Consider the following 56,751-nt stretch of genomic DNA (forward strand, 5'->3'; position numbering starts at 1 on the left):
TGGTGGAGGTAAGCGGGATCGAACCGCTGACCTCTTGCATGCCATGCAAGCGCTCTCCCAGCTGAGCTATACCCCCGTTTGCTCGAGAGACAAGAGTATAGCAGAGGCTCCGTATTATGCAAATACCCTTTTGCAACTTTGCCCCTGCTTCAATGAAAAACTTAGAGGAACTTTGCCATGCGCGCCACAACGGTGTCGCGGCCGAAGATTTCCAGCACGGCGTCAATCGCAGGCGTTTGCAGCTGGCCAGTAATAAACAGACGCAGTGGCATGGCGATTTGCGGCATCTTCAGGCCGTGCGCAGCCAGCACTTCTTTGATCATGGCGGCCAACGCGGCCTTGTTCCACTCCACGGTCTTGCAACGCTCGGCGAAATCGGCCAGCGCCGGTTTGACGGCGTCGGTGACGTGTTGGGTCAGCAGCGCGGCATCCGGCTGCGGTTCGCGGTAGAACAGCATGGCGGCATCGGCAAGTTCGTTGACGGTGTTGGTACGCTCTTTCAGCAGACCCAGCACCACCGGCAGCGCCGGGGCACCGGCGAACACGGCGCCGCTGGCTTCCATGCGCGCCTTGGCCAGGCCGGCCAGACGTTCGTTGTCAGCCTGCTTGATATAGTGGTTGTTCAGCCAGTTCAGTTTTTCGATGTTGAACTGCGCGGCCGAGTTCGACAGGTGCGAGCCGTCGAACCACGCGCACACCTGCTCCATCGAGAACACTTCGTCGTCGCCGTGGCTCCAGCCCAGGCGCGCCAGGTAGTTCAGGATGGCTTCCGGCAGATAGCCTTCGGCCGGGTATTGCATGACGTTGACCGCATCCTTGCGCTTGGACATCTTGGCGCCGTCCGAGCCGAGGATCATCGGCAGGTGGCCGTACTCCGGCAGCGGCGCGCCGATGGCGCGCAGGATGTTGATCTGGCGCGGGGTGTTGTTCACGTGGTCGTCGCCGCGCAGGACGTGGCTGATTTCCATGTCCAGGTCGTCGATGGCGACGCAGAAGTTATAGGTCGGCGTGCCGTCCGGGCGCGCGATCACCAGGTCGTCCAGCTCTTTATTGCCGATGGTAATGGTGCCTTTGACGAAATCGTTCCAGGTCACTTCGCCGTCCAGCGGGTTCTTGAAGCGGACTACCGGCTTGCGGCCTTCCGGAATCGCCGGCAGGGTCTTGCCCGGCTCAGGACGCCAGGTGCCGTCGTAGCGCGGCTTTTCGCCGGCGGCGGTGGCGCGGTCGCGCATGGCCTGTACTTCTTCCGGCGACGAGTAGCAGTGGTAGGCGGTGCCGGCTTCCAGCATCTGGGCCACCACCTCGCGGTAGCGGTCCATGCGCTTCATCTGGTAGAACGGGCCTTCGTCGTGGCTCAGGCCCAGCCATGCCATGCCTTCGATAATCGCTTGCACGGCTTCCGGGGTCGAGCGTTCCAGGTCGGTGTCTTCAATGCGCAGCACGAAGGTGCCGCCGAAGTGACGGGCGAAGGCCCACGAATACAGCGCCGTGCGGGCGCCGCCGAGGTGGAGGTAGCCGGTCGGGCTTGGAGCAAAACGGGTGCGGACTGGCTTGGCTGGTACGTTAGTCATCGGAGTGAAAGCTGAGATGTAAAAGCAGCTATTTTACCGCGTCGGCGAGGGCATGGCTCAATGCCGATGCCGTGTTGCCCGTATTACCAGCCGTTAAAGCGCGGCCAGACCGGCCATTCGCCGCCGTTTTGCGGGATCACGTGGTACCGGCCGTGCTGCGCGGCGGTGGCGCAAGCATGGTTGGGCAGGATGCGCAGGCTGCTGCCGACCGGGAAGCGCTCGGTGATATCCACGCTGGCATCGCCCATCCATTGCAGCACGCCGTGCTCCTGGTTGGCCTTGCCGAAGCTGAGGCCGGCGATGGCGCGCCCCTCGCCGTCGCAGACTTCGCCGTAGCCGTGGCTGTCATGGCCGAGGTCGCGGCTCATGGCCATCCAGCCTCCATCGGTGATGACCCAGCCTTGCTCGGCTTGGTGCCCAATCACCGTGCACAGCACGCTGATCGCAATGTCATCGGTGGTGCAGACGCCCACATCGGCCATCACCATATCGAAGAACACGTAGACACCGGCGCGCACCTCGGTCACGCCCTCCAGATGTTGCGCGCTCAGCGCGGTCGGCGTGGAGCCGACACTGACCACCGGGCACGCATGGCCGCCGTTGCGCAGCAGCGTGGCGGCGGCGACGCAGCGCGAGCGCTCCTGCTCGGCCATCGCAGCCAGTGCTGCCGGCGTGGTGCAATCATAGGAGGCGCCGGCATGCGTCATCACGCCCTTCAGGCGCGCCCCGCCTTGCAGCGCGGCGGCGATTCGCAGCAGCACCGGATCATCAGGCTTGACGCCGGAGCGATGGCCATCGGTATCGATCTCGATCATCACGTCGTAGCAGACGCCGTGCTCGGCGCCATGCCGGGCCACCTGCCCGGCCATCGCCACCGATTCCAGCAGCAGCGTGAGACGGCAGCCCTCGCGCAGCAGACGCAGCGCGTGATCCAGCTTGTTGGGCACGATGCCGACCGCGTACAGAATGTCGTCAATGCCGGCGCGAAAAAATTCCTCGGCTTCTTTCAGCGTCGAGACCGTGATGCCGCGCGCGCCTGCGGCCAGTTGGCGCTGTACCACGTTCAGGCACTTGCTGGTCTTCACATGCGGCCGGAACGCCACGCCCAGCTGATCCATGCGCGCCTGCATGCGCTCCACATTGCGCTGCATGCGCGCCTCGTCCAGCAACAGCGCCGGCGTTTCCAGAATTCCCAGCATATGCACTCCTTATATGACAAGCCGGATTGTAGAACAGGTCGCGCACAAATAAAAAAACCGCTGCACCTTGCGACGCAGCGGCGAAACGCCCCCACGAGGACGGGGCGGGAGGCCTTCAACTACTCAAATACGCGTGGAATACAGCGCGTGATGGGTCAGGATAAACAGCGTGCGGCGATCCGGGCCGCCAAAGATCAGTTGCAACGGGCGCGCCGGCACGTTGATCCGGCCAGTCTGCTTGCCGTCGGCGCCATAGATGAAGACCTGGCCGTTGGCCACGTACACCTTGCCGTCCGGCCCGACCGCCGCGCTTTCGCCGCCGCGATCAGCCACTTGCTTCAGATCAGTGATGGCGCCACCCTCGCCCACCAGCCCGCTGTAGGTGATGTTGCGCGAGCTGTTGGCGAACACCACGCGCTGGCCACGCTTCGCGTAGACGAAGCCGTGAGTGTCGAGCGTGTCGGACCAGCGGTAGCCGAGGTGATCCAGCGAGCCGTGGCGTGTAACGCGGAACGCCGGCAGCACCAGGCTGCCATCCGGCGACACGTATTCGCGTGCCTTCGGCGTAGCGGCCTGGCTAGCGAAGATTTCGTCCAGCGTGGTGAACTCGTAGGTGTCGAGGTTCAGTTGGTCTTTGAATTCGCCGTTGGCCCAGTAGTTGACCGGCAGCGCCAGCCGGGCATTGGCGCGCGCTCCCGCCGGCGTCGGTGCGATCAGCGACACCTGCGCACCCGGCACGCCCGGCTTGAGCGCATACACCGTGCCCTCCTTGCCGCTGGACGACAGCACCATCAGGTTATCGCTGTCGTCGACCGCCAGATTGACCGGGTCGAGCGGATAGTCGCTGATCGTTTTCAGCCCTTCGCCCTGCAGATAGCTGAAGATGCGCTGGAAGTGGCGATCGATAAAGTAGAGCCGCCCTTTCGAATCGACGGCGGCGCCGGCGATCGAATAGAAGCCGTCTTCCAGCTTGTCCACCGCCGACGGGGCCGGTGCTGCGCCCGGCTTGCCGGTGTAGTCAAGCACCGAAAACATGCGCTCGCGCCCTTCCACGCGGTTGGTCACGTCGGTAATCGCGTTCTCGTATGGATACTTGGAGGCGCGCACGTCGGCCACGCAGCCGTTTTCGTCGCAGGTAGGGAAGCCGCTCTCGCCGTTGACCGCCACGTTGCGGAAGCGGATAGCGCTGGAATTGCTGATCCGTACCGCCGTCGGCGCCGGTTTCATCGAGCGCGTCACGCGGTAGGCGTGGTAGTTGGCCAGCAGAATGTTCTTCGAGTTGCGGATATCGAGCGACACCGAATCCGCACCGTCGCGCACCTCCTCCTCGCTCTGCGGCGCGTAGAACGACCAGTTCTCGACGCCGTCCAGCACGATCTCGTTGCGGATGTGGTGCTCGGCCGACAGCTCATAGACGCGGCTCGGCGTCTTGGTATTGGTCACGTAGAAGCCAGCCTGCGCGTGGCCGGCCGGCGTCCACACGCCGGTGAAGGTGCCGCCACCGCCATCGGTCACCCAGACGCTTGGATACTGGCGATCCCACCATGCCGACGTATCGAAGCGCTCGTTCTTCTTGTACGGATCGGTCGAAGAACCATAACCCCACTGGATGCGGATATCGTCCACCAGCGACTGCTCGCCTGCCCGCCACAGCAACGCCACCGCGCGTGGGTTGACCTCGCCGGTAGCCAGGCCAATGCCGGTCACCAGTGCATCGCCGCCGCGCGCGCTCTCCAGCAGGGCCTTGGGCGTGCCCGTGCCCTGATACAACGGCGAGCCGTTCGGCAGCACGAGCCGGGTCTGGCCGGGATGCAGGCCGATCAGCACGGTATCCGGCTTCAGGTGGATGGTATCGTTGACGACATAAAAGCCCAGCGGCAGATAGACCACACGGCGGCTGTCGATCGCCTTCTGGATAGCGGCGGTGTCGTCGCTCACGCCATCACCCTTGGCGCCAAAGCTGCGCACGCTGGCCCATTCGCCGGTCGGCGGCAGCGCGCGCATGACGCGGGCGACATCGGCCTTGGCCGGCTGCGCGGCGATGCGGTAATTGGTGTCGAACTGGCCCGGCTCGCTCAGGCCCGACAATTTCAGGCCGTGGTTGAATTCCGCCACCTGATAATTGCGGCCCTGCCCTGCCAGTTGCTTGCCGCTGTCGCGAAAGCGCGCAAACACCGGCACGTTGCGCGCGCTGATGCGCTCGAAGCCGACTTGCGTGTAGGCGTTGTTTTCATTGCTGATGATGACGCCGGCCCTGGACACATTCTCCATCCGCACATCATGCCCCCACAGCCAGTCGCCATAGCCACGGTTGATCTCGATGCCGACCGGCGTGTTGCGGATCTCGGTATTGGCCAGCGTGAGGCCGGCCTCGTGCTCGCGGATGGCGGCGTCACGCTGGCCGTCGAACAGCGAATCGACCAGCGTGAACTGCCAGGCCGGCGAGGTCTTCTCGGCCAGAATACCGTAGCGGCCGCCGAAGAAGCGCAGGTTGTAGGCGATATTCCCGACCTGATAAACGCCGGCCAGGCCCGAGCCCATGCGAAAGTCGATGTGCGACAGGTTGGAGTGCTGGGCGGTATGCATGCGCACGCCACTGGCGCCCGGGTTGCCTTCGCCGACTTCAAAGTCGACATTCGACAGCGCCGAGTAGAAGGTCGACGAGTTGGCGTCGCGCACGGCCTTGCCCGGCTCGGTGCTGAACGGAACAGCACTCGGCACCGGCATCGCCACCTTGCCGATGTTGTAGGTATCGGTGCCGGTGAAGATCAGCATATTGCCGACGCCTTTCTGGAAGCCGGGCGTATTCGGCCCCAACAGCAGCACCGGCCGCGTCTTGCCGACGCCGTACACGCGCACGGCGATCGGCACCAGAATGCTGCGGCTGATGCGATAGCGGCCGGACGGCAGGAACACAACGCCACCCGCGCCCTGATGGGCGGCGCTGTCGATGGCTTGCTGGATGGCGTCGCTATCGTCGGTAACGCCGTCGCCCTTGGCGCGCACGGTGATGGCGCGCGGATCGTCCGGCACGGACTGGTAGGCAGAAACGGACGCTGGCGCGGCACTCGCCGCTTGCGCCGCACCGCCGTGTGCTGCCAGCGCTGCAAGCAGCACCGGCAGTTGGATTAATCGGTGTTTCAACTATGTCTCCTTGTTTTTTCAGACGAACAGTGACAGCAGCAAGACGAACAAAATGCCGACGCTGCCGACCAGTGTTTCCATCATCGTCCATGAGCGGAAGGTGTCGCGCAGCGACAGGCCGAAGTATTCCTTGAACATCCAGAACGCCGAATCGTTGACGTGGCTGAACATCAGGCTGCCTGCTCCCACTGCCAGCACCATCAGGTTGGGATCGACGCCCGTGGTTTGCGCCAACGGCCCGACCACGCCGGCCGCCGTTACACCGGCCACCGTGGCAGAACCGAGGCAAACGCGGATCAAGGTCGCCACGGCCCAGCCCAGCAGCAAAGGCGGCACCGGCAGGCTAGCCAACTGCGCACCAAGCTGGGCGCTGACGCCGGACTCGGTCAGCACCTGTTTCAGGCCGCCAGCGCCAGCAATGATCAGCAGGATGGGCGCGATTTCGCGCAGCGCTTCCTGCGCTGAACCCATCACCTTGGGCAGCGACAGGCCACGGCCAATGCCCAGCGTGAAGATGGCCACCAGATACGAAGCCAGCATCACCACCGTCGGATTGGAAAAGAACGCCAGCGGCTGCGCCAGTTCCGGCCGCAGCAAGGTCACCAGGGTCAGCGCGCCCAGCAAAGCCACCGGCAGCAGCGCGGTGAAGAAGCTGGCAAACGCGCCCGGCAACTCGTGATCCGGCTTGGGATCGCCACGGAAAATCGCGGCCGGTTCGGCACGGATATTCTTGAGCGTCATGGCAAACACCGGGCCGGCGATGATCAGCGTCGGGATCGCCACCAGCATGCCGTACAACAGCGTCTTGCCCATGTCCGCATGCACCGCCGCCACCAGCGCGGTGGGCGACGGATGCGGCGGCAGGAAGCCGTGCGCGATCGACAGGCCGGCCAGCAAAGGCATGCCCAGCGCTACCGCTGGCCGGCCCGACTGGTACACCAGCGAAAAGATCAGCGGAATCATCAGCACGAAGCCGACGTTGTAGTACAGTGGCAGGCCCACCACGAAACCGGTGACGGTCATGGCCACCGGCATGCGGTTCGGCCCCATCGCATCGATCAGGCTGATGGCAATGCGGCGGGCCGCGCCGCTGTCGGCGATCAGCTTGCCAAACACGGCGCCGACGCAAATCACCACCACCAGCGAACCGAGCAAATCACCGATGCCCTTCTCGATCGCGCCGGGAATTTTTGCCAGCGGCATGCCCAGCGCCAGGGCGGCGACCAGCGCGGCCACCACGAACGCCAGCAGCGGCTGTACCTTGCCCCAGGCGATCATGATGGTCAGCAGGACGACCGCCAGCAGTACGGAAAGTAAACTCCACACGGCTGGCTTCCCCTTAGAAGTTCATGCGGGCGCCGATGCGGTAGGTACGGCCTACCGAATCATAGACAGCAGGATTCAGGGCCAGGCTCAGGTTGGTTTGCGGGACCAGTACCGGCGCGCGGTCGGCCAGGTTGTCGACCTTGAAGTACAGCGAGACCTGTTTCGAGTAGTTATACGTGCCGCCGAGGTCGAAGTAGACCGCGCCTGGCATGTGGTTATCGTAAATGGTCGGGTGTGCTGCGGTCGGCAGCGGGCAGTTGGTCTGGCACTCGATGTATTCATTGTTGAATTTACCGGCGCCAATCCAGCGCTCGCTCAGGGTCAGGCCCAGCTTGCCGCCGGCCAGGCCGTCCCAGGTCTGCGACACCAGCGCTTTCCACTTCGGCGTGGCGCCGGTCATGGCGCCTGCGCCTTCGATCGGCGTAGTGCCCGGCACGCCCGGATCGGAGATCGAGTGGATCATGCGCGAGGCCAGGCCGCGCAAGGTCACGCTGCCAGGCAGGCCGAAGTCGGCCATGTTCTTGCGGTACGCCATCTCGAAATCCACACCGCGCGTATGCAGCGACGCGAAGTTAAAGCTCTGCGCCAGCACGTAGTTGGTGCCTGCAGGCCCGTTGATCGACACCGCCGAGCACACTTGCTGGTTGCCGCCGTAGCACAGGTCGACTTCCTGCTGCGGGTTCAGCGAGCTGATCACGTTCTTCACCTTAATGTCGTAGTAATCGACCGAGAAGTTGAAGTTACGTGCCCACGACGGCTGGCTCAGTACCAGGCCGAAAGAGTTGTTACGCGCCTCTTCCGGCTTCAGCGCCGGGTTGCCGACGTTGCGCTGCTGGATCTGGATCGACTGGCCCTGATTGTTGTTGACGGCCTGGTTAGTGACCGTCATGGCGGCGAACAGTTCGGACAAGTTCGGTGCGCGCACGTCCTTCGAACTGACCGCACGCAGGCGCAGGCCGTCGACCGGGGTCTGCCAGGTCGCGCCCAGCTTCCAGGCGCGGGCCTTGCCGGCGGTGCTGTACTTCTCTTCGCGGTCGGCGATGTTCAGGTTGGCTTCGCCGAAAGTGGCCGACTTCAGGAATGGAATGTTGAGCTCAACATACGCTTCCTTGACGTTGAACGCGCCCTGGCCGTTGTGGTAGTTGCCCGCGAACCAGCTGTCGCCGGTGGTGGACAGGGTCGGATCGGCCGGATAGTCGGCGCTGTACGGCGAATCCACCGACAGGCCGGCGCCGTATGGATCGCCGAATACCTTGTACTCCTCGCGGCGCCATTCGGCACCAAACGCGATCGAAATCGGGCCCGCCCAACCTTGCGCCAATTCACCATTTATGTTAGCGCTAACAACGTTTTGCGTTGAATCAGTGTGTTGCATCGGCCCGCTGCTCGGCGCGATGTAGTTCCATCCGGCCATGTTGATTGGCACGTTGCCGAAGATATTGATCGGCTGGCAGCCGGCGGCGCGGGCGGAGGCGCTGCGGCAAACGATCTGGCCGGTGGCCGGATCCTTGATCGCATCGATCGCGAAGTTGTAGCGCGGATTGAGCGTGATGTCTTTCACGTGGATCACGGTGGTGTTCTCGCCGTGTTCTGCGTAGGCGTCATACGACCAGTCCTTGCCGAACATGCCGAACTTGCCGTTGGCGCCGATCACCAGACGGCGCTGGGTACGGGTCGGATGCACGTTGATGTTGGCAGGGAACTCGCCGTTGGAGGTACCGACCGACATCACGCCGGTTGGGTAGCCGGAAACGCAACCCGCTGCCACCGATGCCGGCAGATAAGCGTTGTCGCAACGGATAGACAGATTGCCCTGCTTGGCAGCGCCGGGATTCGGAGAGAAGGCGGACGTGACTTGCGCCCAGTTGCCGGTGACGTAGATTTCGTTGTCGGCATCGATGTCCCACGACACGCGGCTGTACGCCACCTTGCGCTTGAAGTTCATGGCCAGGTTGGTACCCGCGCCCACACTGCCCTCGCGGTCGCCGCCGATACAGAAGTTGCCGACGCAATCGGTGCCGTACTGGAATGGGTAAGGCGTGCCGCCGGGACCGAAGGCCGTGCCTTTCAGCGGGCCGTTGGTGATCAGGCCGTATTTGGCGTACTGGATATGCTGGGCGTTGACGATGCTGCGGTAGCGCGGCAAGCCAGCGGCCTGCATATCCTTGGTGGACTCCTGCAGAGCCGGATTGTTGTACCAGGTGCGGCCGTTCGGTCCGACCTGGCCAAAGCCCGGCGAATCGATGCCGTTCTGCTTGGTGAATTCACCGCTGAGGGTAACGTGCAGACGGTCATCGGCAAAGCCCTTGCCCCACGCGGCTTGCAGGGTTCCACTCTTGTCGTCGTGGTACTTGGTCATGCCGCCCGAGATGTTGGACTTGAAGCCGGTGAATTTCTTGTCGGTGATGAAGTTGACCACACCGCCGATCGCATCGGAGCCGTAGGAGGCCGAGGCGCCGCCGGTCACCACGTCCACGCGCTTGACCAGCAATTGCGGGAACTGGCTGACGTCGGTGACGCCGGTGACGTTGGCGCCGACTACGCGCTGGCCGTCCAGCAGGGTCAGCGTACGCAGCGTGCCGAGGCCGCGCAACGACAGCGATGACAAGCCCTGGATGCCGCTGGAAGTACTGAAGGTATTGGTGGTGCGGCCGGTGCTGCCCTGCAGCGCTGGCAGTTCGATCAGCGATTCGAAGATATTCGGCTTGGCAGCGCGATCGAGGTCGGCCGACGTCAGGGTGGTGGTCGGGGTCGGTTGGCTGAAGCCGCGCGCTGCAATGCGCGAGCCCGAAACCACCACGGTGTTGTCCGAGGCTGCGGCTTGCGGCGCGGCCGCTGGCGCCTCAGCTTCGGCTTGCTGCGCATAGGCGGGCAGCGCCAGCACGGCGCATGCGCTGGCGACAGCGAGGTTCATCAGGTTCTTCTGAAATGGTGTCTGCATCATAGTCTCCGTTGTTGTAGTCAATGACGCCGTCCTTCGGTAAGACGGTCATCTGCTGTTGCAAACTGCTTTCTATACGGTGTTCGCCTCCAATTGTCGTGATAGCGCTACCAATACCATTTGATGAATCCGCGTGTTAGCGCAATGTTACAGGCATCATGAAATGTTTGCGGTAACATCATATGCCAATAGTGGAAAATTAACATATGCGAACAGAGGATCCAATAACTTCTCCCGATTGTTACAACTGAGTGTTGCAACTAAGAGACTTACAGGAAGACTTACAGGAGGCAAGCCGTGACGCACGCCTCCAGCACCGGGCTTACTTGACGGTGATCTTGATTTCCTTGTTCATGGCAGGACCGTAGGCCTGGTGCAGGCCGTTGGCGAATTGCATGGTCAAGGTGTAGTTACCCGGCGGCAGAGTCAATTCGGTTTCGGTCTGGCCTTTGCCAAAGTGGATGTGTTTTTCATCGGCCGGGATCACTTCGCCAGCCTTGACCGGCGCGGCGTTGACCAGCAAATGATGGTGACCGGTATTGGCCGTCATGTCGCCGGCCGGCTTGACGTCCATGCCACTGACAGCAAACTTGACCTTGAACGGGCTGCTCACGGTCGCGCCATTGGCCGGCTCGACGAAGGAGACCGATTGCTGGGCGAACGCCGCAGCGCTCAGGGTCATCAGGGTTGCAGCCAATACCGATTTCATCATGGTGATTCTCCTGTTTAGTCGTTTTTGACGACGATGGTAGGGAACTTGCTGGTCATGTCCTTGGCCTTTTCAGCCACTTGTACTGCCACTTTGCGGGCGATTTGCTTGTAGATCGCCGCTTCTTTGCCATCCGGGTCGGCGACCACGGTCGGCTTGCCGGAATCGGCTTGCTGGCGGATGGCCATCGTCAGCGGCAGCGCGCCGAGGAAGTCCACGCCGAAGTCCTTGCACATTTTTTCACCGCCGCCGTGGCCGAAGATCTCTTCCGCATGGCCGCAGTTGGTGCAGATGTGCACGCTCATGTTTTCCACCACGCCCAGGATCGGGATGCCGACTTTCTCGAACATCTTCAGGCCCTTGCGTGCGTCCAGCAGCGCGATGTCCTGCGGCGTGGTCACAATCACCGCGCCGGTGACCGGCACTTTTTGCGACAGCGTCAGCTGGATGTCGCCGGTGCCTGGCGGCATGTCGACGATCAGGTAGTCGAGGTCGCGCCAGTTGGTTTGTTCGAGCAGCTGTTGCAGCGCTTGCGTGACCATCGGGCCGCGCCACACCATCGGCTCGTCCGGATCAATGAGGAAGCCGATCGACGACACTTGCACACCGTAATTCTCCAGCGGCTCCATCGACTTGCCGTCCTTGGTTTCCGGACGGCCGGACACGCCCAGCATCATCGGCTGCGACGGACCATAGATATCGGCGTCCAGCAGGCCGACCGAGGCGCCCTCGGAAGCCAGCGCCAGCGCCAGGTTGACGGCGGTGGTCGACTTGCCGACGCCACCCTTGCCCGAGGCCACGGCAATGATGTTTTTCACATTGACCATCGGCTTCAGGCCGCGCTGCACGGTGTGCGCGATGATCTTGCTGTACACGCTGACGCTGATATTGCCGATGCCCGGCAGGGCTTTCAGGCCGGCGATCACGCTGCTGCGGATGCCATCGATCTGGCTGTTGGCTGGATAGCCCAGTTCGATGTCCAGCGACACATCGCTGCCATCGACCTTCAAATTCTTCACGGACTTACCACTGACGTAGTCTTTCGTTGTATTTGGGTCAACGATTTTCGACAGGGCGGCCTTGACGTCTTCTACTGCGATGCTCATGTAACTCTCCGTTAATTAGGTGCTCATTCTAGCGCAACATGCGCAATCGCCGCATCCGCTGTTAAAATGCTCCTTTTCCACCCACAAAGTGCAACAACCATGACTCGCAAGCTGTTCGTCACCACTGCCCTGCCCTACGCAAACGCCGCTTTCCATATTGGCCACATGATGGAGTACATCCAGGCCGACATCTGGGTACGGTTCCAGCGAATGCAGCGCGATAACGGTGCCGCCCGCGAAGTCCACTTTGTGGGCGCCGATGACACCCACGGCACCCCGATCATGATCGCCGCCGAGAAGGAAGGCATCACGCCACAGGAATTCGTGGCCAAGATCGCCGCCGGCCGCGCCCAGTACCTGGACGGCTTCCACATCGCCTTCGATAACTGGTACTCGACCGATTCGCCGGAAAACGTCGAACTGTCGCAGGGCATCTACCGTAAACTGCGCGATGCCGGCCTGATTCAGACCAAGACCGTGGACCGTTTCTTCGACCCGGTCAAAGGCATGTTCCTGGCCGACCGCAACATCAAGGGCGAATGCCCGAAATGCGGCGCCAAGGACCAGTACGGCGACAACTGCGAAGTGTGCGGCGCGGCTTACCAGCCGACCGACCTGGTCAACCCGTTCTCGGTGTTCACCAACGCCACGCCGGTGCTCAAGCCGTCGGAGCAGTACTTCTTCAAGCTGTCGGACCAGCGCTGCTACGAATTCCTGCGCGACTGGCTGAACACCCCTGGCCGCCTCCAGCCCGAGATGGTCAACAAGGTCTCCGAATGGCTGGGCGAAGCCGGTGAAAAACTGGCCGACTGGGACATCTCGCGCGATGCGCCGTACTTCGGCATCCCGATTCCTGACGCACCGGGCAAATACTTCTACGTCTGGCTGGACGCGCCGGTCGGCTACCTGGCCTCGCTGAAAAACTACTTCGGCAAGAAAGGCCTGGACTACGACGCCTTCCTGAAAGATCCCGAAGCCGAGCAGATTCACTTCATCGGCAAGGACATCGTGTCGTTCCACCTGCTGTTCTGGCCAGCGATGCTGAAGTTCGCCGATCATCCGACCATCGAGCGCATGCGCGTGGCGGTGCACGGCCACCTGACCGTCAACAACGAGAAAATGTCCAAGTCGCGCGGCACGGGCATCTCGCCGCTGCGCTACCTGAACCTGGGCATGAATCCGGAATGGCTGCGCTACTACATCGCCTTCAAGCTGAACTCCAAGGTGGAAGACCTGGACTTCACCGGCGAAGACTTCGTTGCGCGTGTGAATTCCGACCTGATCGGCAAGTACGTCAACATCGCTTCGCGCTGCGCCGGCTTCATCGCCAAGAAGTTCGACGGCAAGCTGGCCACCAGCCTGTCCGACAACGCACAGTCGTGGATCAAGCGTGCACTGGTAACTGAAGACGGCGTGGAACGCCAGGCCAACATCGCCGCCAGCTTCGAATCGCGCGAATTCGGCAAGGCGCTGCGCGAGATCATGGAGATCGCCGACTTCGCCAACCAGTACGTGGACGAGAACAAGCCGTGGACGCTGGCCAAGGACGATACCAAGGTCGCCGAACTGCACGACGTCTGCACCACCGCGCTGATCCTGTTCCGCCAGCTGTCTATCCTGCTGTCGCCGGTGCTGCCGGGCGTGGCCGCCAACGTGGCCAAGTTCCTCAACGACGAGCAGTTCGACTGGGCGCAAACCGATGTCGCCAGTGGCGTCGCCGCCAACGCCCTGCTGGGCCGCACCATCGGCGCGTACTCGCACCTGATGACCCGCGTTGATCCGAAGATGATCGAAGAGCTGTTCGATGCGCCTGCTGCCGGTGCCGCTGCTGCTGCCGCACCTGCCGTGAAAGCCGAGAAGCCAGCCAAGGCCAAGGCCGCGCCAGCCGTGGCCGTGACCGACACCGGCATCGAAGTGATCGCACCAGAAATCTCGGTGGACGACTTCTTCAAGGTCGACCTGCGCATCGCCAAGATCGTCAACTGCGAACACGTGGAAGGCTCGGACAAGCTGCTGCGCCTGACGCTGGACGCCGGCGAAGGCCGTCTGCGCAACGTGTTCTCTGGCATCAAGTCGATGTACCAGCCGGAAGACCTGATCGGCAAGCTGACCGTGCTGGTCGCCAACCTGGCGCCGCGCAAGATGAAGTTTGGCGTATCGGAAGGCATGGTCATGGCGGCTTCGGCGGTCGATGAGAAAAAGAACCCAGGCATCTACATCCTGAATCCGTGGCCAGGCGCCGAGCCAGGCATGCGCATCAGCTAAGGACTGCCGGCATGAACCTTGTGGTGCGCGAAGCAACGAAGGAAGATGCCAGTCTGATCGCCGGTCTCACGCGCGCTGCGTGGGCCGGCAAGGTCAGCGTTACCTCCAGCGGCCACCGCGAAACCGCCGTCATCGTTGCAGAACATCTGCGCGATGGCGGCGGTTTTGTTTTGATGGTCGACGAACAAGCGGTCGGCTCGGTGCGCTGGCTGCCGCTGGACGCGGAACCGGACGTCTGGGAAATCTGCCGCATGGGCGTGCTGCCCGGCTACCGCGGCAGCAATCTGTCGCAGCATCTGCTGGAAGCGGTGATCCACCACGGGCTGGAGACCGGCGTGCAGGAAGTGCGCCTCGCCGTGCGCGCCGACCAGCCCAAGCTGATCGATTTCTATACCGCCTACGAGTTCGAGCTGGCCGAAGAACTCGAATACTCTCACGCCAATCCGCTCGAGCCCGCCCCGCTCGTCATGCGCAGATCTCTGCGGCACTGACATCCGCACAAGAGATCGTCCTACACGGGCGCATGTGCCCGCATGAAATAATGATTGCATTCTATGGAGGCAATCATGAATTCTACTTGGGCGATATTCATGCTGGCAGGCGCTCTTGGCACAACCGCCTTTGCCCAGCAAACCGAGACTGACCCATCGGTCAAGACCAGCCAGGACAAGGCTGCCAAAGCCAAGAAACCCGGCAAGCAGAATTGCGCCGGCATGCAGGGCGGCGTCGATGCCAGCGGCGGCGAGAATGTGGAGGCGCACGCCAAGGGCAACAAGGCGACCGCCGCCAACAGCGCTAACTGCGGCAAGCACAATGGCAAAGCCGCCACGCCGGAAGCGGCGCCCACCACGCCGCATCCGGAAATCAAGGACCCCGTCCTGCGCAAGCCTATGCCGCCTGCGTAACGGATGGCACGCTGCGCGGCAGGCTGGAAGGACCGAACGATTCCAGGCGGATGCGCTGGTCCGGCACGCCCAGTTCGCGCAGGTCCTGGTATATGTCCTGCATAAATCCGGATGGGCCGCACAGGTAGTAATCGTAGTCGCCCTGCGGCAGTTCACGCAGCAGGTTGATGTCGATGCGTTTTTTCTGCACATGCAGCGCCAGATTATTGTGGCCTGCCGCCAGTTCCTGCAAATGCACGGCAAACGGATGCGCCACTTCGCGCGCGCCGTGGATGAAGTAGATCGGATAGCGGTGGCGTGTGCGGCTGCCGTTCACCAGCACGCTGTTCAGCATGGCGATCATCGGTGTGATGCCGATGCCGGCCGACAGCATCACCACCGGACGTTGCGTACCTTCTTCAAACACGAAGTCGCCGGCGGGCCCCATCAACTCGATCTGCCCGCCGGGCGCGAGGTGGTCATGCAGCCATGACGACACCACGCCCGCGCGCTTGACGCTGATGCGGTAGCTGCGGCCATTGGCGGCATCGGAAATGGTGTAGCTGCGCTCCTGCAAGGCCACGCCACTCTCGGCCCATTCCGGCACGCGCAGCGACAGGTATTGCCCCGCCGCGTGCGCCGCTACGCCTTGGCCATCGGCCGGTTCGAGGTAGAACGAGCGCACGTCGCTGCTTTCCTGCTCCACTTTCACGACGTTAAACGGGCGCCAGCTGTTCGCCAAAACGGCGGCCGATTGCGCGCTATCTGCCTCGCCCCAGCTGCCGGTGCGGGCCACTTGCATGGCAGGCTTCGCATCGGTCCAGCGGAACGGCAGCACGGCGACGTTGCGCACCACTTCGCGCACACGGAAGCGCAGCAGGCGCTCGGCGCCGGCGAAGGCTGCCAGTTGCGGGCCGTCCCAGATGATCTCCGCATCCACCGCAATATGCAGCATGTCGCCGCGCTCGAAGTCGATGAACAGCAGGCCGGCACGCGGATACTCGTTCACGTTGCCCAGCGTGTTGAAGAAGAAGTTGCCGACGAATTCGGGCGACGTCAGCGTGCGCTCGTCGTCGATGCGCACGAAGCCCGGACGGCCGCCGCGATGCGACACGTCGACGCCACGGCCACGGCCCGCCTCCTCGTTCATGTTGGCGGTGGCGATGAAGAAGGTATCGGCGCGCGCGATCAGCTCGCGGTCCGCCGCCGTCAGCACCACGCCGCGCAGCACCTGCACTTTGTGGCCGTCATCCGGCGCTGCGCTGTGCTGGCGATGCTGGATGTACTGCGGGCAGTTGCCGAAGCTTTGCGTGACGGCGATGCGCAGGCCGCCCTCGTCGGCGGCGACGATCTGGCCGTTGACGCGGTTGCGACGGCGCGTGGTCGGCTCCAGCCCGAGGCCGCCCACGTGATCGCCAACGCGCAGTTGCCCTTCCAATGGATCCCCCGCCAGCATGCCGCCGTTGATGTGCAGCGTGCGTTCATCGGGCGAGCTGACGAAGCCCGGCTCGGCCGCCAGCATGGTCGCCCACGGCTGCCCCGCCGCGTCCAGCGCGCCGAGGAAGAAGAACGGCAGCTGGCCGTAGAACTGCCGATGCTGCTCCGGCATGTACTCGCGGATGAAGGCGGCGGCGCCGGCCATGTGGTCGCGCACGCCTACACGTTCCTGGATCGCCAGTTCGCCGGCATGGAAGGGCGTCATGATTTATTCCTCCTCGGGAGCGAGGCCGGCTTTGGTGGCAGGCATGGCTATAAAGCCTGGCAGCGCGCGCACATTGCCCAGCCAGGCGCGGATGTTCGGGTACGGTTTCAGCGACACGCCGCCTTCGGGTGCGTGGGCGATGTAGCTGAAGCCCGCGATATCGGCAATGCTGGCGTGCTCGCCGACCAGCCAGCGGCGGCCTTGCAGCTCACGCTCCATCACGTCGAACAGGCGCACCGCCATTGCTTGCGCGCGCTCATGATCGAGCGGCACACCGAACACCGTCACCAGCCGCGCCGCCGCCGGACCGAAGGCGATCTTGCCGGCCGCGACCGACAGCCAGCGCTGCACGTTGGCGGCGGCGACCGGATCGCGCGGCAGCCAGCGGCCGCTGTCGTCGTATTTGGAAGCCAGGTAGACCAGGATGGCGTTCGAATCAGCCAACGTGACGTCGCCATCTTGCAGCACCGGGATTTCGCCAAAGGCATTCATGCCCAGGAACGGCTCTTTTTTATGCTCGCCATTTTTCAGATCGACGGCGATGACCTCGTGCGGCAAGTTCAACAGGCTCAGGAACAAGTGCGCGCGGTGGGTGTGGCCGGAAAGCGGAATGCCGTACAGTTTCATGATGACTCCTTGGTTGGTAATGAAGCCAGTATAAGGAGGCAGGATCGTGCTGATAAGACGGACAAAACCAGAATCACAGTCCACTTAAAGTGTACAATTGGCAGATGATCGATCTCAGCGCCATCAACCTGAACCGCCTGACCACCTTCGTTGCCGTGGTGGAGGCCGGCTCGCTGACAGCCGCCGCCGAACGGCTGGGGCTGGCCAAATCGATGGTCAGCAAGCACATGCAGTTGCTGGAGCAGGAAATCGGCGTCGGCCTGCTGCTGCGCTCGACCCGCAAGCTGAGCCTGACCGAGGCTGGGCGCGATTTCTACGACGCCTCCCGCCAGTTGTTGCAAGCAGCCGAACAGGCTATCGAACAGGCGCGCACTGGCCGCCACAGCCCGCAAGGCACCTTGCGCGTGGCCTCGCCCATCGACTATGGCGTGCTGGTGGTGGCACCGCTGCTGTCGGCGCTGCGGGCACAACATCCGGCATTGAAGGTGGATCTGGTGTGCGCCGACCACCGCATCGACCTGATCGCGGAAGGCATCGATGTGGCCGTCCGCCTCGGCAAGCTGGGCGACTCGGGCCATCAGGCCAGCCGGGTCGGCACCATGCGGCGCTGGCTGGTGGCCAGCCCGGACTTTATCGCGCAGCACGGCATGCCCAACAGCCCGCAGGATCTGGCGCAGCTGCCGGCGATTACGCTGACGGTGGTGGCGCAGCCGAATTTCTTCACACTGGAAAATGCGGCCGGCGTAACGCACGAGGTACGCCTGCAAAACATCGTATTTTCCACCAACACGGCCTACGCCAGCCGCGCCGCCGCACTGGCCGGCGATGGTGTGCTGCGCGCCACCACCTTCTCGGTACAGGACGATGTGGCGGCCGGCCGCCTGGTGCGCGTGCTGCCCGAGTGGTCGCTGTCCGAGAGCGATATTCATGCGCTCTACCCTGCCACTTCGCACCTGCCGCAAAAAGTCCGCGTCTTCATCGACGCATTAAAAGCCGCTGCCGGCGATTAGCTGCGACGCGCGGACACCACGATGCCGCCAACGATCAGCGCAAACGCGGCAGCATGGTAGCCATGCGGCGTTTCGCCCAGGAAGGCGGACGACAGCACCGCCGTGAACAGCGGCGTCAGGTTGACGAAGAAGGCGCCGACCGACGGCCCCGCCTCGCGCACGCCCGCGCCCCAGCAGCCGAAGGCGATGATGGCCGGACAGGTCGAGACATACAGCAAGGCCGCCGCCAGCGTCCAGCTCCACTGCACCGGGATCGCGCCCAGCGCCTGCTCGCCCAGCGCGAAGCCGCCCGACCACACGGCGCCAAACGCCACCTGCGCCAGCAGGAAGCTGGCCCAGTCGGCGCGGATGGCGGCCGGCTCTTTGGCGCGCAGCAGCAGCCAGCTGTACAGCGACCACGCGATGGTCGCCAGGATCATGAACAGGTCGCCCGCCACCAGCCGCAGTTCCAGCACGTGGCGCCATTCGCCGCGCGCCAGCACCAGCAGCACGCCGGCGATCGACAATACCGCGCCGGCCACTTGCTTGCGGCTGACCGGCACGCCGAAGAACAGCCAGCCGGTCAGCATCATCCACACCGGCATGCCGGACGCCACCAAGGTAACGTTGATCGGCGTCGAGCTTTGCAGCGCCATGTATTGCAGCGCGTTGTACATGCCGATGCCGAGCAGGCCGAGGATGGCGTAGGTTTTCCAGTGCGCCCACAGCCCAGCCTCGCGCCGGAATACCGGCCCGGCCAGCGGCAGCAGGATGAAAAAGGCGATGCCCCAGCGCAGGAAATTCAGCAGCACCGGCGGCAGCATATCGTGCAGCAGGCGGCCGACGATGGCGTTGCCGGCCCACAGCAGCGGCGGCAGGGTCAGCAGGAAAACGGTTTTTGGCGATAGGCGAGCGGTCATCTTTATTATTCGTGCAACATTATCCACTAGAGCATACCCCATCGTGAGCGATAGAAATAGCGCGGGAGCGCCGGGGCGCGGTAAAATAGCCGTTGCTGATCCACCCACTTAGATAATATGAAACTTTCTAAACAACATTCGATGTACGAATCCGAGCACACCCTGTTCATCAAGGCGTTGAAGGAAAAGAACCCAGGCATTGAAGCCGGCCAGCAACAAGGCCGTGCGCTGCTGTGGGATCGTCCTCCGATCTCGCTGGATGAGCAGGAGCGTCAGCTGGCTTCGGCCGTCAAGCAACAAGCTTACGTCTACCAGAACAAGGTCTAAGCACCTCGCGCGGGGCGGCAAGCATGTTGCCAGACGATACGGCTGACTTGGAGCCGCCAGTACCGGAAGCCGATCTCGGCACGCCGGACGCCGGCCCCAACCCGCTCGCCGAGGCTGCCAACGACGAAGTCTCCGCCCTCGCCCGCCTGTACGGCGAGCCGCTGCTCAAGCTGCCCACCGACCTGTATATCCCGCCCGACGCGCTGGAAATCTTCCTCGATGCGTTCGAAGGTCCGCTGGACCTGCTGCTGTACCTGATCCGCAAGCAAAACTTCAACATCCTCGACATCCCGATGGCGCAGCTGACGCTGCAATACCTGAAGTACGTCGACCAGATCCGCCTGTCCAACCTCGAGCTGGCGGCGGAATACCTGTTGATGGCGGCCATGCTGATCGAGATCAAGTCGCGCATGCTGCTGCCGCAGCGCCAGGCCGATCTCGATATCGAGGCCGACGACCCGCGCGCCGAACTGGTGCGCCGCCTGCTGGAATACGAGCAGATCAAGCTGGCCGCCTACGACCTGAACACCATCCCGCAGGTGGACCGCGATTTCGTCCGCACCCAGATCTTCATCGAGCAAAGCCTGATTCCGACCTGGCCCGACGTGACCGCCGTCGATTTGCAGCAGGCGTGGCTGGATGTGATGAAGCGCGCCAAGCTGACCCAGCATCACAAAATCAGCCGCGAGGAATTGTCGGTGCGCGAGCACATGACCGGCATCCTGCGCCGCCTGCAATCGACTCGCTTCGTCGAGTTCGCCGACCTGTTCGACATCGCCGGCGGCGTGCCGGTGGTGGTGGTGAATTTTGTGGCGCTGCTGGAACTGGCCAAAGAAACCCTGATTGAAATCACCCAGGCCGAACCGTTCGCACCGATTTATGTGCGGCTGGCCTACTCGCCGGCGTGAGCCGGCCCAAGAACGAGCTAACAACATGAAAATCATCACCTCGATTGAAGAATTGCGCGACCAACTGAGCGGCCAGCTGCGCACCGCGTTTGTGCCAACGATGGGCAATCTGCACGAAGGCCACCTGTCGCTGATGCGCCTGGCGCGCAAGCACGGCGACCCGGTGGTGGCGTCGATCTTCGTCAACCGCCTGCAGTTCGGCCCGAACGAGGACTTCGACAAATACCCGCGCACTTTCCAGGCTGACGTCGAGAAGCTGGAAAAGGAAGGCGTGTACGTGCTGTTCGCGCCGACCGAAAAGGATCTGTATCCGGAGCCGCAGGAATACCGCGTGCAGCCGCCGGATGGCCTCGGCAATACGCTGGAAGGCGAGTTCCGTCCGGGCTTCTTCAACGGCGTGTGCACGGTGGTGACCAAGCTGTTCTCGTGCGTGCAGCCGCGCGTGGCGGTGTTCGGCAAGAAGGATTACCAACAGCTGATGATCGTGCGCAACATGACGCGCCAGTTCGCCATGCCGACCGAGATCATCGCGGCCGACACCTACCGCGCCGATGACGGCCTGGCACTGTCGTCGCGCAATATGTATTTGTCGGAAACGGAGCGCGCTGAAGCGCCAGCGCTGTACCAGACGCTGAACGCGGTGGCCGATGAAGTGCGCGCCGGCCATCTGGACGTGTTCCAGCTGGAGCACAAGGCAATGGACGACCTGGCCAAGCGCGGCTGGAAGCCGGACTACATCTCGATCCGCAAGCGCAACGACCTGCAACCGCCTAACGCCGGCGACCTGGCGCAAGGCGCGCCGCTGGTGGTGCTGGCCGCCGCCAAGCTCGGCTCGACCCGCCTGATCGACAACCTCGAGATCTAAGGCTTGCCACCCGCAGGCGCCGCCGGCAACACCGCCGCGCCCTGCGGCGATAGCTGGATGATGACCGATGGCGTGTAGATGGGCTGAACCGTCGCCGCCGCAGGCGACGGTGCGGGTGGCGGCGGCGGTTCCCGCAACGCCACATGCAGCACCACGCTGGCCAGCGCGACGTTCAGCGCGATGGTCGTCACAAACAGCCCGACGACCCATTTGATCACCTCGGCTGTGCCCTTCGCCACCGCACTATCGATCTTGGCGTCAGTAGCCTTGAAGCGTGCATCCATCGTCATGCGTAGCGCATCGAAACGCTCATTCATCGTTACGCGCAGGTCGTCAACGGCGGTGCGGACGTCGCCCACTTTGTTATCGATGTACTCTCTGTCGGAATTAGCGTTCATGATGAAGCCATCATGCGCCGCGCAAGCCTGAGCGTCAATCGCCGTGCGTACGGGGCTTGAGGCAGATCAAGCGGCGACGTTCTGGGCCCAGGACAGGGCTGAGAGGTGGGCTTTGTTGACGTCCAGCGGCGTCAGTTTCAGGGCGGCGGCCAGCGAGGCCACCAGGTTGGAATTCAGCTCGCAGGCTTCGGCCAGGGCCAAATAAGGCCCGTATTTGCCGCTGCGCGTCAGCAGCGCCGCCACCACGTCGTCGGACAGCTGGATGTTGTCCAGCACTTCCTTCATCGGGATGCCCAGCAGCCGGTCCAGCAGCGAGAACATGCCCGCCACGAACACATTCTCCGCCTCGCTCTTGCCCAGCGCCGCCTGCGCCAGCAGTTCGGCCAACCGGCCGCGCACCACCGCCGTTTCCAGCAGCACCGGCGAATAGCCCGAGGTACTGGCGGTAGCCAGCAGCAAGGTCAGCCAGCGGTACAGCGGCGTGTAGCCCAGCAAGGTCAGCGCCTGACGCAAGGACTGCACTTCCCTGCCCGCACCAAATCCGGCCGAGTTGATGAAGCGCAGCAGCTTGTAGGACAGCGTGGCGTCGCGCTTGAGCACCGACTCCAGCTGGGCGATGTCGGCGTTCTGCCGCACCATCTGCATCAGTTGCATGATGATGGTCTGGGCCGGATTCAGGCCCTTGGTATCGGTCGAAGGACGCGGGGTCAGGTGCAGCTTGCCGACGAAGGCATTCAGCCCCAGCGCCGCGCAGGCGTCGAAGTCGGCCCAGTTGGTGACCGGACGCGCCACCATGCCCACCGATGACTGCTTCAAGGCCGCGTAAGTGCGCGCCTGTGTGCCGACGTCGGCGCCCGAGAAGCGCATTTCCACGTAGGACGCCATCGTCGGCAAGCGGCTGCTGACGCGGGTCAGGTCGGCTTCGCGCAACAGCACGCCCACGCCGCCCGCGCGCAAGCCTTGCACGGCAGACATCGTATCGGGACTGGCGAGTTCCGCCGCCTTGATCGACAGCACGGTGTGCTGCGGCGGCAATTCGTGCAGCGCGTCGGTCGAGAGCATCGCCGGCACTGCTTCAAGGAAAAGGGTTTTGTCACGCAGCAGCCAGCCGCCATCCTCGTCGAGGACTTGGCTGGCTACAAAGCCTACCAGCGACTCCAGCGCATCAAGCGTAGAGTCGCCAGTCGAGGCTTGTTGCCACGAAAGCTCGTAGCCTACAACCCGTTGTTTCGGGTCGAGCAAGGGCTCACGGACGAGAAAGTTAGTTTCGTGCATGGCACCTTGTTACTTAACGATATCAAGCTCCGAGTTTTTCGAAGATCTTGTTCAGTTTTTCGTCCAGCGTAGCGGCGGTGAATGGCTTCACCACGTAGCCGTTGGCGCCGGCTTGCGCCGCCGCGATGATGTTTTCCTTCTTGGCTTCGGCAGTCACCATCAACACCGGCAGTTTGGCCAGGGCTGGATCGGCACGGATGTTTTGCAACATGGTCAGGCCGTCCATATTCGGCATGTTCCAGTCGGACACGACGAAGTCGAACTGCTCTGCACGCAGTTTAGCCAGCGCCATCACGCCGTCTTCTGCCTCGTCGACATTGGCATAACCCAGTTCTTTCAACAGATTCCGGACGATGCGGCGCATCGTCGAAAAATCGTCTACTACTAAAAATTTCATCTTTGGATCAGCCATGAATTGCTCCGTTGATTCTCTACGCGGTTGTTAATAGTGCCTACTAGTGCCTGCAAATGGCAACAAGTTGTAGGATAGCATTTTCGTTGCTTGAAGGCGAACAAAGTAGCAGTAAAACGTCACAGTTGGTGATTTAAACACGCAGTGCCCGCATACCGTGCTGTGCAAGGTAACCTAGTACCATGCCCGGCAAGGCTTGCAAGGCGCCTATTTCGTGCGCCGCCCCGACCGCAATCGCCTCGCGCGGCATGCCAAACACCACGCAACTGGCTTCATCCTGCGCAAAATTATACGCCCCGGCGTTCTTCATCTCCAACATGCCGGCCGCGCCATCCTTGCCCATGCCAGTCAGGATAACCCCAACCGCATTTTTACCGGCGCACTGCGCGGCGGAACGGAACAGCACATCCACCGACGGCCGGTGGCGGTTGACCGGCTCGGCCTGGTCGATGCGGGTCATGTAGTTGGCGCCGCTGCGGGTCAGGTACAGGTGCGAGTGGCCAGGCGCGATGTAGGCGTGGCCCGGCAGCACACGCTCATTGCCCTGTGCTTCCTGCACCGAGATTTTGCACAGCGAGTCCAGCCGCTTGGCGAACGAGCGGGTGAAGCCTTCCGGCATGTGCTGGGTGATCAGGATGCCGGGGCAGTCGGACGGCATTTGCATCAGGAATTCACGGATCGCTTCGGTGCCGCCGGTGGAGGCGCCGATGATGATCAGTTTTTCCGACGACAGCAGCGGGTTGCGCAAGGCCGACAGCGGCACCGCGCCCTGCCCTTCGGCGCCCGGCTGCGGCAGGCGGCGCGCCTGCACCCGGGCCTTGGAGGCGGCGCGGATCTTGTCGGTGATCAGGTCGGTGTACTCGCGCATGCCGGCCTGGATCGAGATCTTCGGCTTGGTCACGAAGTCGACCGCGCCCAGCTCCAGCGCGCGCATGGTGATCTCGGAACCGCGCTCGGTCAGCGAGGACACCATCACCACCGGCATCGGCCGCAGGCGCATCAGTTTTTCGAGGAAGTCGAGGCCGTCCATCTTCGGCATCTCGACGTCGAGGGTCAGCACATCGGGATTGGTTTGCTTGATCAGTTCGCGCGCCACCAGCGGATCGGGGGCGACGCCCACCACTTCCATATCGGGCTGGGAATTGATGATCTCGGTCATCACGCTACGGATCAGTGCGGAGTCATCGCACACCAGGACTTTGGTCTTCATGGCAGTACTACCTTATTCTTCATTTAAAACAGATCGATCTCGCCACCCACCGGCGCCACTTTAAGGCGGCTGGCATATTCGATTTCGCGTTTAACGAGGGTGTCGTTATGGCTTTGCATCAGCTTCTTGACCAGCACCTTGCCGGTGCGCGGGAAGAAATAGACCTTGCGCGGGTAGATATCGTTCAAGTCCTCCGCCACCACCCGGATCTTCTCGACCTTGAGGAAATTCAGCACGAAGGCCGCGTTGCGCTCGCCGACGTTGATGGCGGTGAAGCCCTTGAGCACCGCGCCGCCGCCGAACACCTTGGCTTCCAGGTTCTCGCGCTTGGCGCCGGCCTTGAGCAGGTCGTTGATCAGGATCTCCATCGCGTAGGTGCCGTAGCGCGCCGAGGCCGACACCGGGCTGCCGGTATCGCCGCCGCCGTCCGGCAGCATGAAGTGGTTCATGCCGCCCAGGCCGGTGGTGCGGTCGCGGATGCAGGCCGACACGCAGGAGCCGAGCACGGTCACGATCAACATGTCCTTGTTGGTGTGGTAGTACTCGCCCGGCAAGATCTTGGCGGCCTGGCAGTCGAACGTCCTATCGTAATAAACGTTCGTGGCAAATTGTTCGAGGTCCATGTTTTATTCTCATGTGCGTTGCGGTGCTTTGCGGGCCGCAGCGTTATCGTCCAGTTCGTAGACGGTTTTGCCGCGCAGTTTCAACGACTCCGAGACATACAGGAAATTCTCCGAGTGCCCGGCAAACAGCAGGGCATCCGGTTTCATCAGCGGCACGAAGCGCGACAGGATCTTGCGCTGGGTGGCCTTGTCAAAGTAAATCATCACGTTGCGGCAGAAGATGACGTCGAACTGGCCGCTGATCGGCCAGCTGTCGGCGAGCAGGTTCAGCTGCTTGAAGGTAATCATATTCCGCAATTCCTGCCGCACGCGCGCCTGGCCTTCGCGGTCGCCCTTGCCTTTCAGGAAGAAGCGGCGCTGGCGCTCGGGCAGCATCTTGTCCAGCCGGTCCATCGTGTAGACGCCGTTGGCGGCGTGCGCCAGCACGTTGGTGTCGATGTCGGTGGCGATGATCTGGCAGTTGGGCGTGAGCGTGTTGAACGCTTCGCACACTGTCATGGCGATCGAGTACGGTTCCTCGCCGGTGGAGCTGGCGGAGCACCAGATGGTGAGCGGCTCGCGCTTGTTCTTGATGTGCTCGGCAAGCAGCGGGAAGTGGTGCGCTTCGCGGAAGAACGAGGTCAGGTTGGTGGTGAGGGCGTTGGTGAACGACTCCCACTCTTCGCCCAGGCGTCCGGCTTCGAGGTCGTCCAGGTACTTGGCGAAGGAGTCGATGCCGGTGGCGCGCAGGCGGCGCGCCAGGCGGCTGTAGACCATTTCCTGCTTGCTGTCGGCCAGCGAGATGCCGGCACGCTTGTAGATCAAACCGCGAACGCGTTCGAAATCCCTGGCGTTGAAGTCAAATTCCTTGACTGTGTCTTTTGATGGCGGCATACGTCAAATCCTTTTTTGCTGCCGTCATTCCCGCGCAGGCGGGAATCCATGCTGAGTATGGACTCCCGCCTGCGCGGGAGTGACGGTAACGCTTAAAACTCTTCCCACTCATCGCCGCCCGAAGCGGCGGGAGCGGGAGCTTTTTTCGGTGCGGCTGGTTTCGGACGCGGTGCCGCAATCGCCGGCGCCGGCGCTGGCGCCGGCGCAGCGGCCACCACTGGCGCGCGGCGCGGCGCGGCAGCCGCCGCAGGACGACGCACTTCGTCATGCGACAGCTTGAAGATGCTGACCGCCTGCGACAGCAGTTCGGCCTGCTCCTGCATGCTCTCGGCCGCAGCCGCAGCCTCTTCCACCAACGCGGCATTCTGCTGCGTCATTTCATCCATCTGCGAGATCGCCTGGTTGACTTCCTCGATGCCGTTGCTTTGTTCCTGGGTGGCGGCGGTGATCTCGCCCATGATGTCGGCCACCTGGCGGATCGAGGTCACGACCAGGTCCATCGTCTGGCCGGCTTCGTCCACCAGCTTGCTGCCGGCGTCGACCTTCTCGACCGAATCGCTGATCAGCTCTTTAATCTCTTTCGCCGCGCCGGCCGAACGTTGCGCCAGGTTGCGCACCTCGGACGCCACCACCGCGAAGCCACGGCCCTGCTCGCCCGCACGGGCCGCTTCCACCGCCGCGTTCAGCGCCAGGATGTTGGTCTGGAAAGCGATGCCGTCGATGACCGAAATAATGTCGGCAATCTTGCGCGACGAGGCGGTGATCGAGCCCATCGTCTCCACCACTTGCGACACCACGCTGCCGCCCTTCTCCGCCACCGACGACGCGGTGACCGCCAACTGGTTGGCCTGGCGCGCATTGTCGGCATTCTGTTTCACGGTCGAGGTTAGCTCTTCCATCGACGACGCGGTTTCTTCCAGCGAGCTGGCTTGCGATTCGGTACGCGCCGACAGGTCGGCATTGCCCGAGGCGATTTCCTGCGAGGCGGTCGAGATCAGTTCGGTACCGTTGCGCACATCGCCCACGGTCTTGGCCAGGCTGTCGTTCATGTCTTTCAGCGCCTGCAGCAGTTCGCTGGTTTCATCCTTGCCTTCGACGAACACTTGCGAGGTCAGCTCGCCGCCCGCGACTTTCTGCGCCACGCTCACCGCGCCCGACAGCGGACCGGTGATCGAGCGGGTGATCACGGCGGCGCACACCACGCCCAGCGCCACGGCCACGCCGCCCAGCACAAACAGCACCACCATCAGGCTGCGGTCGGCGGTCACGGAACCGTCCATCACATCCTTGGCCGCCGCCTGCTGCATGTCGACCAGCTTGTTGATCAGCACCAGCGTCTGCGAGTTCAGCGGATCGATGCGGCCGGAAATCACCTTGGCGCCGCCTTCGCTGTTGAAGGCCAGGATCTGCCCGATCGCTTCCTTGAAGGCGGCGTCGGTATCGGTTTCCAGCGCGGCCAGCTCGGACAGCACTTTCTTCTCGGCGTCGTTCAGGCCCTGCGCCTTCAGCTCGCTCAGCGCCTTGTCGTAGCGGGCGCGCTGGTCCTTCACCTTCTGCTCTTCCTTCTGCATCAGGCTGACGTCCGATTGCAGGCCGATATTACGCATCGCGATACCGGTCTCCAGCATGGCGCTCTTCATGGCGCCCGCTTGCAGATTCTTGGCGGTGGCAGTGGCCAGGCCCTGGGTCAACTTGCTCTTATTGCTGTAGTTCAGGTAGTTGGTCAGCAGGACGATGGCGACCAGGATCAGCAAGATGATGCCGAAACCGATACGCAGCCGTGCACCGATTTTGAAGTCGCGTAAATTCATTGTGAATCTCCCCTCTTTTCTGTCTATGTCGTGATGTGGCGGCGCGGCCTTCTTTTTGGGACGCGTCCGTGGTGTTGCGAGGCCGGCGCGGGGTTACGGCGCCGGCGGGGCGAGCCATCAGGCTGCCAGTTGTTCGATCAGGCCCATTTCCGGGCTGGACATCAGTTTGTCGATGTTCACCAGGATCAGCATGCGCTCATCGATGGTGCCCAGGCCGATCATGTAGTCGCTGCTGAAGGCGGTGCCCATTTCCGGCGCCGGCTTGACCTGGTCCGGCGTCAGGGTGGTGACGTCGGACACCGAATCGACCACCATGCCGACGATGCGGCCGGCGATGTTCAGAATGATGACCACGGTGAACTGATCATACACCGGCGAGCCCAGGTTGAACTTGATGCGCATGTCGACCACGGGAATGATAATGCCGCGCAGATTGATCACGCCCTTGATGAATTCCGGCGCGTTGGCAATGCGGGTCACCGCCTCGTAGCCACGGATTTCCTGCACCTTCAGGATGTCGATGCCGTACTCTTCCGAACCGAGCTTGAAGGCCAGGTATTCGTGCCCGGCGATGTCGCTTGCTGCTGCCGCAGTTTGTATCTCTGCCATGATGGCCCCCTATGAAGAAAAAATCGATTCGTCCGCCAGCTGGCGCGACGAGCGGATCAACGCGGCGACATCCAGAATCAGCGACACGCCGCCGTCGCCCAAAATCGTTGCGCCGGAAATGCCGGCCACCTTGCGGTAGTTGGATTCCAGGTTCTTGACCACCACCTGCTGCTGGCCGACCAGCTCGTCGACGAACAGGCCGGCCTTGCGGCCGTCGGTCTCGATGATGATGACGATGCCCTGGCACGGGTCGTCAAAGCGCGGCGTGATGTCGAACATCTGGTACAGCGGCACCAGCGGCAGGTATTCCCCGCGCACCTTGATGACGCGGCCCTTGCCGCTGATTTCCTTGACGTCTTCCGGCGCCGGCTGCAGCGATTCGATCACGAAGCCGAGCGGCAGGATATAGACCTCGTCGCCGACGCGGATCGACATGCCGTCCAAAATCGCCAGCGTCAGCGGCAGCGAAATCGAGATGGTGGTGCCGAAGCCCTTGGCCGAGCGGATATCGACCACCCCGCCCATCGCCTCGATATTACGCTTGACCACGTCCATGCCGACGCCACGGCCGGACACGTCGGTGACCACCTCGGCGGTCGAGAAGCCGGGGGCGAAGATCAGTTGCCAGACTTCGGCGTCGCTCATGGTGTCGCTGACGGCCAGGCCATTTTGCCCGGCCTTGGCCAGGATGCGCTCGCGATTGAGACCACCGCCATCGTCCGACACCTCGATGATGATGTTGCCGCCCTGGTGCGAGGCTGACAGGAACAAACGGCCGGCCTCGCTCTTGCCGGCGGCGCGGCGCACGTCCGGCATTTCGATGCCGTGGTCGATCGAGTTGCGTACCAGGTGGGTCAGCGGATCGACGATGCGCTCGATCAGGCCTTTATCGAGTTCGGTGGCGGCGCCGTTGGTGATGAAGTCGACCTTCTTGCCCAGCTTGGTGGCAAGGTCGCGCACCATGCGCGGGAAGCGCGAGAACACGAAGTCCATCGGCATCATGCGGATCGACATCACCGCTTCCTGCAGGTCGCGGGTGTTGCGGGTCAGCTGGCTGACGCTGTTGAGCAGGCGCTGGTGTACCATCGGGTCCAGCGTATCGACGCGCTGCTCGATCATCGCTTGCGTGATCACCAGCTCGCCGACCAGGTTGATCAGCTGGTCGACTTTCTCGATCGAGACGCGGATCGAGGACGACTCGGCGCCGGCGGCCGGGGCCTTCTCTTTTTCCTTCTCTTCCTTCTTGACGACTTTCTTTTCTTCTTCCGGCGGCGTTTCAATCACGATGCCGGCGGCGGCACGGATCTGCTCCACCGGCTGGAAGAAGCCATAGCCTTGCGCATCCTCGGACGCGGCCGAGGCGTTGGCGCGGATTTCATCGAGTGGCTGGAAGAAGCCATAGCCTTCGCCGCCAGGACCAGCATTGGCCGGCTTCAGTTCGGCGACGTCGAAGAAGCCGTAGCCCAGCTCATCCTCGACCTTGGCGCGCGCGGCGTTTTCGAGCTTGGCCTGGTCGTCGTTCAGGGCCGGCAGCTCGCTGATCTTCATCTCTTCCGGATTCAGCACGAACGAGCAGATGGCGATGATGTCATCCAGGCTTTCATGCGTGGTGACCACCATCGCATTGCGGTCCTTGTCCAGCGGCGTGATCGAGACGTGGCCCATCAGGCCCAGCTCCTCGCCCAGCGCCGTCACTTCGCGGTGCTGCATGGCCGGCAATTCGAGCCGGTAGCGGCGGCCGCCGCTGTGGTCCACGTGTTTGGTTTCGGCGGCGTTGTAAGCCGGCGCCACCGGCGCCAGCGCGCCCACCGGCACGTCCTGCGCCAGCGATTGCAGCATCATGCGCACATTGGCGACGGCGTCCTGGTCGACTTCGCTGCCGAGGCGGTGGCCGTCCAGCTGCATCTTGAGGATGTCCTTGGCGGCCAGGAAGGCGTCGACGTGCTCGCCGGTGAGCGCCATCTCGCCCTTGCGGATGCGGTCCAGCAGGGTTTCCAGCACGTGGGTGACCTCGGTCATATCGGTCACGCCGAACGTGGAGGCGCCGCCCTTGACCGAGTGGGCCGTGCGGAAAATCGCGTTCAGGTCCTCGGCATCGGGCGAGTCGACGTTAACCGCCAACAGCAGCCGTTCCATTTCAGCCAGCAGCTCCTCGGCCTCATCGAAAAAGACCTGGTAAAACTGGCTTATGTCGATGGTCATGGTGATACTCCAATAAGTACGCTATGTACGGTCAGCATCATTGCGCGCTCTCTAGATCAACCAATGACCTTCTTCACTACCTCGATCAGCCGCTGTGGGTCGAACGGTTTGACCAGCCAGCCATTGGCGCCGGCGGCGCGGCCCTTGGCTTTCATCTCGTCGGACGATTCGGTGGTCAGCATCAGGATGGGGGTCTTGGCGTAGCTGGGCAGTTCGCGCAGGAGCTTGATCAGTTCCAGGCCATCCATGCGTGGCATGTTCTGGTCGGTCAGCACCATGTCGACGTTCTGCAGCTTGGCTTTTTCCAGGCCGTCCTGGCCATCCACGGCTTCCACCACCTGGTAACCGGCAGCCTTCAGGCTGAAGGCCACCATCTGGCGCAGGGAACTGGAATCATCAACCGCAAGTATAGTCTTAGCCATCTTATTCTCACTCTGTAAATCAAATAGTTATCTGGGTTTAAAACAGCTCGATGTCGCCGCTCTCAAGGTGTTGCTGGCTAACCGCCTTGCGCAATACGCTGCGCAATTCCAGGCTCTGGATCGCCAGCGCCATACTGACTTTGTTCAGCAGCTCGACGATTTGCTCGTTGTCGCTGTCGGGCAGCATTTCCGATCCGTGCGCGCCCAGGGTGCCGAGGAACTCGCGCAAGCCGGTCACGCGCTTGAGGGTGCGGTCCAGCAGCTGGCTGGTCATGTCCTGGAACTGCAGGCTGGTCACCGCGCCGTTGACATAGGTGCCGATCTCGGCGGGCAGCGCTTCCAGCCGGGCGCGCTGCTCGGGCGTGGCGCTGCCGCCGTCCAGCAACAGCTGGATGGTGGGCTGCACCGCTTCCACCACCTGGTGGATGGCCATGAAGTTGAAGGACAGCTTTTCAATCGCCTCCTCCAGCAGCAAGCCGGTCTGGATCACATCGGTCTCGACTTCGGTCAGATGCCGGCGACCGTGGTCAGACACGCCGGACAACAGGCGCTTGACGTGGGAACCCAGAATTTTTTTTCTCGTCATAACAGTCTCGTTCTACTTCATTTTCGTACTGGCGGACCGGAGCGCGCGGCCGGGGCCGGCGCTTCAGCCGCTGCAGCTGGCTCGTCTTCGGCGCCGACTTCCATCTTGCGGCCGTCGCGCAGCACGCTCTCTTCGGCGCGCTTGTTCATCACCACAATGCTGATGCGGCGGTTGATCGGATTGAACGGGTCGGCCTTGTCGAGGTTGATGGCCGAGCCCAGCCCGACCACCCGCAGCACCTTGGAATCCTGCATGCCGCCGGCGATCAGCTCGCGGCGCGAAGCGTTGGCGCGGTCGGCCGAGAGTTCCCAGTTGCTGTAGCCGGTCTCGCTCATGTAGGGCGTGGAATCGGTGTGGCCGGACAGGCCGATGCGGTTCGGCACGTCGTTCAGCACGAAGCCGATCTCGTGCAGGATTTCCTTGGTATAGGGCTGCAGCTCGGCCTTGGCCAGCGCGAACATCGGGCGGTTCTGCTCGTCGACGATCTGGATCCGCAGGCCGTCATTGGTGATGTCGAGCAGCAGCTGCTCCTTGTATTTCTTGAGCAGCGGATTGGCGTCGATCTTGTTCTCGATCTTTTCCTTGAGCGCTTTCAGGCGCTGGTTTTCCTCGGCTTCCATCGCCGCCTTGGCGGCGGTCAGGTTGAAAGTCTTCTTGACCGCCGGGTCGTCGCTGGCCTTGACCTGGCCGTCGGTGCGGGTCAGGTCCTTGCCGCCGCCCTTGATGATGGACGAGCTGTCACCGCTGCCGGAGCCGCCTTCCATCGCCACCTTGAGCGGGGTCTTGAAGTATTCGGAAATGCCGTTGAGGTCGCCCTTGGTGGTGGAGCCGAGCAGCCACATCAGCAGGAAGAAGGCCATCATCGCTGTCACGAAGTCGGCATACGCGATCTTCCAGGCGCCGCCGTGGTGACCGCCGCCGCCCTTCTTGATGCGCTTGACGATAATAGGCCGCAAGCCCTCTTCAGCCATGATGAATCCTTAAACGATGAGTAGTGCGCTGCATGGCTTACTTCGACTTCGATTTCTTGATATGGTCTTCCAGTTCGGCAAAGGTCGGACGCTCGGTCGAGTACAGCACTTTGCGGCCGAATTCTACCGCCAGCGCCGGTGCATAGCCGTTCAGGCTGGCCAGCAGCGTGACCTTCACGCATTGATACATCTTGGTCGACTCTTCCAGCTTTTGCTCCAGCAGGCTGGACAGCGGGCCGACGAAACCATAAGCCAGCAGAATACCGAGGAAGGTACCGACCAGCGCGTGCGCGATCAGGATGCCCAGCTCGGCCGGCGGCAAGCCCACCGATTCCATGGTGTGCACCACGCCCATCACCGCCGCCACGATACCGAAGGCCGGCATGCCGTCGCCCAGCTTGGCGATGGCGTGGGCCGGCGCGGCGCCCTCGTGGTGGTGGGTCTCGATCTCGATATCCATCAGGTTCTCGATCTGGAATGCGTCCATATTGCCCGACACCATGAGGCGCAGGTAGTCGGTCATGAATTCGACGATGTGGTGGTCTTCCAGCACACTCGGGTACTTGCTGAACAGCGGGCTTTGCTCCGGGCTGTCGATATCGCCTTCGATCGACATCAGGCCTTCCTTGCGCACCTTGGACAGCACGTCGAACAGCAAGGACATCATCTCCATATAGAGGTCCTTGGTGTAGCGCGACCCCTTGAACAGGGTCGGAATCGCGGCCAGGGTGGATTTCAGGGTCTTGGCGTTGTTACCGACCAGGAAAGCGCCCGCAGCGCCGCCGCCGATCATGACCAGCTCCAGCGGCTGCAACAGCGCGGCCAGGTGCCCGCCGTTCATGGCAAAACCGCCGAACACGCCGACGCAGACAATTACATATCCGATGATGACTAACAAGTGTGCTGACTCCCCAGTTTGGTAACCGGTCAAAAAATTTACATTGTAGAACTACAATAGCCTGAGTAGGGGGCGACGGGCAAGAGAATAACGTCAAATGATGCTTAAAAGTACCATATATAGAGGGGAACGTCTTCCTCTGTGGCGTGTACCGTGCGATCCGGAGATCTTTCCGGAACGATAAATTCGTAGCTCGCAAGCATGGCTCCGGGCCGCATTTCGGCAGCCGCCTTGCGCCACAGGCCAGGCATGGCCGCGGGGGACAAGTAGGCGAACACCAGGTCGTAGCGGCTGAAGTCGAGTTTTTCGTAGTCGCCGAGGCGGAATCTCGCGCGGCCGCCGGCCAGCTTGGCGCGCAGCCAGCTATATAAGAATGGCAGCGGCGCCAGCTCGATGCCCTCCACTGCCGCATCCGGGCGCACCCGCGACAGATACAGGACAAAACCGCCGAGGCCGCTGCCGATGTCGATCACGCGCGGCGCGCGATCCGCAGGCAGCAGCTGGCGCACCGCATCCCACACCGCCGGGCCGGATGGGTAATAAGGCACCTGGGTGCGGAAGGTCGACCAGTACCAGCCGAGCAGCAGCAAGAAGGCCGCGCCGAACAGCCAGGACGGCAGCTGCAGCGCCAGCGCCGCCAGCACCGCCAGCGGGAACAGCAGCTGAATGGCGCGCCACCAGCCGGCCAGCGCCAGCTTCCACGTGACGAGCGCGGCCAGCAAGCCCTGCACCACGGCCACAGTCAGGTAATCGACGGGGAAACGAAAACTGGCCATCACATAAATGACGGCCAGCGTGAGCGGCATGGCGCCGCACTGGATCAGCATGGCCCGCACGGCGGGCGTGCGGACGATACGTTGGATATAAGGTTGGGGGCGAGGTGCAGTCACGCCGCGTATTTTACGCAGCCAGCGCCTCGGCGTCGCGCAATTTTTTGGTCTTGCCGGCACGCGAAGGCATGTGGCACAGGCCGCAAACATAGCTGCCGTTCAGGTCCATCGTGTTGACCACGTATTTGCCCTGGCACTTGGTGCACGGCGCGGTGTCCAGCATTTTGCTGCTGAAGAAGCGCACCAGGGTCCAGGCGCGGGTCAGCGACAGCAGCGGTTCTTCGCCCGGTTCCGGCGGCATTTGTTCGAGGTAGAGCTTGTAGGCCTTCATCACCGCTTCGATACCGGTGGCGCCGGCGTGGGTCACCAGGAAGCTGTGGATGTTGATGAACAGCGAGGAATGGATGTTCGGCTGCCAGGTCAGGAACCAGTCGGTCGAGAACGGCAACATGCCCTTCGGCGGCGACACGCCCTTCAGCTCCTTGTACAGCTTGAGCAGGCGTTCGCGCGACAGCGACACTTCCGACTCCAGCAACTGCAGGCGGGCGCCAAGCTGGATCAGTTCAATGGCCAGCTGGATTTCCTGGGCTTCCGATACGACGCTTTTCTTGGTGGCCATGATCTGTGCTCCGGGGCTGACGCGATTAAACGATCTCTTCGACCGGCTGGCCGGCCATCAGGATGGCGGCGTGCGACTGGGCCAGCACGCGATCCTTGTTGTAGTTGGTCAGCATGGAGAGGATGGCGCTGTCATCGAAGCGGAAGCGGGCCAGCATCATGTTGCCGCCTGCCAGTTTCAGGATTTGCGCGTTGCTCATGCCCTCGATCAGGTCGGCGATCTCGGCGGCGATGCCGAGGCGGAAGATCGCGGTGACTTTATCGGCGCGGATCATTTGCTGGGCCAGCATCAGGTAGCTCAGGTTTGCGTCGCGAATTTCAGCCATCATGTCGTTTGCGGTCATTTTCCCACTCCTCACAGTTTTCTCTCTGTCGGAACACATTTGCGTTTCCGTTGAGATACATTCTGCTTGAGCAACATGAGCGCGAGAAGAGGTGACTCTCCGTATTTTACGTCGGGAAATAGCGAACGCGACCTGTCGGTGTTTGTCTGACAAACACTCGCAGATCACTCATCCACGCCCTTGCGGCGCGGGTTTCAAGCGGTTTGATAGTTTCAAAAAAACCCTGTTTCGATCGAAAAAATAAAGCGGTAAAGCGACTCTTTTTTGCGACATCTAACTCGGTAACGGCAGCTCTTTTGAGAACTTTAGGGTTTCTCGAAAATATTTTTAAAATTTTTTCGACGATTTTAAAACCCCGTTGATGCACGGTTTCCTGCGCATCTAAGAACGGTAACGGCAGCGCTTTAGGGAACTTTAGGGATTTTTTGAAGAAAACTGAAAAATTTTTAGAAAATCGCTAAAGTCCAGTGATCGTGCGGCCTATTCAGCAAATTTGCCACTGAAAAAACGGCGCAATCGCCTATTTTTCAGGTTACACTCATCACTTTAGATCTCAACTATCAGCCCAAATGACCACTCGCAACGACTGCCTGGAGCGCGACGCACAGGATCCGCTCGCCCCGCTCCGCGATCAATTCGACCTGCCGGACGGCGTTATTTATCTGGATGGCAACTCTTTAGGCGCGCGGCCCAAAGCCGCCCTCGCCCGCGCCCAGCAAGTCATCGCGCAGGAATGGGGTCATGACCTGATCCGCAGCTGGAACACGGCCGGCTGGTTCGAACTGCCGAAGCGTCTGGGCAACCTGCTGGCCCCGCTGATCGGCGGCGTTGACGGCGAAGTGGTGGTTACCGACACCACCTCGGTCAACCTGTTCAAGGCCCTGGCCGCCGCCCTGACCATGCAAGCCGGCGACCCGGCCCGCGCCAGCCGCCGCGTGATCGTCACCGAACGCTCCAACTTCCCGACCGACATTTATATGGCCCAGGGCCTGACCGCCTGGCTGGACCGTGGCTACAGCATCAAGCTGATCGACAGCCCGGAGGAACTGCCAGCCGCCATCGACGCCGATAGCGCCGTGGTGATGCTGACCCACGTGAACTACCGCACCGGCCACCAGTACGACATGAAGGCCAGCAGCGCCCTCGCCCACGCGGCCGGCGCGTTGATTGTCTGGGACTTGGCGCACTCGGCCGGCGCAGTGCCGGTCGACCTGCACGCCGACGGCGCCGACCTGGCGGTGGGCTGCACTTATAAATACCTGAACGGCGGCCCCGGCGCTCCGGCCTTCATCTGGGTGCCGAAAAAGCATCAAGCCAACTTCCAGCAGCCGCTGTCAGGCTGGTGGGGCCACGCCAATCCGTTCGCGATGGCGCCCGACTTCAAGCCGGCCGATGGCATCGCCCGCGCCCTGTGCGGCACCCAGCCGGTGGTCTCGCTGGCTCTGGCCGAATGCGGCCTGGACGTGCACCGCCAGAGCTCGATGGCGGCCATCCGCGCCAAGTCGCTGGCCCTGACCGACTTGTTCATCGCACTGGTGGAAGCGCGCTGCGCCGCCCACCCGCTGGGACTGGTGACGCCGCGCGAGCACGCGCAGCGCGGCAGCCACGTCAGCTTCACCCATCCGCACGGCTACGCGGTGATGCAAGCGTTGATCGCGCGCGGCGTGATCGGCGACTACCGCGAACCGGCCATCATGCGTTTCGGCTTCACGCCGCTGTACACCAGCTATGCTGATGTATGGGACGCGGTGGAAATCCTGCGCGATATCCTGGACCGCCAGGACTACAACGTCGACGCCAAGCGCGATGCAGTGACCTAAACGAGATAAACAGTATGAGCGAAAATAAATGCCCGATGCACGGTGGCGCCAAGGATGCTGAGTGGCACGACGCCAAAATGGACTTCAGCAACGACATGAGCTACGGCGACTATCTGGGCCTGAACCAGATCCTGCACGCCCAGCACCCGCTGTCGCCCAACCACAATGAAATGCTGTTCATCATCCAGCACCAGACCAGCGAACTGTGGATGAAGCTGATGCTGCACGAAATGCGCGCGGTCCGCACCCACCTGCAAGCCGACGACCTGCCGCCGGCCTTCAAGATGCTGGCGCGCGTGGCCCGCATCATGGACCAGCTGGTGCACGCCTGGGACGTGCTGGCCACCATGACGCCGCCGGAATACACCGCCATCCGCCCCTACCTGGGCGCGTCGTCGGGCTTCCAGTCCTACCAGTACCGCGAGATCGAGTTCATCCTCGGTAACAAGAACGCGGCCCTGCTCAACGTCCACGCCACCACGCCGGAATTCCCGCTGCTGCAGGAAGCGCTGAACACGCCATCGATCTACGACGAAGCGATCAAGCTGCTGGCCCGCAACGGCCTGCCGATTTCCGCTGAACGCCTGAACGCCGACCCGACCCAGCCGACCGTGGCCGACGACTCGGTGCAGCAGGCGTGGCTGGAAGTCTACCGCGACCCGACCCGCTACTGGGCGCTGTACGAGCTGGCCGAAAAGCTGGTGGATATGGAAACCGCGTTCCGCTTCTGGCGCTTCCGCCACGTGACCACGGTCGAGCGCATCATCGGCTTCAAGACCGGCACCGGCGGCACGGCCGGCGTCAGCTACCTGCGCAAGATGCTGGACGTGGTGCTGTTCCCGGAACTATTTGCGCTCCGAACCGCGCTCTGATCCGGGAACTTGTTTGCGACCTCCCTCTCTAAGTTAAACACCAACAAAGGGAGGGAATATGAAACCAAACATCTGCAACTGGGCAGCCGCTGGCTTGCTGCTGGCCGCCACGGCCAGTGCCAGCGCCACTACCTACACCACCATCCTCACCGGGGCCAAGGAAGCCACGCCCAACACCTCGGACGCCATCGGTGCAGCCGCCGTCACCTTCGACGCCGGCACCCACGTGCTGGAAATCAGCACCGCCTTTGCCGGCCTGTTAGGCAACAGCACGGCTGCACACATCCATTGCTGCACCACTGCGCCAGGTACCGGCACCGCCGGCCCGGTCACGGAAATACCTGCGTTCACCGGCTTCCCGCTGGGCGTACAGACCGGTGCATACAGCCACAGTTACGACACCTCGCTGGCCAGCAGCTGGAATGCAGCCTTCCTGAGCGCCTATGGCGGCAGCACCAGCGGCGCCGAAGCCGCCCTGCTGGCCGGGCTGAACGCGGGCAGCGCCTACCTCAACATCCACAGCAGCGCATATCCGGATGGAGAAATCCGCGGCTTCCTCACGTCGCCCACTGCGGTGCCGGAACCGGCCAGCTTCGCCATGCTCGGCCTGGGCCTGCCGGCGGTGCTGATGATGGCGCGTCGCCGCCGCAAATCTACTTGACGGTGGCGCCGACCAGCGGCAGTTCGATGTAGCTGTCGTGGTAGATGCGCTGGGTCGCTTTCTTGTAATCCGCAGGCTGGGCGTTGAAGATATTCGGCACGAAGGTCTGCGGATTGCGGTCGTACAGCGGGAACCAGCTGGACTGGATCTGCACCATGATGCGGTGGCCCGGCAGGAACACGTGGTTGGCGGTCGGCAGCGAGAAGCGGTAGGCCAGCGGCGTGTTGGCGGTGATCGGCTTGGCTGTGGCCCAGCTCTCGCGGTAACGGCCACGGAAGATGTCGGCTGAAATCATCAACTGGTAGCCGCCCATCTCCGGCTGCGCCGCCACCTGGTCTGGATAAACGTCGATCAGCTTAACCACCCAGTCGGCATCGGTGCCGCTGGTGGCGGCCAGCAGGTTGGCGACCGGCTCGCCGCTGATCTTGACCGGCGCGGTCAGCACGCCGGTGGTGTAGGTCAGCACGTCGGTGCGGCCCGAGGCCTCGCGCTGGTCGTCGACCAGCCAGCGCGGCCAGGTCTGGCCCTTGGCTTCGTCGTAGCCGAACTGCGGGATCGGGCGCTGGCGGAACGGCACCGGCTTGGCCGGGTCCGAGATGTACTCATCATAGGCGTGCTTTTGCGCTGGAGCGCTTAACGGCGCGGACGCGGCATTGGTCAGGTTGAGCTTCGCATTGGCAGCGAGGCGCAGCGTGGCCGGCACAATCGTGCAGCCACTGGTGCAGCCGGCCGGCCAGCGGTCCAGCGCGCGCCACTTGTTGGTGCCGGTTTCAAACGCCGTCACCGGTGCGATCTTCGCGGGCGGCGCGTCATCTTTCAGATAGCTGTCGAGGAACGGCAGCAGGATCTCTTCGCGGAAGTGCAAGCCGGTGTCGCTGTTGAATTTGATGGCGCCCAGCTTGCTGCCATCGCCATCCTGGCCGCCGTGATTCCACGGCCCCATCACCAGGAACACATTGTTGTCCTGGTCGTTCGGCTTGATGGCCTTGTAGACCGCGATGGCGCCATAAATATCCTCGGCGTCCCACAGGCCGTGCACCAGCAGGGTCGGCACCGTGACCGGCTGTTTCGCCAGGATTTTATCGACGGCCTGGTTCTGCCAGAACGCATCGTAGGCGGGATGCGCCACCACCTTGCGCCAGAAGCCGCTCTGCTCGACGCCGCGCTGGCGTGCCAGCTCGCCGGCCGAACCAGCACGCAAATACATATCGTAGTCGTCGTAATGGCTGGCGAACCAGCGCGCATCGTTGCGGCGCGTGACCACCTGCTCCATGATGTAGGCCAGGTTGATCTGCCGGAACGCGCCGTGGTGGAACCAGTCGTCGCCGCGCCAGCCGTCCACCATCGGGTTCATGGGCACCGCCACCTTCAGCGCCGGGTGCGGATTCACCAACGCCATCAGCGGCAGGAAGCCATCGTACGAGCCGCCGATGATGCCGGCCTTGCCATTCGACTCCGGCACGTTCTTGCTGAGCCAATCGATGGTGTCCCAAGCGTCGGTGGAATGATCGACCTCGGTGGGATTGAAGGCACTGCCGGCGAGCGGGCGGTTCATCACATAGCCACCCTCCGAGCCGTGCTTGCCGCGCACGTCCTGCACCACGCGGATGTAGCCGCCCTTGGTGATCACGTCCGGCAGATTATCGTAGCCCTGCAACATCACGTCCATTTGCGAGCTATCGGCGTGACTGGTCATGTCGGTCGCGTTGTACGGCGTGCGCGTGAGCAGCATGGGCGCATTGCGGGCCTTGCGCGGGATGACGATGACAGTATTGAGCTTGACGCCGTCGCGCATCGGAATCATGACGGTGCGCTTGATGTAATCGAAACTATCGACCGGCGCCTTGAATTCGTCCGGCGTTTCGCTGGGAAGCTGGTTTTGCGCGTGTGCGGTGAGGAGTGCGCCAGCCAGAACGGCCAGCGCGAGTGCGGATTTCTTCATGGACGCCCCGGTGTGGTGTGATACGTGAAATTATCACAACACTCAGGGGCGTTGTACAGCTTATTTCGCCAGCAGCAGTTCGTTCAGGCGCTTCACGAACGAGGCTGGATCGCTCAGCGAGCCGCCTTCGGCCAGCAGGGCCTGGTCGAACAGCAGGTTGGACCAGTCGCTGAAGGAGCTGGCCACGTCTTCATTCTTCAGGCGCTGCACCAGCGGGTGGTCCGGATTGATTTCCAGGATAGGCTTGGATTCCGGCGCCGCCTGGCCTGCGGCTTTCAGCATGCGCAGCAGGTTGCCCGACAGCTCGTGCTCGTCCGCCACCAGGCAGGCCGGCGAATCGGTCAGGCGGAAGGTCACGCGCACGTCCTTGGCTTTATCGGCCAGCACTTCCTTCATCTTGGCGACCAGATCCTTGTACGAGGATTCGGTTTCTTCGTGCTCCTTCTTCTCGGCTTCATCTTCCAGCGCGCCCAGATCCAGGCCGCCTTTGGCCACCGACACCAGTTCCTTGCCTTCGAACTCGGTCAGGAAGGACAGCATCCACTCGTCCACGCGGTCGGTCAGCAGAAGCACTTCGACGCCCTTCTTGCGGAAGATCTCAAGGTGCGGACTGTTTTTCGCGGCCACGTAGTTATCGGCCGTGACGTAGTAAATCTTGTCCTGGCCTTCCTTGGCGCGGGCGACATACTGCTCCAGCGAGGTGATTTGCTGGTCGTTGTCGTTGGCGGTCGAAGCGAAGCGCAGCAGCTTGGCCAGACGGTCCTTGTTGGCCGCGTCTTCGCCGATGCCCTCTTTCAGCACCTGGCCGAATTCGGTCCAGAAGGTCTGGTACTTGTCCTTCTTCTCTTGCTCGTCGGCGTTGGCCAGTTCTTCCAGCATGCCGATCACGCGCTTGGTCGAGCCGTCGCGAATCACTTTCACGTCGCGCGACTCTTGCAGGATTTCGCGCGAGACGTTCAGCGGCAGGTCGGCCGAGTCAATCACGCCTTTGACGAAGCGCAGATAGGTCGGCATCAGTTGTTCGGCATCGTCCATGATGAACACGCGCTTGACGTACAGCTTGATGCCGCCACGCTTGTTGCGGTCCCACAGGTCGAACGGCGCCTTGGCCGGGATATACAGCAGCTGGGTGTATTCGCTGCGGCCTTCCACGCGGTTGTGGGTGTGGGTCAGCGGCGGCTGGAAGTCGTGCGAGACGTGTTTGTAGAATTCGTCGTACTGCTCGGCGGTGATGTCGGACTTGTTGCGGGCCCACAGTGCGCTGGCCTGGTTGACGGTTTCCAGTTCGTCCTTGAGGACGGTTTCCTTCTTCTCTTCGTCCCACTCTTCTTTCTGCATCACGATAGGCAGCGAGATGTGGTCCGAGTATTTGCGGATGATGGATTTGATCTTCCACGACGACAGCAGCTCGTCCTCGCCTTCGCGCAGGTGCAGGATGATGTCGGTGCCACGATTAGGCTTCTCGATCTGCTCGACCGAGTAGTCGCCTTCGCCGGCGGATTCCCAGCGCACGCCTTCCGAGGCGGCGGCGCCGGCGCGGCGCGATTCCACGGTGATCTTGTCGGCCACGATGAAGCCCGAATAGAAGCCCACGCCGAACTGGCCGATCAGGGCGGCGTCCTGCTGCTGGTCGCCCGACAGCTTGCCGAAGAATTCCTTGGTGCCCGACTTGGCGATGGTGCCGAGGTGCGAAATCGCCTCGTCACGGCTCATGCCGATGCCGTTGTCGGAGATGGTAACGGTGCGTGCCGCCTTGTCGAAGCTGACTTTGATTTTCAGTTCGTGGTCGTTGCCGTACAGGGCGTCGTTGTTGATAGCTTCAAAACGCAGCTTGTCCGATGCGTCGGAGGCATTGGAAATCAGCTCGCGCAGGAAGATCTCCTTGTTCGAATACAGGGAGTGGATCATCAGCTGCAGCAGCTGTTTTACTTCGGCCTGGAAGCCAAGGGTTTGTTTTTCAGTATCAGCCATTTTTAAATAGTCTTTTGGTTAAGGTTTCGGGAAAATGGGGATGGCAAGGCTTATTTCAAGAGCTCTTTTTCGAGGAAGCGCCAGATGGCCGGTTCCTGCATCGCGGCCACGTTGAGCCGCATGCGGGTCGACGGCAGCTGCTTGGGCGAAAACAGGCTGCCCGGCGCCAGCAGCAGGTTGTGCGCCATCGCGCGCTCGGTCAGGGCGTTGGTGTCGCAGCCGGCATCGACCCACACGAACATGCCGGCCGGCGGCGAGGCGTCCACCTTCAGGCCAACGCGCTCCATCTGGCGCAAGGTCTTGGCGCGGATGGCGTCCAGCCGCCCGCGCATGCGGTCTGCGTGCTTGCGGTACGAACCTTCGGACAGCACTTTGTAGACCACGCGCTCGCCAATGTCGCTGGTGGTCAGGGTCGACAGCATCTTGCGGTCGGCCAGCCGTTCGGCGCGCTCCACCGAGGTGGCGATGTAGCCGACGCGCAGGTTGGCGGCCATCGTCTTGGAGAAGCCGCCGAGGTAAATCACGCGCTGCAGCTGGTCCAGCGCCGCCAGCCGGGTGGCCGGCTGCACCGCGCTGCCCGGATGCAGGTCGCAGTAGATATCGTCTTCCACGATCAGGAAGTCGTGTTCTTCCGACAGGCGCAGCACCTGGAAGGCCTTGGCTGCCGACAGCGAGGTGGAACTCGGGTTGTGCAGCACCGAGTTGATGATGTACAGCTTGGGCTTGTGCAGCGCCGCCAGTTCAGCAAGACGGGCGATGTCCGGGCCGTCGGCCAGACGCGGGATACCGACCACTTTCGCGCCCAGCGCGGCGAAGGAGCCGAACATCAGGAACCAGGCCGGATCGTCGACGAAGATGGTGTCGCCGGGACGGGTGAATTCGCGCGCCACCAGGTCCAACGCCTGCGTCACACCGGCGGTGGTGACGATTTGTTCCGGCGCGGCGGCGATTTCCAGTTCCGCCAGTTTGTGCTGCAACTGCTGGCGCAGCGGCAGGAAGCCTTGCGGCACGCCGTAACTGAGCAGCAGATTGGGATTCTGGCGGCTGACGGCGCGCAGCGCGTTGGCGATGGCCGGGCCGTCCAGCCATTCGGGCGGCAGCACGCCGGAGCCGGGCATCTGCTGATGCGGCATCTGGCGGAACATATTCCGCACCAGCCAGACCACGTCGATCGGCTTGGAGTCGAAGCCGGATTGCGCGCGCAGCGGAGCGACCGCCGCGCCGCTATCGGCAGCATTGAGCGCCATCGCCGGCCGTTCGCGCACAAAGAACCCGGCGCCACGGCGCGACTCCAGGTAGCCGGTGGCCACCAGCTTGTCGTAGGCCGCCACCACAGTGAACGCCGACACACTGTGCGAGGCTGCGAACGAGCGGATCGACGGCATGCGCGCGCCGCCGCGCAGCAGGCGGTCGTCAATACGCGCCGCCACCGAGCGCACGATCTGGTCGATCAGCGTTTCGCCCGATTCGCGCAGCAGCAAGCCAATCATCGGCCCGGCCGTCGGCTTGGGCAGCGCCTGCACCGGCACGGATGCCACCGCCGGGCCGGGCACCTGCGCGGCAAGTGTACGGGCGTGTGCGGCGGCCAGCGCTTCATTGACTGCCTCCGCCGCTGCCGCTGCTGCGGCCCCCAACAGGGAAGTGCGTGGTCGTGTATTGGTCATTTTACCGTCACAGTATGATGAATTATGTTGCTAAGTGTACTGGCACTGTACTGGTTTTGTCACGTAGGATAAAGCCATGACCCCTATCGTCTCCACTATCAGCACCCAGCGCCGCCTGAGCGACGAAACCACCGGCATGCTGCTTGGCCTGATCGGTGTCGCCATCTTCAGCCTGACGCTGCCGTTCACCCGGCTGGCGGTCGGCGGCGCCGAGGCCAGCGCAGGCGCCGGCCTTTCGCCCATGTTCGTCGCCCTCGGCCGCGCACTGGCGGCCGCTGTACTGGCCGGCGGCTGGCTGTACAGGAAGCGCGCCCCGCTGCCGCCGCGCAGCGCCCTGCCCGCGCTGGCGATGGTGGCCATCGGCTGCGTGATCGGCTTCCCGTGGCTGACCTCCGTCGCCATGCGCAGCCTGCCGGCCGCCCACGGCGCGGTACTGGTCGGCGTGCTGCCACTGGCCACCGCCCTGTTCGCGGCCCTGCTGGCCGGTGAAAAACCGTCCAAAGGCTTCTGGGTGATGGCCATCTTAGGCTCTGTACTGGTGGCCGGCTTTGCGCTGCGCCAGAGCGGCGGCAGTTTGCACGCGGCCGACCTCGCCATCTTCCTGGCTGTACTGGCCGCAGCGATGGGCTATGCCGCCGGCGGCCGCCTGTCGCAGACGCTGGGCGGCCAGCAAACCATCTGCTGGGCGCTGGTGCTGGCGGCACCGCCGTTGCTGCCGGTGGTGGGCTGGCTGGCGTGGCAGGAAGCGCCGCAAATCGCCCACGCCGGCGCCGCCGCATGGACCGGTTTCGCTTACGTTTCGGTGTTCTCGATGTTTATCGGGTTCTTCTTCTGGTATCGCGGCATGGCGCTGGGCGGGGTGGCGCGGGTGGGACAAGTACAGTTGGTACAGCCCTTTTTATCTGTACTGGGCGCCACCGTGGTGCTGGGGGAAACGCTGGAATGGCCTACCCTCATCTTCGCAATCGCCGTCATCGCGGTGGTGGGCGCGGGGCGCAAAATGCAGGTAAAACGGGGCTGACACCATACAGTATCTTGATTTTGCCTCTATTGTGAGCATCCCCTGCGGCAAGAGTACAATATCGGTCTCAACACATAATTAACATCAATAACAACGCAACTGGAAACCACATGTCTGTTTACGAAAAACTGAAAGCGCTTGATATCACTTTGGCAGCACCGGCAACCCCTGCCGCCGCCTACGTCATGTACGCCCAAACCGGCAATCTGGTATTCCTATCGGGCCACATCGCCAAACGCGCCGACGGCAGCGTGTGGGTCGGCCAACTGGGCAAGAACATCGACACCGCAGAAGGCAAGGCCGCCGCGCGCGCCATCGCCATCGACTTGATCGGCACCTTGCAAGCGGCCGTCGGCGGCGACCTGACCCGCGTCAAGCGCATCGTCAAGGTCATGAGCCTGGTGAACTCCACCCCAGACTACACCGAACAGCATCTGGTCACCAACGGCGCCTCCGAGCTGCTGGGCGAAGTCTTCGGCGACGCCGGCAAACACGCCCGCTCCGCCTTCGGCGTGGCGCAGATCCCGCTGGGCGCTTGCGTTGAAATCGAATTGATCGCGGAAGTCGCGTAAAAATAGCATCCCATAGTGAGACAAGTATGAAAATCGAAAACCAAAACCCGATCCAGTGGCGCTTCGCTGAACGCGCCGAGCAGCTGCAAGCTTCCTTCATCCGCGAAATCCTGAAGATCACGCAGCAGCCAGAGATCATCTCCTTCGCCGGCGGCCTGCCATCGCCGCTGACCTTCCCGGTCGACGAAATGAAAGCGGCCTACGACAAGGTGCTGACCACAAACGGCAAAGTGGCCCTGCAATACGGCCCGACCGACGGCTACACCCCGCTGCGCCAGTGGATCGCCGACTCGCTGTCGACCGGCGGCGCGAAAATCGTGCCGGAACAAATCCTGATGACCTCCGGTTCGCAGCAAGCGCTGGACCTGCTGGGCAAAGTGCTGATCGACGAAGGCAGCCGCGTACTGGTGGAAACCCCATCGTACCTGGGCGCGCTGCAAGCGTTCTCGGTCTACCTTCCTGAATTCAAATCGGTCGACACCGACGAACATGGCCTGGTGCCGTCGTCGATCGACGCCGTGGCAGAAGGCGCGCGCCTGCTGTACTCCCTGCCGAACTTCCAGAACCCGACCGGCCGTTCGCTGTCCGTCGAGCGCCGCCTGGAACTGGTGGAAACCTGCGCCCGCCTCGGCCTGCCGCTGATCGAAGATGATCCTTACGGCTCGCTGAGCTACAAGGGCGAGCCATCGCCGAAGATGGTGGCGATGAACCCGGACGGCGTGATCTACATGGGCTCCTTCTCCAAGGTGCTGACCCCTGGCATCCGCCTGGGCTACGTGGTTGCCCCGCTGCCGCTGGCGCGCCGCCTGGAACTGGCCAAGCAAGCGGCCGACCTGCACACTTCGCAGCTGACCCAGATGGTGGTGCACGAAGTGGTGAAGGATGGCTTCCTGGACCAGCACATTCCGAAAATCCGCGCCCTGTACGGCGATCAGTGCCAGGTCATGCTGGACGCGATGGCGCAGCACTTCCCGGCCGGCGTCGAGTGGACCAAGCCGGAAGGCGGCATGTTCATCTGGGTCACCCTGCCGAAGCACATCAACGCGATGCAATTGCTGGATGAGGCGATCGCGCAGAAAGTGGCCTTCGTACCAGGTTCGCCGTTCTACGCCAACGAGCCGGCCACCAACACCTTGCGCCTGTCGTTCGTGACGGTGCCGCCGGAACGCATCCGCCACGGCATTGAAATACTGGGCAAACTGATCGCCGCCAAGATCTGATCAAGCATCACCGCAGCTTCCGTGGGCGGCGCTCGCCGCCCACAAAAATACAACAACCCCGGCTGTGACTTTATCACCAATAGTCACAAAAATAGCCCGATCCTTTAACATCCCGCCAACATTACTTATACCAACAAGCGCAAGTCTGGCTGCGCCCGATGTCACCGAGACAATCCTCGAAATTCCCCAGATTATTTTTCCCCGGCAACCCTTGCAAAGCGGTATGATTTGGACAGATAGTCACTTTCATATCAGGCCTGCCTTTGTTGAAACGCGCACCAATCACCCTCGTTAGCCGCCGCCGTTGCCCACCCGCGCAACTGCCGGCACACGCCAATACGACCCATCAGGTTAAAGGCGAATCGCAATGATTTCTGGAAGTCTAAGCTACGCTACGCGGCGTGATGCCGCGATTTTGATTGTTGATGATGCGCCCGAAAATTTGGGGGCGCTGCGCAAGATGCTGGTCCAGCAGGGGTACCAGACTTTTGTCGCCACCTCCGGCGAGCGCGCCCTGAAAATCGCGCAGCGCGTGCATCCCGATCTGATCCTGCTCGATATCATGATGCCGGGGATGGACGGCTACGAAACCTGCCGCCAGCTGAAAAGCCAGGCGGCGACGCAGCGCATTCCGATCATCTTCATGAGCGCGCGCACCGGCACCGAGGACGTGGTGGCCGGTTTCGACATCGGCGCGGTCGACTACATCAGCAAGCCGCTGCGCATGCCGGAAGTGTGCGCGCGCGTGCGCACGCAACTGGCCATCCGCAGCAAGAGCGAGACGCATGAAGAACAGGCGGAACGCCTGCGCACCATCGTCAACAACATGGCCGAGGGCTTGCTCATCATCGAGGCCGATGGGCACATCCAGATGACCAACCCGGCCTGCGACAAATACCTGGGCTACCAGCTGGAACCGCTGGCAGGCCGCAACATCACCGACCTGCTGAATCCTTTGGTGGCGCAGGAATACCTCGACTACTTCTCCCGCTACGCCGCCGCGCCGCACACGGCGCACAACCACGGCACGCGCGAAGTCATCATCCGCCACCGCAACGGCAGTTCGGTGTGCATGGACCTGACGCTGACGCCGATGTATTTGCGCCAGCCGCTGTTTATCGGCCTGCTGCACGACATCACGCATCACAAGCAATCGGAAGACGCCTTGCAGCGCGCGGCGATGGTCGACCCGTTGACCAAGATCGCCAACCGCCGCCACTTCGACAGCTTCCTCGAGAAGGAATGGCAGCGCGCCATGCGCAGCGGCCAGCCGCTGTCGCTGGTGGTGCTGGACGTCGACCACTTCAAGCTATACAACGACACGCTGGGCCACCCGGCCGGCGACGCCTGCCTGCAGCAGGTTGCGCAAGCCATCGCCTCGCACGCGCTGCGGCCGACCGACCTGGCGGCGCGCTACGGCGGCGAGGAGTTCGTGCTGCTGTTCGCCGAGACCGACGCCGACTCGGCCAACCTGCTGGCGGAGTCGATCCGCGCGCACATCGAGTCGCTGCAGATCCCGCATCCGCGTTCAACCACCTCGGCGTGGCTGACGGTCAGTATCGGCGTGGCCACCATTCACCCGCACCAGCTGGACAACACGGAATCGCTGTTCGTGGCCGCCGACCGCGCCATGTACGCGGCCAAGGAAGGCGGCCGCAATCAGGTGCAAGCCACCAAGACCAACGGCGCCTCGCTGGCTGCCATCAAAAGCCTGGTCAGAGCTGTTCCGGGTAGCCGGTGATATCGGCAATTTGCCGGTACATCGGCTGCAGCTGCTTGTACATGTTGAGGTAGACGCGCCGGTATAGCTGGTCGTAGATTTTCTGGTTGGCGGCGATGGGATGGAACACGCGGCCCGGCCGCGTCATGGCGCGGGTGGCGCTGTCGAAGTCCTTGTGCAGGCCGAGGCCCGCCGCAATCGCAATCGCCGCGCCCAGTCCCGAGGTTTCGTAAACGTGCGCGCGGGCGGCGGGCAGGCCGAAGATATCGGCCGTCAGCTGCATGGCGGCGTCGCTTTGCGAGCCGCCGCCGGCGATGCGCAGTTCCGTCACCGCCACGCCGCTGCGCTTCTCGATGCGCTCCTTCCCTTCCCTTAGCGCGTAGGCCAGGCCTTCCAGGATCGCCCGGTACATATGGGCGCGCGTGTGGACATCGCCAAAGCCGATCATGGCGCCCTTGGCTTCAGGTCCGGGGATACGGATGCCGGGACTCCAGTACGGTTGCAGCATCAGGCCCATTGAACCGGGCGGCACTTCGTTCACCAGCTGGTCGAACATGGCTTCCGGCGCCATGCCCTGCTCCGCACCAGCCATCTGTTCGAGGTGGCCGAACTGCTCCTTGAACCAGTTAACCATCCAGTAACCGCGGAAGATCTGCACTTCGGTGCTGTACGCACCCGGCACCGCCGCCGGGTAAGGCGGGATGAAGGGCGTGACTTCGACGTACTTTTTGCTGGTGGTGTTGATGGTGGCGGTGGTGCCGTAGCTCAGGCAGGCGATGTGCGGCTCCAGGCTGCCGGCGCCGATCACTTCGCAGGCCTTGTCGGCGGCGGCGGCCACCAGCGGCGTCCCTTGCGGGATGCCGGTCGCTTCGGCGGCGGCCGCGCTGATGGCGCCGATGATGGTGCCCGGTTCCACCAGTTCCGGCAGCATGTCGGCGCGTACTTTCAGCGCTTCCCATTTCCAGTCGCGCGGCCCGGCCCACTTGTGGCGCTTGTAGTCGAACGGCAGGTAGGCGACTTGCGAACCGGTCGAGTCGACGTGGCGTCCGCACAGGCGATAGTTGAGGAAGCCAGAGAGCAGCAGGTATTTGTGCGTCTGGTTCCAGATCTCCGGCTGGTGCTCGGCGATCCAGTTGATTTCCGCTTCGCGGCGGAAGTATTCGATGGTGCTGTCAACGCGCGCCAGCTTGAAGGCGGTGCGCCACAGCAGGCTCAGTGGCTTTTGCTTGCCGACGCGGCGCTGATCCAGCCAGGTGATGGCGGGCCGCAGCACCTTGCCATCGCGATCGAGGTTCACCACCGTGCCGCGCTGGGTGGTTACGGCCACGCCTTTCACTAAGCTCCGCGAGATATCGGTGGAGCGCCATAGCTGCTGGCAGGCGGCGCAGACGGCGTCCCAGTAGCCATCTGCGTCATGCTCGGCCCAGCCGGGATGGTCGGAGAAGTAGGCTTGCAGGTGGATTTGCGATTTGGCGGCGAGGTTGCCGTCCAAATCGAATAGCAAGGCGCGCACGCTTTGCGTACCGTTGTCGATGGAGAGAAGGTATTCGTGTCTCATTATTATTTTGGCAGATTGTAATGTGCGGCCCACAGGGCCAGGTAGGCGTGGTGCTCTTCGGCCCATCGCTCGTCGCTCCAGCCGAGTTCCGGCTGGCAGATGCTGCGGATGCGCGGCAGGATATCGATGCCGCCGCCGCGCAGCTGGATGCCGATGCGGGTGCGGCGCAGCAGCAGGTCTTCCAGCTTGCACACGTCTTCCTTGCGCGCGGCCCAGCGCAGTTGGGCCCAGATGGTTTCGGTGCCCGGGATGCATGCGAGCTCGCCGTTTTGGGCGGCATCGACCAGCGCTTGCGCCGCCGCGCCGTAGCGGCCTTGCAAGCGCGATGCCTGGCCGGCTGGCAGCGCGGGCGTGTAGCGCAGTGGCTGCGATGCAGCGAACACCGGCTGCGACGTCAGTTGGCCTTGCAGCGCCGGCACGTCCTGCAGGCGCGTTGCGGCCAGCTTGAGCGCGTCCAGCGCGATTACGCGGAAGGTAGTCAGTTTGCCGCCGGTGACTGTGAGCAGGCCGTGTTCCAGCCACAAGGCGTGGTCGCGCGTTTCCTTGGACGGATCGGCTTTGCCGCTATCGATGACGGGACGCACGCCGGCGTAGGTGGCGATAATATCGTTGTCGCTCAGGTTCAGTTGCGGGAACTGGGCGCGCAAGGCGGCCATCAGGTAATCGCATTCCGCGCGCGTGATGGCGGCTTCGCGCGACAGGTCGTCGGCGTGATCGACGTCCGTGGTGCCGACCAGCGTGATGCCTTCCCACGGATAGGCGAACACCGGGCGGCCATCGGCCGGATGCATCAAACTGATCGCCTGCGCCAGCGGCAACCGCCACGCCGGCAGCACCAGATGGCTGCCGCGCAAGGGCCGCAAGCGAGGCGCATTTGCCGCGCCAGCGCCGTCGCCGCACGGAGCGCGCGGTTCGCCGGCTGCGGGCACGCGCAGCCGATCAGCCCATGCGCCGGTGGCACTGATGACCAGTCGCGCACGCACCTCGTGCGAGTCGCCACTCAAGCCATCGCGCAGCCGCACGCCACAAACCTCGCCATCCTCGCGCAGCAGAGATTCGACGGCCATATAGTTGATCGCCACACCACCATGCTGACGCGCTTCTTGCAGCACGCGCAGCACGAGGCGCGCATCGTCAGTCTTGGCATCGGTGTAGACCATCCCGCCCTGCAAGCCATCGGTCGCCACATTCGGCGCCATCGCCACAAACTCGTCGCGGCCGAAATAGTGGCGTCCACGCTGCCCCGCCATGCGATCATAAATCGCCAGCCCGACGAGAAACGCCCGTTTCCCCGGCTTGCGCCCCACATAATCGCCGAACGCAAAACTCTGCGGCTCCACCAATCCCGCCGCCTGCTGCAGCAAATGCTCGCGCTCATGCACCGACTCGCGCGTCAAGCCAAACTGGCCTTCCTTCAGATACCGCAAGCCTCCATGCACCAGCTTTGAAGACCTGCTCGACGTCCCCCACGCAAAATCCCGCTGCTCCACCAGCAGCGCGCGCACGCCGCGCCGCGCCGCCTCCAGCAAAATCCCCGCGCCGGTAATCCCGCCACCAATCACGACCATATCCCACGGCCCGACCAACAAAGCCTGCCTGCTCATGGCAACAGCTTCCCGGGATTCATGATCCGCTGCGGATCCACATGCTCAAACAAAGCCCGCAGCGAAGACATGCCCAGCCGCCCCTTCTCCGCCGCCAGATACGGTGCGTGATCCGAACCCACGCCATGCTGATGACTGATGGTCCCGCCATTCTCCACAATCGCCATCGACGCCGCCCTCTTCAGCGACTTCCAGCGCGCCAGGTCCGACTCATAATCGCCCGCCAGCCGATACACAAACGTCGTATAAACACTGGCTCCCTGCGCATACAGATGCGACAAGTGCGTGTATGTATGCACCTGCTCCCCATACTGCCCCAGCGCCACCGTGGCCGCCTTCTCCACCGCCCGCATCATGATCTCCACGCGCGGCCAGTCAACCGCAGTCTCCACCGTATCGATGGCATAACCATGCGACCACGCCGCATTGCGCAGATAGACATTGCGGAAACGGTTCTGCTTCCACTTCTCCCCCATGTAGCGTCCCACATGCACGCCGCCGTGTGGCGCCCCCAGCGCCAAAGCCTCGCGCAAGGCCACCCGCGCCAGCGACTTGCGACCGCTCACGCCGATCATCAGCATGCACTTGCCTTCGCCGCAACCGCGCAGCGACAGATACCCTTCCAGCAGCGAGATCAGCTTCTTGTGGCCAGCCAGCGCCAGCATGGTGGTGGTTTCCAGAGGATTCGACAAGCGCAGCATCGACAGCGACAACCCCGCCTGCACAATCTGCCGCACCGCCGTCTCGGCCGACGCCCAGTCCGGGAAGAACACCGCATGAAACGCCTCATAGCACGGCGCCGGCGTCACCCGCACCGTGGCCTCGGTCAGGATGCCGAGACGGCCCTCGGAGCCCAACACCATCTCACGCAAGTCCGGCCCCGCTGCCGACGCCGGGAAGGTCGGCAAATGCAGCGTGCCAGCCGGGGTCTCCAGCGAACCGCCACGGAACATCTGCTCAATGCGCCCGTAGCGCAAGGACTGCTGCCCCGACGAGCGCGTGGCGACCCAGCCGCCCAAGGTGGAATATTCAAACGATTGAGGAAAGTGCCCCAGCGTGTAGCCGCGCGCCCGCAGCTGCGCCTCAAGATCCGGTCCCAGCACGCCCGCACCAAACGTCGCCAGCTGCGACTCCGTATCCAGATACATCAGTTGCCGCATGCGCGTCATGTTCACCGCCAGCGACGGCAAGCCGCCCGGCGCCGTCAGATGCCCGGCCACGCTGGTGCCGCCGCCCTGCGGAATCAGCGCCACGCCGAACTGCTGTGCGTAGTCGAGCAAATCGCGCACATCCTGCGCGCTCTCCGGATACGCCACGCCATCCGGCGCCGCGCCGATCACGCCGTAGCGCAGGCGCAGCCAGTCCGGCAAGCTCTGTCCCAGCGCATTGCGCAGCCGGACTTCGGGCGAGGTGTCGACCAGCCGATGCGGCGGCAGGCGCGATTCCTCAATCTGCCCGCACGCCTGCGCAAATCCGGCATCCGCCACCGGCGTGCCCGCGCCAACGCGCTGCGCGAGAAAAGCCAGCGCCTCATCGTTCAGCGCAAACTCCACCGACTCGTCTCCCCAACCATTCCAGCGTCTCATAGTTCTGCCATCTCCGTTATACTGAGTATCCAGACCTTGAGATTAAAACAATGCCGCCCGGCGGTATTGCGCATTCATGACACCAGCCTTGTTCGATCATGCCAGCCGCGTGGCGGGCTCCTACCTGCAGCCCTTGCTGGAAGCCGCCGCCCAGCGCGGCGTGACGGCGCAGGCACTGGAACAAGCGGCCAGCCTGCCGGCTGGCACGCTCGAACCACTGCCCGATTCCCTGCCAGCTGACGACTACGTGCGCCTGCTCGACATCGCCGCCCAGCTGGCGAAAGATCCGCACTTCGGCCTGCACGTGGGCCAGTGCGTCAAGCTGGGCACCTACACCGTGTACGGCCTGATTCTGTTGAGCTGCCGCGACTTCGGCCAGGTGTTCGAACAAACCATGCGCTACGAACAGCTGGCGCATGACCTGGGGCGATCGGGCATCACCATCGACGACGACATCGCGCACTACACGTGGCACAGCAACTACGGCAGCGCGCAGCGCCATCTGGTGGACAGCGTGTTCTCCGGCATCCGCGTGTTCAGCAACTGGCTGGCCGGGATCACCCTGCCCGCCAATGAACTGCGCCTGATGCATGATGGCGGCCCACCCGAACTGCGCGAGGAATATGTGCGCGTGCTGGGCGACATGCCGCTGTTCGGCGCCGAGGCCAATGTGGCCAGCTTCAACGCCGCCATGCTGACATGGCCGGTGCCGAACGCTGACGTCAGCCTGTACCCGGTGCTGCAGCAGCACGCGGAACAGCTACTGCTGCAGCGCACTGCCCATCAAGCGACGATCACACAACAGGTGCATGCGGCCATCGTCTCCCGCCTCGCACACGGACAGGTACGGCTCGCAACGATTGCAGATGAACTCAAGCTCTCGCCGCGCACCTTGCAGCGCAAACTGAACGACGCCGGAGCCACTTTCCAGCAGGTGCTGGATCAGGCGCGCTTCGCGCTGGCCAAGGATTACCTGCGACGGCCTGAGCTAAGCCTGATCGATATCACCTTCCTGCTCGGCTACCAGGAGCAGAGCGCCTTCAATCACGCTTTCAAGGAGTGGGCGGGCGTCAATCCCGGCGCTTACCGAAACAACTAGATCGCGTTGCCGCGCACGCGGATGAAAGGACCGATACAGCGGTCAAAGCTGCGCTCCACACACATCACGAACATATTGCCGCTCGGGTGGAACTGCAAATAACTGGTGACCGGCTTGCCCGGCTTGGTGACTTTGCCGCTGCAATCGAGCTTGCCGTTGTCCTTGATGATGGTGTCCGTCTCTTCGTAAAAACCATCCTTGTCCGGCTGGTCGCTGATGGTGAAGGTGGACTCGGCGATCTCCTCGTGGCTGAACACCAGCGTGGTGCCATCGGCGCGGATGCGGTAAGTCTCGCTACACAAGCCGTCCGGCAGCGTGATGCGCCAGGTGCCGATCAGCGGATGGTCGGGCCGCAGCGGTGCAGCCGGCGCAGCGGCAGCAGCAATCTCCAGCAGCATCAATGCACAGCCTCCCGCCGCCCGCATCCACATGGCACACCTCCGTTTATTTTTCCGCCACCGCCTTCATCTGCGACAGGCCGCTTTCGAAGTCCGGTCCGATCATGCGGTCCATGCTGAAGAAGACACCCATCAACTTGGTCATGAAGTCGCTATTGCCGGACATGGTCCAGGTCACCGTGGTCATTTCACCCTTGGTATCCAACACAAAGTCCGTCATCGCGCTGGACGCCATCGGCGTGTAGAAATCCAGCTTGATGCCGACCTTGGTCGGTGGCGTCAGACCGATGATCTCCATGCGGCCGCTGCCCACGTCCTTGTTGCCGTCCCAAGCATAGATCGCGCCCAGATCCTTGGGCGCGCCGCTGAAGGTGCGCTTCATGGCCGGGTCCAGCTTTTCCCACGGCGACCAGAGCTGCCAGTTGTGGAAGTCGCTGATCAGCGGCTGGATCCGTTCCGGCGGCGCCTTGATGGCGACGGAGCGCGTTACGCTGTAGGTGGCCGGCTGCATGAAAGCCAGCGCCAGCACGATCACAATCACAACCGCCAGACCGATGATGATTTTCTTGAACATGGTTCCCCCTTGCTTAATTATGCGCCAAACGGACCGGCAAAGCATCCGGCGTCATGGTGAAAGTGAAGCACTCTTTTGCCGCCGGCGCGCCAGGCACACGCTCCAGCGTGAAGTTCCGGACCAGCATGGACATGGCCATTTTGATCTCGGCCATCGCCAGATAACGCCCAGGGCAGAAGCGCGGGCCGCCGCCGAACGGAAACAGCTTGCGGCCCGGATCGTCGCCCTGCCCGTTCGCGCCCCCCAGCCAGCGCTCCGGCATGAAGCGTTCCGGCTGCGCCAGTTCGCAATCGCGCTCGGAGGCGTGCCGCAGCAGCAGGAAAATCACCGTCCCCGCCGGCACCGCCAGATCGCCCAGCACCACATCCTGATTGGTTTCCGCCGCCATGAACGGCGCTACCGGCTTGAGGCGCATGGCCTCGCGCGTGGCCGCATCCAAATATTTGAGCTGGTCCAGCAGGTGATAATCATCGAGTACGGTGCGCTCGCCCAGCACCTGCCTGGCCTCCTCGCCCATGCGCGCGGCAGCCTGCGGATGGTCGCCGAGGAATTCGAGCAGCCACGCCATCGTGTTGGAGGTGGTGTCCTCGCCCGCAAACACCATCGTGATGGCGTTGCCCACCACTTCCTCGTCGCTAAAACCGGAATTGGGCTCATCGCGCGCCACGATCAGCGCTTCCAGCATGTTCGATGGCTTCTGGCGCAAGGCCGGATTGTCGGCGATGCGCTTGCGTGCCTCCGCGATAAAACCAAAGATGGCCTGCTGGATGCGCGCCGACGCAGCATCGGCCTCGCGGTCCTGCGCGCGCTTCAGCACCGGCACGCGCCAGTAGGTAAACGGCGTAGTCAGGCGGCGCGCCACCAGCTTGAACAAAAACTCAATATCGCGCTGCAGCGGGTGCGC

General features: G+C 62.9%; 50 protein-coding genes and 1 tRNA gene (1 of these 51 running past the window's edge). 15 read left to right on the plus strand and 36 right to left on the minus strand.

Going from position 1 to position 56,751, the window contains the following annotated elements; genetic code table 11:
• From BMZ70_RS09640 to apbC, 8 genes are all read right to left on the minus strand, one after another.
• Positions 1–76 (minus strand) — tRNA-Ala (locus BMZ70_RS09640).
• A gap of 85 nt (positions 77–161) precedes the next feature.
• Complete coding sequence (gene gltX, locus BMZ70_RS09645; protein ID WP_092272934.1) at positions 162–1,571, minus strand: glutamate--tRNA ligase; 1,410 nt, start codon at positions 1,569–1,571, stop codon at positions 162–164.
• Between the two features lie 83 nt (positions 1,572–1,654).
• Positions 1,655–2,770 carry an alanine racemase gene (locus BMZ70_RS09650; RefSeq protein ID WP_092272937.1) on the minus strand — a complete coding sequence of 372 codons (1,116 nt, stop codon included), beginning with the start codon at positions 2,768–2,770 and terminating at the stop codon, positions 1,655–1,657.
• A gap of 123 nt (positions 2,771–2,893) precedes the next feature.
• On the minus strand, positions 2,894–5,914 hold the full coding sequence (locus BMZ70_RS09655; RefSeq protein WP_229205356.1) for a glycosyl hydrolase family 28-related protein: 3,021 nt from the start codon (positions 5,912–5,914) through the stop codon (positions 2,894–2,896).
• Positions 5,915–5,932: 18 nt separating this feature from the next.
• Positions 5,933–7,240, minus strand: a complete 1,308-nt coding sequence (locus BMZ70_RS09660; protein ID WP_092272940.1) for a GntT/GntP/DsdX family permease — start codon at positions 7,238–7,240, stop codon at positions 5,933–5,935.
• Positions 7,241–7,253: 13 nt separating this feature from the next.
• Positions 7,254–10,154 carry a TonB-dependent receptor domain-containing protein gene (locus BMZ70_RS09665; protein WP_092277709.1) on the minus strand — a complete coding sequence of 967 codons (2,901 nt, stop codon included), beginning with the start codon at positions 10,152–10,154 and terminating at the stop codon, positions 7,254–7,256.
• Positions 10,155–10,503: 349 nt separating this feature from the next.
• Positions 10,504–10,893: a DUF4399 domain-containing protein gene (locus tag BMZ70_RS09670; RefSeq protein WP_092272942.1), complete on the minus strand. Its 390-nt coding sequence runs from the start codon at positions 10,891–10,893 to the stop codon at positions 10,504–10,506.
• Between the two features lie 14 nt (positions 10,894–10,907).
• Positions 10,908–11,996, minus strand: coding sequence for an iron-sulfur cluster carrier protein ApbC (gene apbC, locus BMZ70_RS09675; RefSeq protein ID WP_092272945.1), 1,089 nt, complete (start codon positions 11,994–11,996; stop codon positions 10,908–10,910).
• Positions 11,997–12,095: 99 nt separating this feature from the next.
• Between apbC and metG the strand changes: the two genes are divergently transcribed.
• The 3 genes from metG (at position 12,096) to BMZ70_RS09690 (ending at position 15,166) form a co-directional block, all read left to right on the plus strand.
• Positions 12,096–14,261, plus strand: a complete 2,166-nt coding sequence (gene metG, locus BMZ70_RS09680; RefSeq protein WP_092272948.1) for a methionine--tRNA ligase — start codon at positions 12,096–12,098, stop codon at positions 14,259–14,261.
• 11 nt (positions 14,262–14,272) lie between these two features.
• Positions 14,273–14,752, plus strand: a complete 480-nt coding sequence (locus tag BMZ70_RS09685) for a GNAT family N-acetyltransferase (RefSeq protein WP_092272951.1) — start codon at positions 14,273–14,275, stop codon at positions 14,750–14,752.
• A 75-nt stretch (positions 14,753–14,827) separates the two neighbouring features.
• The gene (locus BMZ70_RS09690; protein ID WP_130300815.1) at positions 14,828–15,166 is read left to right on the plus strand and encodes a hypothetical protein; all 339 of its coding nucleotides are present in this window, start codon (positions 14,828–14,830) and stop codon (positions 15,164–15,166) included.
• Here the strand turns inward: BMZ70_RS09690 and BMZ70_RS09695 are convergent.
• Together BMZ70_RS09695 and BMZ70_RS09700 are read right to left on the minus strand one after the other, a co-directional pair.
• Positions 15,150–16,847, minus strand: coding sequence for an FAD-binding oxidoreductase (locus tag BMZ70_RS09695; protein ID WP_092272957.1), 1,698 nt, complete (start codon positions 16,845–16,847; stop codon positions 15,150–15,152). The genes BMZ70_RS09690 and BMZ70_RS09695 overlap by 17 nt on opposite strands.
• A 3-nt stretch (positions 16,848–16,850) precedes the next feature.
• Positions 16,851–17,474 carry a glutathione S-transferase family protein gene (locus tag BMZ70_RS09700; protein WP_092272960.1) on the minus strand — a complete coding sequence of 208 codons (624 nt, stop codon included), beginning with the start codon at positions 17,472–17,474 and terminating at the stop codon, positions 16,851–16,853.
• A 104-nt stretch (positions 17,475–17,578) separates the two neighbouring features.
• On the opposite strand from BMZ70_RS09700, the gene BMZ70_RS09705 reads away from it, so the two are divergent.
• Entirely contained in the window at positions 17,579–18,484 is a 906-nt protein-coding gene (locus BMZ70_RS09705; protein ID WP_092277711.1) for a LysR family transcriptional regulator, read from the plus strand.
• Here BMZ70_RS09705 and BMZ70_RS09710 read toward each other — a convergent pair.
• Entirely contained in the window at positions 18,481–19,383 is a 903-nt protein-coding gene (locus BMZ70_RS09710; protein WP_092272963.1) for a DMT family transporter, read from the minus strand. The genes BMZ70_RS09705 and BMZ70_RS09710 overlap by 4 nt on opposite strands.
• A 117-nt stretch (positions 19,384–19,500) precedes the next feature.
• Between BMZ70_RS09710 and BMZ70_RS09715 the strand changes: the two genes are divergently transcribed.
• The 3 genes from BMZ70_RS09715 to panC are packed head-to-tail and all read left to right on the plus strand — an operon-like array spanning position 19,501 to position 21,483.
• Positions 19,501–19,710 (plus strand): DUF3460 family protein, encoded by a 210-nt coding sequence (locus BMZ70_RS09715; RefSeq protein WP_092272966.1) that lies wholly within the window; start codon positions 19,501–19,503, stop codon positions 19,708–19,710.
• A 23-nt stretch (positions 19,711–19,733) separates the two neighbouring features.
• The gene (locus BMZ70_RS09720; RefSeq protein WP_092272969.1) at positions 19,734–20,618 is read left to right on the plus strand and encodes a segregation and condensation protein A; all 885 of its coding nucleotides are present in this window, start codon (positions 19,734–19,736) and stop codon (positions 20,616–20,618) included.
• Between the two features lie 25 nt (positions 20,619–20,643).
• Positions 20,644–21,483: a pantoate--beta-alanine ligase gene (panC, locus tag BMZ70_RS09725; RefSeq protein WP_092272972.1), complete on the plus strand. Its 840-nt coding sequence runs from the start codon at positions 20,644–20,646 to the stop codon at positions 21,481–21,483.
• Here the strand turns inward: panC and BMZ70_RS09730 are convergent.
• The 16 genes from BMZ70_RS09730 to flhD all read right to left on the minus strand — a co-directional run bounded on the left by BMZ70_RS09730 (position 21,480) and on the right by flhD (position 35,565).
• Positions 21,480–21,881: a hypothetical protein gene (locus BMZ70_RS09730; RefSeq protein ID WP_092272976.1), complete on the minus strand. Its 402-nt coding sequence runs from the start codon at positions 21,879–21,881 to the stop codon at positions 21,480–21,482. The genes panC and BMZ70_RS09730 overlap by 4 nt on opposite strands.
• Before the next feature lie 66 nt (positions 21,882–21,947).
• Positions 21,948–23,156, minus strand: coding sequence for an EAL and HDOD domain-containing protein (locus BMZ70_RS09735; protein WP_092272979.1), 1,209 nt, complete (start codon positions 23,154–23,156; stop codon positions 21,948–21,950).
• A 22-nt stretch (positions 23,157–23,178) separates the two neighbouring features.
• Entirely contained in the window at positions 23,179–23,568 is a 390-nt protein-coding gene (gene cheY, locus BMZ70_RS09740) for a chemotaxis response regulator CheY (RefSeq protein WP_028104141.1), read from the minus strand.
• Between the two features lie 133 nt (positions 23,569–23,701).
• Positions 23,702–24,778, minus strand: a complete 1,077-nt coding sequence (locus tag BMZ70_RS09745) for a protein-glutamate methylesterase/protein-glutamine glutaminase (protein ID WP_092272982.1) — start codon at positions 24,776–24,778, stop codon at positions 23,702–23,704.
• A 23-nt stretch (positions 24,779–24,801) separates the two neighbouring features.
• Positions 24,802–25,401, minus strand: a complete 600-nt coding sequence (gene cheD, locus BMZ70_RS09750) for a chemoreceptor glutamine deamidase CheD (protein WP_092272985.1) — start codon at positions 25,399–25,401, stop codon at positions 24,802–24,804.
• A gap of 9 nt (positions 25,402–25,410) precedes the next feature.
• Entirely contained in the window at positions 25,411–26,274 is an 864-nt protein-coding gene (locus BMZ70_RS09755) for a CheR family methyltransferase (protein ID WP_092272988.1), read from the minus strand.
• Between the two features lie 92 nt (positions 26,275–26,366).
• On the minus strand, positions 26,367–28,085 hold the full coding sequence (locus BMZ70_RS09760; RefSeq protein WP_092272991.1) for a methyl-accepting chemotaxis protein: 1,719 nt from the start codon (positions 28,083–28,085) through the stop codon (positions 26,367–26,369).
• Positions 28,086–28,202: 117 nt separating this feature from the next.
• Positions 28,203–28,694 carry a chemotaxis protein CheW gene (locus BMZ70_RS09765; protein WP_092272994.1) on the minus strand — a complete coding sequence of 164 codons (492 nt, stop codon included), beginning with the start codon at positions 28,692–28,694 and terminating at the stop codon, positions 28,203–28,205.
• A 9-nt stretch (positions 28,695–28,703) separates the two neighbouring features.
• A complete protein-coding gene (gene cheA / locus BMZ70_RS09770) occupies positions 28,704–30,896 on the minus strand; it encodes a chemotaxis protein CheA (protein WP_092272997.1) in 2,193 nt (730 codons plus the stop codon).
• A gap of 56 nt (positions 30,897–30,952) precedes the next feature.
• Positions 30,953–31,318: a response regulator gene (locus BMZ70_RS09775; protein WP_092273000.1), complete on the minus strand. Its 366-nt coding sequence runs from the start codon at positions 31,316–31,318 to the stop codon at positions 30,953–30,955.
• A gap of 37 nt (positions 31,319–31,355) precedes the next feature.
• A complete protein-coding gene (locus BMZ70_RS09780) occupies positions 31,356–31,904 on the minus strand; it encodes a chemotaxis protein (RefSeq protein ID WP_092273003.1) in 549 nt (182 codons plus the stop codon).
• A gap of 17 nt (positions 31,905–31,921) precedes the next feature.
• Complete coding sequence (gene motB / locus BMZ70_RS09785) at positions 31,922–32,875, minus strand: flagellar motor protein MotB (protein WP_092273006.1); 954 nt, start codon at positions 32,873–32,875, stop codon at positions 31,922–31,924.
• 37 nt (positions 32,876–32,912) lie between these two features.
• The gene (motA, locus tag BMZ70_RS09790) at positions 32,913–33,773 is read right to left on the minus strand and encodes a flagellar motor stator protein MotA (RefSeq protein WP_092273009.1); all 861 of its coding nucleotides are present in this window, start codon (positions 33,771–33,773) and stop codon (positions 32,913–32,915) included.
• Between the two features lie 104 nt (positions 33,774–33,877).
• Entirely contained in the window at positions 33,878–34,600 is a 723-nt protein-coding gene (locus tag BMZ70_RS09795) for a class I SAM-dependent methyltransferase (protein WP_092273012.1), read from the minus strand.
• Positions 34,601–34,673: 73 nt separating this feature from the next.
• Positions 34,674–35,222 (minus strand): flagellar transcriptional regulator FlhC, encoded by a 549-nt coding sequence (gene flhC, locus BMZ70_RS09800; protein ID WP_092273016.1) that lies wholly within the window; start codon positions 35,220–35,222, stop codon positions 34,674–34,676.
• Positions 35,223–35,247: 25 nt separating this feature from the next.
• Positions 35,248–35,565: a flagellar transcriptional regulator FlhD gene (gene flhD, locus BMZ70_RS09805; protein WP_090177486.1), complete on the minus strand. Its 318-nt coding sequence runs from the start codon at positions 35,563–35,565 to the stop codon at positions 35,248–35,250.
• A 569-nt stretch (positions 35,566–36,134) separates the two neighbouring features.
• Between flhD and kynU the strand changes: the two genes are divergently transcribed.
• The 3 genes from kynU to BMZ70_RS09820 are packed head-to-tail and all read left to right on the plus strand — an operon-like array spanning position 36,135 to position 38,918.
• A complete protein-coding gene (kynU, locus tag BMZ70_RS09810) occupies positions 36,135–37,385 on the plus strand; it encodes a kynureninase (protein WP_092273019.1) in 1,251 nt (416 codons plus the stop codon).
• Positions 37,386–37,399: 14 nt separating this feature from the next.
• A complete protein-coding gene (gene kynA, locus BMZ70_RS09815; RefSeq protein WP_092273022.1) occupies positions 37,400–38,257 on the plus strand; it encodes a tryptophan 2,3-dioxygenase in 858 nt (285 codons plus the stop codon).
• A 58-nt stretch (positions 38,258–38,315) separates the two neighbouring features.
• Positions 38,316–38,918 carry a CHRD domain-containing protein gene (locus BMZ70_RS09820; protein ID WP_092273025.1) on the plus strand — a complete coding sequence of 201 codons (603 nt, stop codon included), beginning with the start codon at positions 38,316–38,318 and terminating at the stop codon, positions 38,916–38,918.
• Here the strand turns inward: BMZ70_RS09820 and BMZ70_RS09825 are convergent.
• From BMZ70_RS09825 to BMZ70_RS09835, 3 genes are read right to left on the minus strand one after another with little or no spacing between them, the layout of a single operon-like run.
• Positions 38,911–40,860, minus strand: a complete 1,950-nt coding sequence (locus tag BMZ70_RS09825; protein WP_092273028.1) for a CocE/NonD family hydrolase — start codon at positions 40,858–40,860, stop codon at positions 38,911–38,913. The two genes, BMZ70_RS09820 and BMZ70_RS09825, sit on opposite strands and share 8 nt — an antisense overlap.
• A gap of 60 nt (positions 40,861–40,920) precedes the next feature.
• Positions 40,921–42,831: a molecular chaperone HtpG gene (gene htpG / locus BMZ70_RS09830; RefSeq protein WP_092273031.1), complete on the minus strand. Its 1,911-nt coding sequence runs from the start codon at positions 42,829–42,831 to the stop codon at positions 40,921–40,923.
• A gap of 50 nt (positions 42,832–42,881) precedes the next feature.
• On the minus strand, positions 42,882–44,321 hold the full coding sequence (locus tag BMZ70_RS09835) for an aminotransferase-like domain-containing protein (protein WP_092277713.1): 1,440 nt from the start codon (positions 44,319–44,321) through the stop codon (positions 42,882–42,884).
• Positions 44,322–44,571: 250 nt separating this feature from the next.
• Between BMZ70_RS09835 and BMZ70_RS09840 the strand changes: the two genes are divergently transcribed.
• From BMZ70_RS09840 to BMZ70_RS09855, 4 genes are all read left to right on the plus strand, one after another.
• A complete protein-coding gene (locus BMZ70_RS09840; protein ID WP_229205357.1) occupies positions 44,572–45,516 on the plus strand; it encodes a DMT family transporter in 945 nt (314 codons plus the stop codon).
• 110 nt (positions 45,517–45,626) lie between these two features.
• On the plus strand, positions 45,627–46,088 hold the full coding sequence (locus BMZ70_RS09845; RefSeq protein WP_092273034.1) for a RidA family protein: 462 nt from the start codon (positions 45,627–45,629) through the stop codon (positions 46,086–46,088).
• Between the two features lie 26 nt (positions 46,089–46,114).
• The gene (locus BMZ70_RS09850; protein WP_092273037.1) at positions 46,115–47,308 is read left to right on the plus strand and encodes an aminotransferase-like domain-containing protein; all 1,194 of its coding nucleotides are present in this window, start codon (positions 46,115–46,117) and stop codon (positions 47,306–47,308) included.
• Positions 47,309–47,675: 367 nt separating this feature from the next.
• Entirely contained in the window at positions 47,676–49,049 is a 1,374-nt protein-coding gene (locus tag BMZ70_RS09855) for a diguanylate cyclase domain-containing protein (RefSeq protein WP_092273040.1), read from the plus strand.
• Here BMZ70_RS09855 and BMZ70_RS09860 read toward each other — a convergent pair.
• The 3 genes from BMZ70_RS09860 to BMZ70_RS09870 are packed head-to-tail and all read right to left on the minus strand — an operon-like array spanning position 49,024 to position 53,776.
• A complete protein-coding gene (locus BMZ70_RS09860; RefSeq protein ID WP_092273043.1) occupies positions 49,024–50,586 on the minus strand; it encodes an FGGY-family carbohydrate kinase in 1,563 nt (520 codons plus the stop codon). The two genes, BMZ70_RS09855 and BMZ70_RS09860, sit on opposite strands and share 26 nt — an antisense overlap.
• A 2-nt stretch (positions 50,587–50,588) precedes the next feature.
• The gene (locus BMZ70_RS09865; protein ID WP_092273046.1) at positions 50,589–52,190 is read right to left on the minus strand and encodes a glycerol-3-phosphate dehydrogenase/oxidase; all 1,602 of its coding nucleotides are present in this window, start codon (positions 52,188–52,190) and stop codon (positions 50,589–50,591) included.
• Complete coding sequence (locus BMZ70_RS09870; RefSeq protein WP_092273049.1) at positions 52,187–53,776, minus strand: FAD-binding oxidoreductase; 1,590 nt, start codon at positions 53,774–53,776, stop codon at positions 52,187–52,189. Before BMZ70_RS09870 ends, BMZ70_RS09865 begins: the two co-directional genes overlap by 4 nt.
• A gap of 76 nt (positions 53,777–53,852) precedes the next feature.
• Between BMZ70_RS09870 and BMZ70_RS09875 the strand changes: the two genes are divergently transcribed.
• Positions 53,853–54,875 carry an AraC family transcriptional regulator gene (locus BMZ70_RS09875; RefSeq protein ID WP_092273051.1) on the plus strand — a complete coding sequence of 341 codons (1,023 nt, stop codon included), beginning with the start codon at positions 53,853–53,855 and terminating at the stop codon, positions 54,873–54,875.
• On the opposite strand, the gene BMZ70_RS09880 is transcribed toward BMZ70_RS09875, so the two are convergent.
• The 3 genes in view from BMZ70_RS09880 to BMZ70_RS09890 are tightly spaced (at most 46 nt apart) and all read right to left on the minus strand, a layout consistent with a single transcriptional unit that may run on beyond the window.
• Positions 54,872–55,273, minus strand: coding sequence for a hypothetical protein (locus BMZ70_RS09880; protein ID WP_229205358.1), 402 nt, complete (start codon positions 55,271–55,273; stop codon positions 54,872–54,874). The genes BMZ70_RS09875 and BMZ70_RS09880 overlap by 4 nt on opposite strands.
• A 46-nt stretch (positions 55,274–55,319) precedes the next feature.
• Positions 55,320–55,847, minus strand: a complete 528-nt coding sequence (locus BMZ70_RS09885; RefSeq protein ID WP_092273056.1) for an SRPBCC family protein — start codon at positions 55,845–55,847, stop codon at positions 55,320–55,322.
• 13 nt (positions 55,848–55,860) lie between these two features.
• On the minus strand, positions 55,861–56,751 hold the 3' portion of the coding sequence (locus tag BMZ70_RS09890) for a cytochrome P450 (protein ID WP_092277717.1). Its footprint extends 540 nt past the window's final position; only the last 891 of its 1,431 coding nucleotides appear in the window; its start codon lies off the right edge, out of view — the gene reads right to left on this strand; it ends in the stop codon at positions 55,861–55,863.

Origin of the sequence: Duganella sp. CF402, assembly GCF_900109645.1 — a bacterium.
Taxonomy (GTDB): Bacteria; Pseudomonadota; Gammaproteobacteria; order Burkholderiales; family Burkholderiaceae_D; genus Rugamonas.

What these genes read in the sequence shown, in the direction of transcription:
- apbC (WP_092272945.1), bottom strand. Translation starts at nt 11,996, where the DNA reads ATGAGCATCGCAGTAGAAGACGTCAAGGCCGCCCTGTCGAAAATCGTT.
- BMZ70_RS09820 (WP_092273025.1), top strand. Translation starts at nt 38,316, where the DNA reads ATGAAACCAAACATCTGCAACTGGGCAGCCGCTGGCTTGCTGCTGGCC.
- cheD (WP_092272985.1), bottom strand. Translation starts at nt 25,401, where the DNA reads ATGGACCTCGAACAATTTGCCACGAACGTTTATTACGATAGGACGTTC.
- BMZ70_RS09665 (WP_092277709.1), bottom strand. Translation starts at nt 10,154, where the DNA reads ATGAACCTCGCTGTCGCCAGCGCATGCGCCGTGCTGGCGCTGCCCGCC.
- BMZ70_RS09705 (WP_092277711.1), top strand. Translation starts at nt 17,579, where the DNA reads ATGATCGATCTCAGCGCCATCAACCTGAACCGCCTGACCACCTTCGTT.
- BMZ70_RS09775 (WP_092273000.1), bottom strand. Translation starts at nt 31,318, where the DNA reads ATGGCTAAGACTATACTTGCGGTTGATGATTCCAGTTCCCTGCGCCAG.
- cheA (WP_092272997.1), bottom strand. Translation starts at nt 30,896, where the DNA reads ATGACCATCGACATAAGCCAGTTTTACCAGGTCTTTTTCGATGAGGCC.
- BMZ70_RS09745 (WP_092272982.1), bottom strand. Translation starts at nt 24,778, where the DNA reads ATGAAGACCAAAGTCCTGGTGTGCGATGACTCCGCACTGATCCGTAGC.
- flhC (WP_092273016.1), bottom strand. Translation starts at nt 35,222, where the DNA reads ATGGCCACCAAGAAAAGCGTCGTATCGGAAGCCCAGGAAATCCAGCTG.
- BMZ70_RS09875 (WP_092273051.1), top strand. Translation starts at nt 53,853, where the DNA reads ATGACACCAGCCTTGTTCGATCATGCCAGCCGCGTGGCGGGCTCCTAC.
- kynA (WP_092273022.1), top strand. Translation starts at nt 37,400, where the DNA reads ATGAGCGAAAATAAATGCCCGATGCACGGTGGCGCCAAGGATGCTGAG.
- BMZ70_RS09840 (WP_229205357.1), top strand. Translation starts at nt 44,572, where the DNA reads ATGACCCCTATCGTCTCCACTATCAGCACCCAGCGCCGCCTGAGCGAC.
- BMZ70_RS09650 (WP_092272937.1), bottom strand. Translation starts at nt 2,770, where the DNA reads ATGCTGGGAATTCTGGAAACGCCGGCGCTGTTGCTGGACGAGGCGCGC.
- BMZ70_RS09735 (WP_092272979.1), bottom strand. Translation starts at nt 23,156, where the DNA reads ATGCACGAAACTAACTTTCTCGTCCGTGAGCCCTTGCTCGACCCGAAA.
- BMZ70_RS09835 (WP_092277713.1), bottom strand. Translation starts at nt 44,321, where the DNA reads ATGATTGGCTTGCTGCTGCGCGAATCGGGCGAAACGCTGATCGACCAG.
- BMZ70_RS09760 (WP_092272991.1), bottom strand. Translation starts at nt 28,085, where the DNA reads ATGAATTTACGCGACTTCAAAATCGGTGCACGGCTGCGTATCGGTTTC.
- BMZ70_RS09850 (WP_092273037.1), top strand. Translation starts at nt 46,115, where the DNA reads ATGAAAATCGAAAACCAAAACCCGATCCAGTGGCGCTTCGCTGAACGC.
- BMZ70_RS09825 (WP_092273028.1), bottom strand. Translation starts at nt 40,860, where the DNA reads ATGAAGAAATCCGCACTCGCGCTGGCCGTTCTGGCTGGCGCACTCCTC.
- BMZ70_RS09855 (WP_092273040.1), top strand. Translation starts at nt 47,676, where the DNA reads ATGATTTCTGGAAGTCTAAGCTACGCTACGCGGCGTGATGCCGCGATT.
- metG (WP_092272948.1), top strand. Translation starts at nt 12,096, where the DNA reads ATGACTCGCAAGCTGTTCGTCACCACTGCCCTGCCCTACGCAAACGCC.
- cheY (WP_028104141.1), bottom strand. Translation starts at nt 23,568, where the DNA reads ATGGCTGATCCAAAGATGAAATTTTTAGTAGTAGACGATTTTTCGACG.
- BMZ70_RS09690 (WP_130300815.1), top strand. Translation starts at nt 14,828, where the DNA reads ATGAATTCTACTTGGGCGATATTCATGCTGGCAGGCGCTCTTGGCACA.
- BMZ70_RS09700 (WP_092272960.1), bottom strand. Translation starts at nt 17,474, where the DNA reads ATGAAACTGTACGGCATTCCGCTTTCCGGCCACACCCACCGCGCGCAC.
- BMZ70_RS09730 (WP_092272976.1), bottom strand. Translation starts at nt 21,881, where the DNA reads ATGAACGCTAATTCCGACAGAGAGTACATCGATAACAAAGTGGGCGAC.
- kynU (WP_092273019.1), top strand. Translation starts at nt 36,135, where the DNA reads ATGACCACTCGCAACGACTGCCTGGAGCGCGACGCACAGGATCCGCTC.
- BMZ70_RS09880 (WP_229205358.1), bottom strand. Translation starts at nt 55,273, where the DNA reads ATGCTGCTGGAGATTGCTGCTGCCGCTGCGCCGGCTGCACCGCTGCGG.
- BMZ70_RS09870 (WP_092273049.1), bottom strand. Translation starts at nt 53,776, where the DNA reads ATGAGACGCTGGAATGGTTGGGGAGACGAGTCGGTGGAGTTTGCGCTG.
- htpG (WP_092273031.1), bottom strand. Translation starts at nt 42,831, where the DNA reads ATGGCTGATACTGAAAAACAAACCCTTGGCTTCCAGGCCGAAGTAAAA.
- BMZ70_RS09885 (WP_092273056.1), bottom strand. Translation starts at nt 55,847, where the DNA reads ATGTTCAAGAAAATCATCATCGGTCTGGCGGTTGTGATTGTGATCGTG.
- BMZ70_RS09845 (WP_092273034.1), top strand. Translation starts at nt 45,627, where the DNA reads ATGTCTGTTTACGAAAAACTGAAAGCGCTTGATATCACTTTGGCAGCA.
- motB (WP_092273006.1), bottom strand. Translation starts at nt 32,875, where the DNA reads ATGGCTGAAGAGGGCTTGCGGCCTATTATCGTCAAGCGCATCAAGAAG.
- BMZ70_RS09755 (WP_092272988.1), bottom strand. Translation starts at nt 26,274, where the DNA reads ATGCCGCCATCAAAAGACACAGTCAAGGAATTTGACTTCAACGCCAGG.
- BMZ70_RS09780 (WP_092273003.1), bottom strand. Translation starts at nt 31,904, where the DNA reads ATGACGAGAAAAAAAATTCTGGGTTCCCACGTCAAGCGCCTGTTGTCC.
- BMZ70_RS09860 (WP_092273043.1), bottom strand. Translation starts at nt 50,586, where the DNA reads ATGAGACACGAATACCTTCTCTCCATCGACAACGGTACGCAAAGCGTG.
- BMZ70_RS09865 (WP_092273046.1), bottom strand. Translation starts at nt 52,190, where the DNA reads ATGAGCAGGCAGGCTTTGTTGGTCGGGCCGTGGGATATGGTCGTGATT.
- BMZ70_RS09710 (WP_092272963.1), bottom strand. Translation starts at nt 19,383, where the DNA reads ATGACCGCTCGCCTATCGCCAAAAACCGTTTTCCTGCTGACCCTGCCG.
- BMZ70_RS09715 (WP_092272966.1), top strand. Translation starts at nt 19,501, where the DNA reads ATGAAACTTTCTAAACAACATTCGATGTACGAATCCGAGCACACCCTG.
- gltX (WP_092272934.1), bottom strand. Translation starts at nt 1,571, where the DNA reads ATGACTAACGTACCAGCCAAGCCAGTCCGCACCCGTTTTGCTCCAAGC.
- BMZ70_RS09720 (WP_092272969.1), top strand. Translation starts at nt 19,734, where the DNA reads ATGTTGCCAGACGATACGGCTGACTTGGAGCCGCCAGTACCGGAAGCC.
- BMZ70_RS09685 (WP_092272951.1), top strand. Translation starts at nt 14,273, where the DNA reads ATGAACCTTGTGGTGCGCGAAGCAACGAAGGAAGATGCCAGTCTGATC.
- BMZ70_RS09695 (WP_092272957.1), bottom strand. Translation starts at nt 16,847, where the DNA reads ATGACGCCCTTCCATGCCGGCGAACTGGCGATCCAGGAACGTGTAGGC.
- BMZ70_RS09670 (WP_092272942.1), bottom strand. Translation starts at nt 10,893, where the DNA reads ATGATGAAATCGGTATTGGCTGCAACCCTGATGACCCTGAGCGCTGCG.
- BMZ70_RS09765 (WP_092272994.1), bottom strand. Translation starts at nt 28,694, where the DNA reads ATGGCAGAGATACAAACTGCGGCAGCAGCAAGCGACATCGCCGGGCAC.
- flhD (WP_090177486.1), bottom strand. Translation starts at nt 35,565, where the DNA reads ATGACCGCAAACGACATGATGGCTGAAATTCGCGACGCAAACCTGAGC.
- BMZ70_RS09795 (WP_092273012.1), bottom strand. Translation starts at nt 34,600, where the DNA reads ATGCTGATCCAGTGCGGCGCCATGCCGCTCACGCTGGCCGTCATTTAT.
- panC (WP_092272972.1), top strand. Translation starts at nt 20,644, where the DNA reads ATGAAAATCATCACCTCGATTGAAGAATTGCGCGACCAACTGAGCGGC.